The 55,254-nt window shown below is 71.6% G+C and carries 54 protein-coding genes, 2 tRNA genes and 1 riboswitch (1 of these 57 only partly in view); of the genes, 32 read left to right on the top strand and 24 right to left on the bottom strand.

Translation table 11 applies throughout. From position 1 onward, the window contains the following. Positions 1-21 precede the first annotated feature (21 nt). The 4 genes from AB0M16_RS04190 to AB0M16_RS04175 all read left to right on the top strand — a co-directional run bounded on the left by AB0M16_RS04190 (position 22) and on the right by AB0M16_RS04175 (position 3,311). On the top strand, positions 22-1,131 hold the full coding sequence (locus AB0M16_RS04190; protein ID WP_365338504.1) for an SDR family oxidoreductase: 1,110 nt from the start codon (positions 22-24) through the stop codon (positions 1,129-1,131). Between the two features lie 79 nt (positions 1,132-1,210). Then, a complete protein-coding gene (locus tag AB0M16_RS04185; RefSeq protein ID WP_365338502.1) occupies positions 1,211-1,684 on the top strand; it encodes a molybdenum cofactor biosynthesis protein MoaE in 474 nt (157 codons plus the stop codon). Between the two features lie 244 nt (positions 1,685-1,928). Then, positions 1,929-2,165, top strand: coding sequence for a hypothetical protein (locus AB0M16_RS04180; protein WP_365338500.1), 237 nt, complete (start codon positions 1,929-1,931; stop codon positions 2,163-2,165). A gap of 57 nt (positions 2,166-2,222) precedes the next feature. Further along, positions 2,223-3,311 (top strand): PDZ domain-containing protein, encoded by a 1,089-nt coding sequence (locus AB0M16_RS04175; RefSeq protein ID WP_365338498.1) that lies wholly within the window; start codon positions 2,223-2,225, stop codon positions 3,309-3,311. Positions 3,312-3,325: 14 nt separating this feature from the next. Here the strand turns inward: AB0M16_RS04175 and AB0M16_RS04170 are convergent, their stop codons facing one another. Next, complete coding sequence (locus tag AB0M16_RS04170) at positions 3,326-3,877, bottom strand: PPA1309 family protein (RefSeq protein WP_365338496.1); 552 nt, start codon at positions 3,875-3,877, stop codon at positions 3,326-3,328. Between the two features lie 155 nt (positions 3,878-4,032). Here AB0M16_RS04170 and AB0M16_RS04165 point away from each other — a divergent pair, with 155 nt between their 5' ends. From AB0M16_RS04165 to AB0M16_RS04150, 4 genes are all read left to right on the top strand, one after another. Beyond that, on the top strand, positions 4,033-7,002 hold the full coding sequence (locus AB0M16_RS04165; protein WP_365338494.1) for a UPF0182 family protein: 2,970 nt from the start codon (positions 4,033-4,035) through the stop codon (positions 7,000-7,002). Between the two features lie 51 nt (positions 7,003-7,053). Further along, a tRNA-Met gene (locus tag AB0M16_RS04160) sits at positions 7,054-7,127 on the top strand. A gap of 183 nt (positions 7,128-7,310) precedes the next feature. Then, the gene (locus tag AB0M16_RS04155) at positions 7,311-9,272 is read left to right on the top strand and encodes a sel1 repeat family protein (protein WP_365338492.1); all 1,962 of its coding nucleotides are present in this window, start codon (positions 7,311-7,313) and stop codon (positions 9,270-9,272) included. 73 nt (positions 9,273-9,345) lie between these two features. Next, positions 9,346-9,419, top strand: a tRNA-Met gene (locus AB0M16_RS04150). Positions 9,420-9,616: 197 nt separating this feature from the next. Here AB0M16_RS04150 and AB0M16_RS04145 read toward each other — a convergent pair. Then, positions 9,617-10,036 carry a Fur family transcriptional regulator gene (locus AB0M16_RS04145; protein WP_365338490.1) on the bottom strand — a complete coding sequence of 140 codons (420 nt, stop codon included), beginning with the start codon at positions 10,034-10,036 and terminating at the stop codon, positions 9,617-9,619. Between the two features lie 161 nt (positions 10,037-10,197). On the opposite strand from AB0M16_RS04145, the gene AB0M16_RS04140 reads away from it, so the two are divergent. After that, the gene (locus AB0M16_RS04140; RefSeq protein WP_365338488.1) at positions 10,198-11,649 is read left to right on the top strand and encodes a catalase; all 1,452 of its coding nucleotides are present in this window, start codon (positions 10,198-10,200) and stop codon (positions 11,647-11,649) included. 84 nt (positions 11,650-11,733) lie between these two features. Here AB0M16_RS04140 and AB0M16_RS04135 read toward each other — a convergent pair whose 3' ends face one another. Then, entirely contained in the window at positions 11,734-12,120 is a 387-nt protein-coding gene (locus AB0M16_RS04135) for a CBS domain-containing protein (protein WP_365338486.1), read from the bottom strand. Positions 12,121-12,387: 267 nt separating this feature from the next. After that, the gene (hisN, locus tag AB0M16_RS04130; protein WP_365338484.1) at positions 12,388-13,182 is read right to left on the bottom strand and encodes a histidinol-phosphatase; all 795 of its coding nucleotides are present in this window, start codon (positions 13,180-13,182) and stop codon (positions 12,388-12,390) included. Between the two features lie 106 nt (positions 13,183-13,288). On the opposite strand from hisN, the gene AB0M16_RS04125 reads away from it, so the two are divergent. Beyond that, positions 13,289-13,969: a TetR/AcrR family transcriptional regulator gene (locus AB0M16_RS04125; RefSeq protein WP_365338482.1), complete on the top strand. Its 681-nt coding sequence runs from the start codon at positions 13,289-13,291 to the stop codon at positions 13,967-13,969. Here the strand turns inward: AB0M16_RS04125 and AB0M16_RS04120 are convergent. From AB0M16_RS04120 to AB0M16_RS04105, 4 genes are all read right to left on the bottom strand, one after another. After that, positions 13,861-14,184 carry a multidrug efflux SMR transporter gene (locus AB0M16_RS04120; RefSeq protein ID WP_365338480.1) on the bottom strand — a complete coding sequence of 108 codons (324 nt, stop codon included), beginning with the start codon at positions 14,182-14,184 and terminating at the stop codon, positions 13,861-13,863. The two genes, AB0M16_RS04125 and AB0M16_RS04120, sit on opposite strands and share 109 nt — an antisense overlap. Before the next feature lie 107 nt (positions 14,185-14,291). Further along, a complete protein-coding gene (rsgA, locus tag AB0M16_RS04115; protein ID WP_365338478.1) occupies positions 14,292-15,302 on the bottom strand; it encodes a ribosome small subunit-dependent GTPase A in 1,011 nt (336 codons plus the stop codon). Between the two features lie 3 nt (positions 15,303-15,305). Then, positions 15,306-16,634, bottom strand: a complete 1,329-nt coding sequence (aroA, locus tag AB0M16_RS04110) for a 3-phosphoshikimate 1-carboxyvinyltransferase (RefSeq protein WP_365338476.1) — start codon at positions 16,632-16,634, stop codon at positions 15,306-15,308. 42 nt (positions 16,635-16,676) lie between these two features. Next, a complete protein-coding gene (locus tag AB0M16_RS04105) occupies positions 16,677-17,363 on the bottom strand; it encodes a M50 family metallopeptidase (protein WP_365338474.1) in 687 nt (228 codons plus the stop codon). Positions 17,364-17,413: 50 nt separating this feature from the next. Between AB0M16_RS04105 and AB0M16_RS04100 the strand changes: the two genes are divergently transcribed. From AB0M16_RS04100 to def, 8 genes are all read left to right on the top strand, one after another. Next, a complete protein-coding gene (locus AB0M16_RS04100; RefSeq protein ID WP_365338472.1) occupies positions 17,414-18,229 on the top strand; it encodes an SOS response-associated peptidase in 816 nt (271 codons plus the stop codon). A gap of 102 nt (positions 18,230-18,331) precedes the next feature. Beyond that, positions 18,332-18,964 (top strand): alpha/beta family hydrolase, encoded by a 633-nt coding sequence (locus AB0M16_RS04095; RefSeq protein WP_365338470.1) that lies wholly within the window; start codon positions 18,332-18,334, stop codon positions 18,962-18,964. 252 nt (positions 18,965-19,216) lie between these two features. After that, positions 19,217-19,873, top strand: a complete 657-nt coding sequence (locus tag AB0M16_RS04090) for a sigma-70 family RNA polymerase sigma factor (RefSeq protein ID WP_345485741.1) — start codon at positions 19,217-19,219, stop codon at positions 19,871-19,873. After that, the gene (gene rsrA, locus AB0M16_RS04085) at positions 19,870-20,181 is read left to right on the top strand and encodes a mycothiol system anti-sigma-R factor (protein ID WP_365338468.1); all 312 of its coding nucleotides are present in this window, start codon (positions 19,870-19,872) and stop codon (positions 20,179-20,181) included. Before AB0M16_RS04090 ends, rsrA begins: the two co-directional genes overlap by 4 nt. Before the next feature lie 168 nt (positions 20,182-20,349). Further along, positions 20,350-21,825 carry an HD-GYP domain-containing protein gene (locus AB0M16_RS04080; protein ID WP_365338746.1) on the top strand — a complete coding sequence of 492 codons (1,476 nt, stop codon included), beginning with the start codon at positions 20,350-20,352 and terminating at the stop codon, positions 21,823-21,825. Beyond that, positions 21,822-23,090: an HD domain-containing protein gene (locus AB0M16_RS04075; RefSeq protein WP_365338466.1), complete on the top strand. Its 1,269-nt coding sequence runs from the start codon at positions 21,822-21,824 to the stop codon at positions 23,088-23,090. The genes AB0M16_RS04080 and AB0M16_RS04075 overlap by 4 nt, the downstream gene beginning before the upstream one ends. Before the next feature lie 79 nt (positions 23,091-23,169). Beyond that, entirely contained in the window at positions 23,170-24,150 is a 981-nt protein-coding gene (locus tag AB0M16_RS04070) for a tetratricopeptide repeat domain-containing protein (protein ID WP_046907347.1), read from the top strand. Between the two features lie 67 nt (positions 24,151-24,217). Beyond that, entirely contained in the window at positions 24,218-24,847 is a 630-nt protein-coding gene (def, locus tag AB0M16_RS04065) for a peptide deformylase (protein WP_365338463.1), read from the top strand. Between the two features lie 79 nt (positions 24,848-24,926). Here the strand turns inward: def and AB0M16_RS04060 are convergent, their stop codons facing one another. The 6 genes from AB0M16_RS04060 to AB0M16_RS04035 all read right to left on the bottom strand — a co-directional run bounded on the left by AB0M16_RS04060 (position 24,927) and on the right by AB0M16_RS04035 (position 31,986). After that, entirely contained in the window at positions 24,927-25,943 is a 1,017-nt protein-coding gene (locus AB0M16_RS04060) for a ribonucleotide-diphosphate reductase subunit beta (protein ID WP_365338461.1), read from the bottom strand. Next, positions 25,943-28,294, bottom strand: coding sequence for a ribonucleoside-diphosphate reductase subunit alpha (locus tag AB0M16_RS04055; RefSeq protein ID WP_365338459.1), 2,352 nt, complete (start codon positions 28,292-28,294; stop codon positions 25,943-25,945). Before AB0M16_RS04055 ends, AB0M16_RS04060 begins: the two co-directional genes overlap by 1 nt. 149 nt (positions 28,295-28,443) lie before the next feature. After that, positions 28,444-28,521: riboswitch (cobalamin riboswitch) on the bottom strand. A gap of 81 nt (positions 28,522-28,602) precedes the next feature. Beyond that, the gene (locus AB0M16_RS04050) at positions 28,603-29,112 is read right to left on the bottom strand and encodes a GNAT family N-acetyltransferase (RefSeq protein WP_365338457.1); all 510 of its coding nucleotides are present in this window, start codon (positions 29,110-29,112) and stop codon (positions 28,603-28,605) included. Between the two features lie 126 nt (positions 29,113-29,238). Beyond that, positions 29,239-30,861 carry a monocarboxylate uptake permease MctP gene (mctP, locus tag AB0M16_RS04045; protein ID WP_365338455.1) on the bottom strand — a complete coding sequence of 541 codons (1,623 nt, stop codon included), beginning with the start codon at positions 30,859-30,861 and terminating at the stop codon, positions 29,239-29,241. Further along, on the bottom strand, positions 30,858-31,112 hold the full coding sequence (locus tag AB0M16_RS04040) for a DUF3311 domain-containing protein (RefSeq protein ID WP_365338453.1): 255 nt from the start codon (positions 31,110-31,112) through the stop codon (positions 30,858-30,860). The genes mctP and AB0M16_RS04040 overlap by 4 nt, the downstream gene beginning before the upstream one ends. Positions 31,113-31,221: 109 nt before the next feature. After that, on the bottom strand, positions 31,222-31,986 hold the full coding sequence (locus tag AB0M16_RS04035) for a GntR family transcriptional regulator (protein WP_365338744.1): 765 nt from the start codon (positions 31,984-31,986) through the stop codon (positions 31,222-31,224). A 291-nt stretch (positions 31,987-32,277) separates the two neighbouring features. Here AB0M16_RS04035 and AB0M16_RS04030 point away from each other — a divergent pair, with 291 nt between their 5' ends. From AB0M16_RS04030 to AB0M16_RS04015, 4 genes are all read left to right on the top strand, one after another. Further along, positions 32,278-33,561: an extracellular solute-binding protein gene (locus AB0M16_RS04030; protein WP_365338451.1), complete on the top strand. Its 1,284-nt coding sequence runs from the start codon at positions 32,278-32,280 to the stop codon at positions 33,559-33,561. A gap of 75 nt (positions 33,562-33,636) precedes the next feature. Continuing rightward, entirely contained in the window at positions 33,637-34,629 is a 993-nt protein-coding gene (locus tag AB0M16_RS04025) for a sugar ABC transporter permease (protein ID WP_365338449.1), read from the top strand. Beyond that, positions 34,626-35,480: a carbohydrate ABC transporter permease gene (locus AB0M16_RS04020; protein WP_365338447.1), complete on the top strand. Its 855-nt coding sequence runs from the start codon at positions 34,626-34,628 to the stop codon at positions 35,478-35,480. Before AB0M16_RS04025 ends, AB0M16_RS04020 begins: the two co-directional genes overlap by 4 nt. Positions 35,481-35,490: 10 nt before the next feature. Next, complete coding sequence (locus AB0M16_RS04015) at positions 35,491-37,011, top strand: glycoside hydrolase family 3 N-terminal domain-containing protein (protein WP_365338445.1); 1,521 nt, start codon at positions 35,491-35,493, stop codon at positions 37,009-37,011. Positions 37,012-37,098: 87 nt separating this feature from the next. Here AB0M16_RS04015 and nagB read toward each other — a convergent pair whose 3' ends face one another. Both nagB and AB0M16_RS04005 read right to left on the bottom strand, forming a co-directional pair. Next, positions 37,099-37,884, bottom strand: coding sequence for a glucosamine-6-phosphate deaminase (nagB, locus tag AB0M16_RS04010; protein ID WP_365338443.1), 786 nt, complete (start codon positions 37,882-37,884; stop codon positions 37,099-37,101). Between the two features lie 235 nt (positions 37,885-38,119). Beyond that, positions 38,120-38,872 (bottom strand): SDR family oxidoreductase, encoded by a 753-nt coding sequence (locus tag AB0M16_RS04005; protein WP_365338441.1) that lies wholly within the window; start codon positions 38,870-38,872, stop codon positions 38,120-38,122. Between the two features lie 85 nt (positions 38,873-38,957). On the opposite strand from AB0M16_RS04005, the gene AB0M16_RS04000 reads away from it, so the two are divergent. Together AB0M16_RS04000 and AB0M16_RS03995 are read left to right on the top strand one after the other, a co-directional pair. Beyond that, positions 38,958-39,554, top strand: a complete 597-nt coding sequence (locus tag AB0M16_RS04000; protein ID WP_365338439.1) for a TetR/AcrR family transcriptional regulator — start codon at positions 38,958-38,960, stop codon at positions 39,552-39,554. 548 nt (positions 39,555-40,102) lie between these two features. Then, positions 40,103-41,569 carry a PAS domain-containing sensor histidine kinase gene (locus AB0M16_RS03995; RefSeq protein ID WP_365338742.1) on the top strand — a complete coding sequence of 489 codons (1,467 nt, stop codon included), beginning with the start codon at positions 40,103-40,105 and terminating at the stop codon, positions 41,567-41,569. 500 nt (positions 41,570-42,069) lie between these two features. On the opposite strand, the gene AB0M16_RS03990 is transcribed toward AB0M16_RS03995, so the two are convergent. Continuing rightward, on the bottom strand, positions 42,070-42,327 hold the full coding sequence (locus AB0M16_RS03990; RefSeq protein WP_003953983.1) for a WhiB family transcriptional regulator: 258 nt from the start codon (positions 42,325-42,327) through the stop codon (positions 42,070-42,072). Between the two features lie 319 nt (positions 42,328-42,646). Continuing rightward, entirely contained in the window at positions 42,647-43,612 is a 966-nt protein-coding gene (locus AB0M16_RS03985) for a diacylglycerol kinase family protein (RefSeq protein ID WP_365338437.1), read from the bottom strand. Positions 43,613-43,708: 96 nt separating this feature from the next. On the opposite strand from AB0M16_RS03985, the gene AB0M16_RS03980 reads away from it, so the two are divergent. Together AB0M16_RS03980 and AB0M16_RS03975 are read left to right on the top strand one after the other, a co-directional pair. Further along, on the top strand, positions 43,709-44,158 hold the full coding sequence (locus AB0M16_RS03980) for a hypothetical protein (RefSeq protein WP_365338435.1): 450 nt from the start codon (positions 43,709-43,711) through the stop codon (positions 44,156-44,158). Between the two features lie 307 nt (positions 44,159-44,465). Then, positions 44,466-45,047, top strand: coding sequence for a dihydrofolate reductase family protein (locus AB0M16_RS03975; RefSeq protein WP_365338433.1), 582 nt, complete (start codon positions 44,466-44,468; stop codon positions 45,045-45,047). Positions 45,048-45,156: 109 nt separating this feature from the next. Here the strand turns inward: AB0M16_RS03975 and AB0M16_RS03970 are convergent, their stop codons facing one another. The 3 genes from AB0M16_RS03970 to AB0M16_RS03960 all read right to left on the bottom strand — a co-directional run bounded on the left by AB0M16_RS03970 (position 45,157) and on the right by AB0M16_RS03960 (position 47,033). Continuing rightward, the gene (locus AB0M16_RS03970) at positions 45,157-46,233 is read right to left on the bottom strand and encodes an RNA polymerase sigma factor SigF (protein ID WP_365338431.1); all 1,077 of its coding nucleotides are present in this window, start codon (positions 46,231-46,233) and stop codon (positions 45,157-45,159) included. Then, a complete protein-coding gene (locus AB0M16_RS03965; protein WP_365338429.1) occupies positions 46,122-46,535 on the bottom strand; it encodes an anti-sigma regulatory factor in 414 nt (137 codons plus the stop codon). The genes AB0M16_RS03970 and AB0M16_RS03965 overlap by 112 nt, the downstream gene beginning before the upstream one ends. A 237-nt stretch (positions 46,536-46,772) precedes the next feature. Further along, positions 46,773-47,033, bottom strand: a complete 261-nt coding sequence (locus AB0M16_RS03960) for a UBP-type zinc finger domain-containing protein (RefSeq protein WP_365338427.1) — start codon at positions 47,031-47,033, stop codon at positions 46,773-46,775. Positions 47,034-47,088: 55 nt separating this feature from the next. Between AB0M16_RS03960 and AB0M16_RS03955 the strand changes: the two genes are divergently transcribed. Then, on the top strand, positions 47,089-48,684 hold the full coding sequence (locus tag AB0M16_RS03955; RefSeq protein WP_365338425.1) for a Na+/H+ antiporter: 1,596 nt from the start codon (positions 47,089-47,091) through the stop codon (positions 48,682-48,684). Here AB0M16_RS03955 and AB0M16_RS03950 read toward each other — a convergent pair. Together AB0M16_RS03950 and AB0M16_RS03945 are read right to left on the bottom strand one after the other, a co-directional pair. Next, a complete protein-coding gene (locus AB0M16_RS03950) occupies positions 48,663-49,589 on the bottom strand; it encodes a pyridoxal-phosphate dependent enzyme (RefSeq protein WP_365338423.1) in 927 nt (308 codons plus the stop codon). The genes AB0M16_RS03955 and AB0M16_RS03950 overlap by 22 nt on opposite strands. A 252-nt stretch (positions 49,590-49,841) precedes the next feature. Then, positions 49,842-50,432, bottom strand: coding sequence for an N-acetylmuramoyl-L-alanine amidase (locus AB0M16_RS03945; RefSeq protein WP_365338421.1), 591 nt, complete (start codon positions 50,430-50,432; stop codon positions 49,842-49,844). 254 nt (positions 50,433-50,686) lie between these two features. Between AB0M16_RS03945 and AB0M16_RS03940 the strand changes: the two genes are divergently transcribed. The 5 genes from AB0M16_RS03940 to AB0M16_RS03920 all read left to right on the top strand — a co-directional run bounded on the left by AB0M16_RS03940 (position 50,687) and on the right by AB0M16_RS03920 (position 54,798). After that, the gene (locus AB0M16_RS03940) at positions 50,687-52,102 is read left to right on the top strand and encodes a family 2B encapsulin nanocompartment shell protein (protein WP_365338419.1); all 1,416 of its coding nucleotides are present in this window, start codon (positions 50,687-50,689) and stop codon (positions 52,100-52,102) included. A 112-nt stretch (positions 52,103-52,214) separates the two neighbouring features. Next, a complete protein-coding gene (locus tag AB0M16_RS03935) occupies positions 52,215-53,261 on the top strand; it encodes a family 2 encapsulin nanocompartment cargo protein polyprenyl transferase (RefSeq protein ID WP_365338417.1) in 1,047 nt (348 codons plus the stop codon). Between the two features lie 95 nt (positions 53,262-53,356). Next, positions 53,357-53,941 carry a dihydrofolate reductase gene (locus tag AB0M16_RS03930; protein ID WP_365338415.1) on the top strand — a complete coding sequence of 195 codons (585 nt, stop codon included), beginning with the start codon at positions 53,357-53,359 and terminating at the stop codon, positions 53,939-53,941. Between the two features lie 26 nt (positions 53,942-53,967). Further along, the gene (locus AB0M16_RS03925; protein WP_365338413.1) at positions 53,968-54,336 is read left to right on the top strand and encodes a hypothetical protein; all 369 of its coding nucleotides are present in this window, start codon (positions 53,968-53,970) and stop codon (positions 54,334-54,336) included. Between the two features lie 42 nt (positions 54,337-54,378). Beyond that, positions 54,379-54,798: a DUF6304 family protein gene (locus AB0M16_RS03920; protein ID WP_365338411.1), complete on the top strand. Its 420-nt coding sequence runs from the start codon at positions 54,379-54,381 to the stop codon at positions 54,796-54,798. A gap of 101 nt (positions 54,799-54,899) precedes the next feature. Here the strand turns inward: AB0M16_RS03920 and AB0M16_RS03915 are convergent, their stop codons facing one another. Then, on the bottom strand, positions 54,900-55,254 hold the 3' portion of the coding sequence (locus AB0M16_RS03915) for a group II truncated hemoglobin (RefSeq protein WP_365338409.1). 104 nt of this gene lie beyond the right edge of the window; only the last 355 of its 459 coding nucleotides appear in the window; the start codon falls outside the window, past its right edge; it ends in the stop codon at positions 54,900-54,902.

Genomic DNA, 55,254 nt, shown 5'->3' with positions numbered 1-55,254 from the left:
GACAACCGCTGGAGACGCCCGGTGAGTTCCCCAGATCCTCAGGTTCGCGGAGCGCGAAACCACTCAACCAGGTCCGCCGCGCGCGGCCCCGTCGTCGCGGTCACCGGTGCCGCGTCCGGCATCGGAGACCTGCTGACCCGGCGCCTCGCCGCGTCGGAGGAGATCAAGCAGGTCATCGCCATCGACGAGCGCCGAGGCGAGGTGTCCGAGGCGCAGTGGCACATCCTCGACGTGCGCGACCCGGCCATCGCCGAGAAGCTGCGCGGCGCGGACGTCGTCGTGCACCTCGCGGTCGACCTCGACCTGGAGACCGACCCGGCCGCCCGCACCGCGTACAACGTGCGCGGCACGCAGACCGTCCTCACGGCCGCCGCCGCGGCCGGGGTGCACCGGGTGGTGCTGTGCACCTCCGCGATGGTCTACGGCGCGCTGCCGGACAACGACATTCCGCTGTCGGAGGACGCGGAGCTGCGCGCCACCGCGGAGGCCACCGGCGTCGGCGACCTCCTGGAGATCGAGCGGCTCGCCCGGCGCGCCCCCCGCGCCCACCCCGGGCTCAACGTGACCGTGGTCCGTCCCGCGGTCCTCGTGGGCGGCACGGACACGGCGCTGACCCGCTACTTCGAGTCGCCGCGCCTCCTCGTGGTCGCCGGATCGCGTCCCACCTGGCAGTTCTGCCACGTGGACGACCTGGTCAGCGCGCTGGAGTACGCGGCCCTGGAGAAGGTCGACGGGGAGCTCGCGGTCGGCTGCGAGGGCTGGCTCGAACAGGAGGAGGTCGAGGAGCTGTCGGGCATCCGGCGCATGGAGCTGCCCTCGGCCGTCGCGCTGGGCGCGGCGGCGCGGCTGCACCGGATCGGCCTCACCCCGTCCCCGGCGGGCGACCTCGCCTACACGATGCACCCCTGGGTGGTCAGCGTCGGGCGGCTGCACGACGCGGGATGGCGGCCTCAGTGGACCAACGAGGAGGTGCTCGCCGCGCTCCTGGAGGAGGTCCAGGGCCGGCACACCGTCGCGGGCCGTCGGCTCGGCCGCAAGGACGCGACGGCGGCGGGCGCGGCCGGCGCCACGGTGGCGCTGCTCGGCACGGCGGCCCTGGTCCGGCAGATGCGGAAGCGGCGCGGCCTGTAGGACCCTCCTACGGAGGTTCCGGTCCGCCGGTGGAAAGGGCTATTCCGCGCTGTCGGTGCCGTACGGCACGATGGAGGGCATGGCAGACACGCACGCGCACGCCAGTGACCACCCCGGAGAGCGGGTCGCGGACGACCCGATCAAGCTCCTCGCGATCCGTGACACCCCGCTCTCGGTCGACGAGGTCTTCCGCGCGGTCGGCGACGACGCCGCGGGCGGCACGACCCTGTTCGTGGGCACCGTGCGCAACCACGACGGCGGCGCCGACGTCGACGCGCTCGGCTACTCCTGCCACCCCTCCGCCGAGGCCGAGCTCCGCCGTGTCGCGGAGAAGGTCGTCGCGAACTACCCGGTCCGCGCCCTGGCGGCCGTCCACCGGGTGGGCGACCTCCATGTGGGTGACATCGCGGTGGTCGTCGCCGTCTCCTGCCCGCACCGCGGCGAGGCCTTCGAAGCCAGCCGCAAGCTGATCGACGACCTGAAGCACGAGGTCCCGATCTGGAAGCACCAGAAGTTCTCGGACGGCACCGAGGAGTGGGTCGGAGCCTGCTGAGCGCCCGCCCCCCGGGTCCGGGGGTCCCCCCCGGCCGAAGGCTGGGGGAGGGGAGGAGCCTGCTGAGCGCCCGCGCCGAGGCCGGAGGTCTGCCGAGTTCTCCGTTGTCGGCAAGGCGCCACGCCGACGACCCGTAGTCGAACGCCCCGATTTGCGTAACCGCCCCCCAGGCGTGAGCGTTGATCCCGCGGATGAATAATCTGCTGATCAACTCACTGGGGACCACTGGGGATGGGAGGTCGGGATGGCAGCGCTCGCGTGGTTGCTGATTCCGGTTTTCGCAGTCGTCGGCGCGGCGATATGGGGAAGCTGGGCTTCGCGCAACAAGACCATCGGGGACGTCGCCGAGCTGGCGGGCTACGCGCGCTTCCGGGACGCCATGGAGCGGTCCCACATCCCCACGACCACCACCACGACCAGCGCCGCCTCCGCTTCGGCCCTCCCGGAGCGCGAGACGTCCCCGGCGGCGACCACCGGCTGATCCTCGTACGGACCGCCCCGGGGGTGCACTCACAGGCCGGTCCCGTACTGTCGTTCCATGCCACGCCGCACCGCGACGATGCTCGCCTCCACCCTGGTCCTGATCACGCTGCTCTGTGTCGGCGTCCTCATTCCGGTGCCGTACGCGGAGATGAGCCCCGGCCCCACGGTGAACACCCTCGGTGAGGCGCGCGGAGAGCCGGTCCTGCAGATCTCCGGTCACCAGACCTACCCGACCACCGGCAACCTCAACATGACGACGGTCCGGGTCACCGGCGCGGACTACAGGATGAACGCGGTCGAGGCCGTCTACGGCTGGCTCGCCCACGACAGCGTCGTGGTCCCGCACGACACCCTCTACCCGGACGGCAAGACCGAGGAGGAGTCGAGCCAGGAGAACGCCGAGGAGTTCAGCCAGTCCCAGGAGAGCGCCAAGGTCGCCGCCCTCAAGGAGCTGGGTATCCCGGTCACCACCCGCGTCGTCGTCGCCACCGTCGTCAAGGGCACCCCCGCCGAGGGGAAGCTGCACGCGGGCGACGTGATCCGCGCCGTGGACGGCACCGCCGTCAAGGAGCCGGGCGACGTGTCGAAGCTGGTCACCCAGCGCAAGCCCGGCCAGGACGTCGTCTTCACCATCGTCCCGGCCAAGGAGGCCGCCGCCGCGGAGAAGGCCCACAGGGACGCCACGGCCACGCAGAAGGTGGTCATCACGACGACCAAGTCGAAGGAGGGCGACCGGGCCATCGTCGGCATCCAGGCAGGCACCGACCACGTCTTCCCGTTCACCATCGACATCAAGCTGGCCGATGTCGGCGGCCCCAGCGCCGGCCTGATGTTCGCGCTCGGCATCGTCGACAAGCTGACCCCGGAGTCGCTCACGGACGGCAAGTTCATCGCGGGCACCGGCACCATCGACGACAAGGGCAAGGTCGGCCCGATCGGCGGCATCGAGATGAAGCTGGTCGGCGCCCGCAATGCCGGCGCCCGGTACTTCCTCACCCCGGCCGAGAACTGCGCCGCGGCCGCCGCGGACACGCCCGACGGCCTCACCCTGATCAAGGTCGACACCATCGACGACGCGACGAAGTCGCTGGAGAAGCTGCGCAAGGGCGACCTGGCGACCCTGCCCAGCTGCTCCAGCGGCTGAACCCGGCAGGCGGCCTACGAGGCGAAGGTCGCCGCCAGCGCGTCCGCGAGCCCCGGCACCAGGTCGGGGCCCGTGAGCACCTCGTTCGGCGAGTCCTTCTCGCGCAGTCGGATCGCCGCCTCGCGCGCCCCGTCCCGCAGTACGGCGACGGTCATCCGGACCTCCTGGCGGTCCGGGTGAGCGGCCACCCACTTGGCGAGCCCGGCCTCGTTCAGGCCCTTGGGCACGGCGGCCTCCGCCGACGGCGGCAGCATCAGGCGCTCCACCGTGAGCGCGCAGCCGGCCACCGCGTCGGGCCAGGCGATGGTGCCGAGGAACTCGTCGAGGGGCTTGCCGGCCGGCAGCTCCTCCTGCTCGATCGGCGTGTACGTGGTGCTGTCGGCGCCGGCACCCAGCTGGGCGGCGAGCTTGGGCTCCTGTGCGCGCAGCTTGGCGGTGTCGACCAGGGCGAACAGCCGGGCCGGCCGGTCCCAGCCGAGGCCCGACGCGTACTCGTCGATCTCGAGCACGGCACGGGTGAGGGGGCTCGCGGCCATCGGAGGGCCGGAGGGGGAAACGTTGGACATGACCAATATCCTGCCTCGTCTTCTCCCCCGGACGGGAACTAGGTAAAGCCTCAGTAAGTTGCATGAGTGGGCTCTACGATCGCGGAGCCTGCTTATACGCAGTGAACGCACCGTTCTCACGCATCAACCTCGAGGGGCGCACGTTGGCTTTCCAGATGCCGGACCGCGGAGGCGGCACAGGTCCGTCCGGGCCAAGGATCCGAGTCGGCCGCCCGTCCCGGCGCGCCCGTACGCTGCTGATGACGCTGGGCGTCCTCGCCGTCCTCGCCATGGCGTTCGTGATGTTCGCCGGGTTCTGGACGGACTGGCTGTGGTTCCGCTCGGTCCACTACTCGTCCGTGTTCACCACCACACTGTGGACCAAGATCGGCCTCTTCCTGGTCTTCGGTCTGCTCATGGCGCTCGCCGTCGGCCTGAACATCTGGCTGGCGTACCGGCTGCGGCCGCCGCTGAGCGCGATGTCGCTGGAGCAGCAGAGCCTCGACCGGTACCGGATGGGCGTCGCGCCCTTCAAGAAGTGGGTGCTGCTCGCCGTCACCGCCCTGGTGGGCCTGATCGCCGGTGCCTCCGCCTCCGGGCAGTGGCGCACCTGGCTGATGTGGGTGAACGGGGTCCCGTTCGGCGAGAAGGACCCGCAGTTCCAGCTGGACGTGGCGTTCTACGCGTTCGACCTGCCCTGGTACCGCTTCCTGCTGGCCTTCGGCTTCGCCGCCACGATCCTGTCGCTGATCGCCGCCGCCCTCACGCACTACCTGTACGGCGGGCTGCGGATCACCAGCCCTGGCGCCCGCGCGACCGCCGCCGCCACGGGGCACCTGTCGGTGCTGCTCGGCGTCTTCGTCTCGCTCAAGGCGGTGGCGTACTGGCTCGACCGGTACGGCCTCGCCGTGAAGTCCAGCGACTTCAAGGCGACCGGCAACTGGACCGGCCTGCGGTACGTGGACGCCAACGCCTATCTGCCGGCGAAGACGATCCTGTTCTGCATCGCCGTGATCTGCGCGGTGCTGTTCTTCGCGACGCTCTGGCGGCGCACCTGGCAGCTGCCGGTGATCGGCTTCGGCCTCATGGTGCTCTCGGCGATCCTGATCGGCGGCCTGTACCCGGCCATCGTGCAGAAGTTCCAGGTCCAGCCGAACGAGCAGGCCAAGGAAGCGCCGTACATCAAGAAGAACATCGACGCGACCCGCAAGGCCTACGACATCGACTCCACGCAGCCGGAGGAGTACTCGGGCAAGTCCACGGTGAAGGCCAAGGACCAGCTCCGCGCCGACGCCGACACCGCCGCGAGCTACCGGCTCGTCGACCCGAACATCGTGTCGCCGACCTTCCAGCAGCTGGAGCAGAAGCGGAAGTACTACCAGTTCCCGCTGACCCTCGACGTCGACCGCTACCAGGGCAAGGACACCGTGGTCGGTCTGCGCGAGCTCAACATCCGGGGCATCCCGAAGCGGAACTGGATCAACGACCACTTCACCTACACCCACGGCTACGGCGCGATCATGGCCACGGGCACGCAGACGGACGCCAACGGCTCCCCGATCTTCACCGAGCAGGGGCTGCCGACGACGGGCCAGCTCGGCCCGTACGAGCAGCGCGTCTACTACGGCGAGAAGACCGACCAGTACTCGATCGTAGGCGGGCCCCAGAAGGAGCTCGACTACGAGGAGAACGGCGAGAAGACCACCAGCTACGCGGGCAAGAGCGGGGTCAACCTCTCCAACGCCTTCAACCGGGCGGCGTACGCGGTCGCTTTCAGCGAGCCGCAGATCCTCTACTCGGGAGCCATCGGCGAGGGTTCGCGGATCCTCTACAACCGCACCCCCAAGGAGCGGGTCGAGGCCGTCGCGCCCTGGCTGACCATCGACGGCGACGCCTACCCGGCGGTCGTGAACGGGCGCATCCAGTGGATCGTCGACGCGTACACCACCACCAACGGCTACCCGTACGCCTCCCGCACGACGCTGGGCGAGACGACGGCCGACGCGCTGACGGTCGGCAACCAGCAGCGTGCGGTGGTCGCCCAGCAGAACCAGGTCAACTACATCCGCAACTCGGTGAAGGCCACCGTCGACGCCTACGACGGCACGGTGAACCTCTACCAGTGGGACACGAAGGACCCGGTCCTCAAGACCTGGATGAAGGCCTTCCCGGACACGGTCAAGCCGCGCTCCGAGATCAACCCCGAGCTGATGCAGCACCTGCGCTACCCGCAGGACATGTTCAAGGTCCAGCGTGAGCTGCTCACCCGCTACCACGTGCAGGACCCGGCGCAGTTCTACAGCGGCTCGGACGCCTGGCAGGTGCCGGACGACCCGACCAACAAGGACGGCAACGCGGTCCCGCCGTACTACCTGAGTATCAAGATGCCCGGGGACCCGTCGCAGCGCTTCTCGCTGACGACGACGTTCACGCCGAACGGCCGGCCCAACCTGGGCGGGTTCATGGCGGTGGACGCGGACGCCACCAGCAAGGACTACGGGAAGATAAGGCTGCTGAGAGTCGGGGAGGACGTGCCGGGACCCCAGCAGGTCCAGAACAAGCTCAACAGCCTCCCGTCGGTGGCCACGTTCGTCCGTGACATGAAGGGCGCCGACTCCGACATCCTCTACGGCAACCTGCTGACGGTGCCGCTGGACGGCGGCTTCCTGTACGTGGAGCCGGTCTACGCCCAGGGCCGCAACCTGCCGTACCCGCTGCTCAAGAAGGTCGCGGTGTCCTACGTGGACGCGGACCAGCCGGACGGGGACACGACCAAGGACACCACGGTGTTCGAGGACAACCTGACGGCTGCGTTGAACGCGGTGTTCGGCGTCGACGGCGCCACCCCGCCGACGACCCCGCCGCCGGGCACCAAGCCCCCGACGACGACCCCGACGACGAACGACGCCGCGCTGAAGCAGGCCATCGCCGACGCGCAGAAGGCGTACGACGACGGCGAGGCGGCCCTGCAGAAGGGCGACTGGACCGCGTACGGCAAGGCCCAGGAGGCCCTGCAGGACGCGCTCCAGCGGGCGGCCGACGCCGGGGCGAAGCTCCAGAGCGGCACGGGAGCCGGCGGGGGCAAGCCCGCCCCGAAGGCGACCCCGAGCACCTCGGCGAGTCCGCCCGCCGCGCCGGGCAGCTGACAACCGGTTGGGAGCCCCACTCCGCGTCGTGATAACGTGACAACACAACGACGCGGGGTGGAGCAGCTCGGTAGCTCGCTGGGCTCATAACCCAGAGGTCGCAGGTTCAAATCCTGTCCCCGCTACTGCGGACAAGGCCCGGATCCAATGGATCCGGGCCTTCGTCATGCCCCGAAGAGCGGTATGGAGGGAGTGAGTTGGGGGGAGACGTGTTTGACTTGTCTCTCTGTGGGCATGTCGACAAAACGCTGAAGTGACCTCACTGGCTGCGGTATACGAGGTGTACGCGGGTTGCAGGTGGTGCGACGATGGTATTTATGGGGGACAGGGCAACTCTGTTGGAGACAGGGCGGTTTGTGCAGCGGCATTCCGGAAACGCCGCAGACGAGATCATCGAGGCCGCGGGGGTCGTCGATGAGGCCGTCGACACCACCGCCGAACACGAGACCGAGGCCGAGACCGAGGCCCGCCACCGGCGTGCCGCCGAGAGCGGCGACGCCGCGGCCATGAGCGTCCTCGGCGCGCTGCTGCTGCGCCGCGGCGACCTCGACGGCGCCGAGCCGCACCTGCGCGGGGCCACGGCCCAGGGCGACCGCGCCGCCGCCAACAACCTGGGCGTCCTGCTGCACCAGCGCGGCTACCCGGACGAGGCCGCCGGCTGGTGGCGGGTCGCCGCCGTCGCCGGCTCCGCACCCGCCGCGCACGCCCTCGGCCGCCACCACCGTGAGCGCGGCGACGAGCCCGGCGCCGAGTACTGGCTGCGCCAGTCAGCCGAGCAGGGCCACGCCCTCGGCGCGTACGCCCTTGCCGAGCTCCTGGAGCACCGCAGCGACGTCGGCGCCGAGCGCTGGCTGCGCGCCGCCGCCGAGCAGGGCCACCGCGAGGCGGCCTACCGGCTCGCCCTCGCCCTGGAGCGGCGCGCGACGGAGCCGGCCCGCGGCCCGCACGCGTACGACACGGCCACCGGCCTGCGCACCTCGCCCGGCACGCCGGGCGACGCCGCCGGCAAGGCTTCCGCCGCGCCCCGGTCCGCCGCGGCCGAGCCCGCCGCGCCCAAGGGCGGACTCGCCGAGGCCGAGCAGTGGTTCCGGCAGGCCGCCGCACGCGGCCACCGTCGGGCCGCCCTGCACCTGGGCGCGCTCCTGGAGAAGCGCGGCGAGCTGAAGGAGGCCGGCCGCTGGTACCTGACCTCCGCCAAGGACGGCGAGGCCAAGGCCGCCTGCGCGCTCGGCTTCCTGCTGCGCGACGCGGGCGACGAGGAGAGCGCCGCCGTGTGGTGGCTGCGCGCCGCCCAGGACGGCGACGGCAACGCCGCCAACGCCCTCGGCGCCCTGCACGCCGCCCGCGGCGAGCAGCAGACCGCCGAGCGCTGGTACCGCGCCGCCATGGACGCGGGCGACGTGAACGGTGCCTACAACCTCGGGCTGCTGTGCGCCGCCCAGGAGCGCACCGCGCAGGCCGAGCAGTGGTACCGCCGGGCCGCCTACGCGGGCCACCGCGAGGCCGCCAACGCGCTCGCCGTCCTGCTGCTCCAGGCAGGGGACGCGAACGGCGCCGAGCCGTGGTTCTCCAAGGCCGCCGAGGCCGGCAGCGTCGACGCCGCCTTCAACCTCGGCATCCTGCACGCCGGCCGGGACGACGACCGCACCGCGCTGAGCTGGTACGAGCGGGCCGCCGCCGCCGGGCACACCGAGGCCGCCCTGCAGGTCGGCATCGCCTGCCTGCGCGACGGCGACGAGCAGGCCGCCGAGCGGCATCTGCGGTGCGCCGCGGGCGGCGGCAGCGCCGAGGCGGCCTTCCGGCTCGCCTCCGTGCTCGACGCGCGTCGCCCGGCGCCCGGCCCGCCGGTCCTCGGCGCCCCGCGCGAGGAGAAGAGCGAGTGCGAGGAGTGGTACGAGCGCGCGGCCGAGCAGGGCCACCGCCGGGCCCAGGTGCGGGTCGGGATGCTCGCCGCGGGGCGTGGTGACGTGGCGGAGGCGGCCCGCTGGTACCGGGAGGCGGCCGAGGCCGGCTCCCGCAACGGCGCCTTCAACCTGGGGCTGCTGCTCGCCCGCGAGGGCGGCGAGCGCGAGGCCGCCCTCTGGTGGACCCGGGCCGCCCACGCCGGCCACGGCCGGGCCGCGCTCAGGCTCGCCCTGCTCGCCGCGCGCCGCGGGGAGCTCACCGAGGGGCGCCGCTGGTGCGCCCGGGCGGTGGAGCTCGGTCCGGCGGAGGTGGCGGAGCGGGCGGCGCGACTGAGCGAGGCGCTGCACCAGGAGCTCACGGCGTAACGCGGGTCACATACTTCACCCGCCTAACCGATTTGCTCTGCTCCGAACGGTCCCGTAAGGTTGGGTTCACCGACGCGGGGTGGAGCAGCTCGGTAGCTCGCTGGGCTCATAACCCAGAGGTCGCAGGTTCAAATCCTGTCCCCGCTACTCAGTAGCACGAAGGCCCGGATCCGGAAACGGATCCGGGCCTTCGTCGTTCCCCTGCTGCCTGCTGCCTGCTGCCTGCTGCCTGCTGCCTGCTGCCTGCTGCCTGCTGCTCCCGTGCGGGTGCGGCCGGAGGGTGCGCACGAGGAACACGAGAAAGCCCCCGCCGGTCCGGCGGGGGCTTCGCGTCGATATCGGGGTCACGCCGTGGTGGCGCAGCTCGGGCAGATGCCCCGGTAGGTGACCTCGACGTCCGAGATCGTGAAGCCGAAGCGCTCCGAGTCGGGGAGGTCGGCCAGCGGGTTGCCGGCCGGGTGGACGTCGCGGATCGCGCCGCAGCGGGCGCAGACCAGGTGCTGGTGCGGCCGGTGCGCGTTCGGGTCGTAGCGCTTGGCGCGGCCGTCCGTGGCGACCTCGAGGACCTCGCCGAGGGTCACCATCTCGCCCAGCGTGTTGTAGACGGTCGCCCGCGAGATCTCGGGCAGGCGCTCCACCGCGCGGGCGTGGACCTCGTCGGCGGTCAGGTGTACGTGATCGCCGTCGAGCACCTCGGCCACGACACGACGCTGCGCGGTCATTCGCCAGCCGCGGCCGCGCAGTCGTTCCAACAGGTCACTCATGGGGGTCAGGGTAACAGTCGCCGTCGGGAGTCCCGAACCGGTGTGAGATTGGATGCGAGCTTGACTTAGACAATGTCCATTGTAGGATCCGGTACGGAAAAGGTCGGGGGCAGGCAACAGGACGGGCTCGCGCCAGCGGGGCCGAGCAGCAGGAGGCGCACATGACGCAGGGACCGCTCACCACGGAGGCCGGCGCGCCGGTCGCGGACAACCAGAACAGCGAGACGGCGGGCGTCGGCGGCCCGGTCCTCGTCCAGGACCAGCTGCTCCTGGAGAAGCTGGCCCACTTCAACCGTGAGCGCATCCCGGAGCGCGTGGTGCACGCCCGCGGCGCCGGCGCCTACGGCACCTTCACGGTGACCGCCGACGTCACGCCCTACACCCGTGCCGCGTTCCTCTCCGAGGTCGGCAAGCAGACCGAGACGTTCCTGCGCTTCTCCACCGTCGCGGGCAACCTCGGTGCCGCCGACGCCGTGCGCGACCCGCGGGGCTGGGCGCTGAAGTTCTACACCGAGGAGGGCAACTACGACCTCGTCGGCAACAACACGCCCGTCTTCTTCATCAAGGACGCCATCAAGTTCCCCGACTTCATCCACACCCAGAAGCGGGACCCGTACACGGGCTCGCAGGAGGCGGACAACGTCTGGGACTTCTGGGGCCTGAGCCCCGAGTCCACCCACCAGGTGACCTGGCTCTTCGGCGACCGCGGCATCCCCGCCTCGTACCGCCACATGAACGGCTACGGCTCGCACACCTACCAGTGGAACAACGAGGCCGGCGAGGTCTTCTGGGTCAAGTACCACTTCAAGACCGACCAGGGGATCAAGAACCTCACCCAGGCCGAGGCCAACCGGCTGGCCGGCGAGGACCCGGACAGCCACCAGCGCGACCTGCGCGAGTCGATCGAGCGCGGCGACTTCCCGACCTGGACCGTTCAGGTCCAGATCATGCCGGCGGCCGACGCGGCCGCCTACCGCCTCAACCCCTTCGACCTCACCAAGGTGTGGCCGCACGCGGACTACCCGCCGATCGAGATCGGCAAGCTGGAGCTCAACCGCAACCCGCAGAACGTCTTCGCCGAGGTCGAGCAGTCGATCTTCAGCCCGGCGCACTTCGTGCCCGGCATCGGCCCGTCCCCGGACAAGATGCTCCAGGGCCGTCTCTTCGCCTACGGCGACGCGCACCGCTACCGCGTCGGCATCAACGCCGACCACCTGCCGGTGAACCGCCCGCACGCCACCGAGGCGCGGACGAACTCCCGCGACGGATTCCTCTACGACGGGCGCCACGGGGGCGCGAAGAACTACGAGCCGAACAGCTTCGGCGGCCCGCAGCAGACCGGCCGCCCGCTGTGGCAGCCGCTCCCGGTCACCGGGGTCACCGGCGACCACGCGGCGCCCGCGCACGCCGAGGACGACGACTTCACGCAGGCGGGGGACCTCTACCGCCTGATGTCCGAGGACGAGAAGGGCCGTCTGGTCGAGAACCTGGCCGGCTTCATCGCCAAGGTCTCCCGTGACGACATCGCCGAGCGCGCCATCGGCAACTTCCGCAACGCGGACGAGGACTTCGGCAAGCGGCTCGACGCCGCGGTCCAGGCCCTGCGTGGCTGAGATCCGCCTGCCGTAGGGAGAAGAGGGCCGGACTTCCCGTATCCGTACGGGAGTCCGGCCCTCTCGCACGCCCTCCGTCCGGGGTCAGGCGGCCAGGCGGGCCGGTGTCCAGCAGCGGATGATGTCGCGGACGGACACGATGCCCACCGGTCCGTGGTCGTCGAGGACCACCAGGTGGCGGAATCCGCCGCGGGTCATCGCGTCCGCGGCCTCCTCCAACGTCCAGGTCGGCGCGGCGAAGACGACGTCGCGGGTGGTGTGGGCGTCGGCGGTCTCGTGGTCGGGGTTCCGGTCGCTGCCGATGGCGTTGAGGATGTCGCGCTCGGTCAGGATGCCGAGTCCGCTGGTGTCGGTGTCGAGGACGATCGCCGCGCCGACGCGGCGCGCCGACATCAGGCGGGCCGCCTGGCGGAGGGTATGGGCCGGGCCGATGGTGAGGACCATCGTGCTCATGGCGTCACGGACGAGCATGAAGGGGACCACCTCCTGTTAGAGAACTCTTTCACAAGTTCACAAGTAGGGGGAGTCTCAGAGTGACACCAGGACGCACCCCCAACAAGGGGGCGCGCGTGGTGCGCGGTGGTGCACACGCGTGCGGCGAGCGGGTGTTCCTCGTCTGCCCGCCGCCGACCCGGACGGCCCGGCGCAAGCCGGACCGAGGAAAGGCGACGGGGAGGCCGGCGGTGGGGGCAGCCGGGCCGACGCCCGGTTGCCCCTCCGCGGGGGAGTGGGGGCCGCTCAGCCGCCCAGGTAGCTGAGCAGCTCGCCGTGCAGCAGGCCGTTCGACGCCGCCGCGTTCCCGCTGTGCGGGCCGTGCCGGCCGTCGAGGCCCGTGAAGGTGCCGCCGGCCTCCTGGACCACGATCGCCGTGGCCGCCATGTCCCACAGGGACAGCTCCGGCTCGGCGCAGACGTCCACCGAGCCCTCGGCGACCATCATGTACGGCCAGAAGTCACCGTACGCCCGGGTCCGCCAGACCGCGCGGCCGAGGTCGAGGAAGCCGTCGAGCCGGCCGCGCTCCTCCCAGCCGGTGATGCTGGAGTACGCGAACGAGGCGTCCTCCAGGCGTCCGACCTTCGACACCCCGATGCGGGTCGCCGAGGCCAGGCTGCGGCCGGTGTAGGCGCCGAGGCCCTTCGCCGCCCACCACCGGCGGCCGATCGCTGGGGCCGACACCACGCCGACGACCGGCTGGAAACCGGTCTCGCCGGCCTCCATCAGCGCGATCAGGGTCGCCCACACGGGCACCCCGCGGACGTAGTTCTTGGTGCCGTCGATCGGGTCGATCACCCAACGGCGGGGTCCGGTGCCCTCGACTCCGTACTCCTCGCCGAGGATCGCGTCCCGGGGCCTGGCGCGCTGCAGCTGGCTCCGGATCAGCTCCTCGGCGGCCCGGTCGGCCTCGCTGACCGGGGTCATGTCGGGCTTCGTCTCGACCTTCAGGTCGAGTGCCTGGAACCGGTCCATCGTGGCCGCGTCCGCGGCATCCGCGAGGACATGGGCGAGACGCAGATCGTCGTGGTATTCGGCCATGGTCGAAACTCTATCCCTCGGACAGGGATCGTCCGGCGGCGGGCCTTGACAGTGCGTGGTCGCGCGTCAACGCTGTGCGCAGAACCAACCTGGCCGGGAGGCGACGATGCCGACTGCCCGTAAGCCGCCGAGGGCGCCGACCGCCCGAGAGGCGCTGCTCGACACGGCCCTCGCGGCCCTCGGCTCGCTGCCCTGGTCCGCCGTGCGGATGGTGGACGTCGCCGCCGCCGCGCGGGTCTCCCGGCAGACCCTCTACAACGAGTTCGGCAGCAAGGAGGGCCTGGCCCGCGCCCTGGTGCGGCGCGAGGCCGACCGCTATCTGCGGGGCGTCGAGACCGTTCTGGCCGAGCCGGGGCCGCCCGGCCGTCGCCTGGTCGCCGTCGCCGAGTGGACCGTCGCCACGGCCGCCGCCCGGCCCGTGCTCCGCGCCCTGCTCACCGGCGCCTGGGGCGAGCGGCTGCCCGCCCCGCGACCCGCGCGCGCCGGGGCCCGCGACGCCGCCGTGCCCGAGCAGCGGCGCGCCGACGCAGGGGTGCCGTCACCGGCGGAGCTGCTGGTGCAGGCCAGGGACCGGGCGGCGGCGCTGCTCGCGGAGGAACCCGAGGGCGCCGTCCGCTCCTGCGAACTGGCGCTGCGGCTCGCCCTCTCGTACGTCGTGGCCTCGGCGCAGGCGATGGCTCAGTGCGCGGAGCCGGACAGCTGGAGGCCGATGACGCCCACGATCACCAGCGTGATCGAGACGATCTTGAGGGTCGACACCACGTCGTCGAGGAACACCATGCCGTAGATCGCCGTCCCCGCCGCCCCGATCCCGGTCCACACCGCGTAGGCCGGACCGACGTCCAGCTTGCGCAGGGCGAGGGTGAGCAGGCCGAAGCTGCCGAGCGCGAAGCAGGCGAACGCCACCGTCGGCCACAGGCGCGTGAAACCGTGCGAGAGCTTGAGGCACACCGCGAAGCCCGTTTCGAGGAGCCCGGCGACCACCACCAGCAGCCACGCCATCGTCAGTGCCTCCCACGCCGTCCGTGACTGCTCAGTCTCACTTGGTGCGATTATGCACTTACCAAGAGTCCGCGCCCGCAAACGCGAGCGACACGGGTGAGGTGCCGTCAGTCGCCCTCGCGCCGCTCCCGCGTGGCGAGCAGCCGCCGCAGCGAGTACAGCCGCGCCTGATCCGCGTGCCCCTCCTCGACCCAGGCGTCGAGCGCGCAGTCCGTCTCGTCGTGCGAGCAGGCCCGCGGGCAGTTCTCCGTACCCGGCTCCAGATCGGGGAAGGCGTGGATGACCCGGGACGGGTCGACGTGGTGCAGTCCGAACGAGCGCACGCCCGGCGTGTCGATGACCCAGCCGTCGGCCTTGGCCAGCGGCAGGGCGAGCGCCGAGGTCGTGGTGTGCCGGCCGCGGCCGGTCACCGCGTTCACATGGCCGGTGATCCTTCGCCGCTCTTCCGGCACCAGCGCGTTCACCAGGGTCGTCTTGCCCACACCGGAATGCCCCACGAAGGCGGTCACCCGGTCGCCCAGGTGCTCCCGCACCCGGTCCGCAGCCCCGCCGTCGTACAGCTCCTCGCGGTTGACGACGACGTACGGGATGTCCAGGTCTCCGTAGAGCTCAAGGATCTTCTCCGGCGGCGCCAGGTCCGACTTCGTCAGCACCAGGAAGGGGTCGAGCCCACCGTCGTAGGCCGCCACCAGGCAGCGGTCGATCAGGCGCGGGCGCGGCTCGGGGTCGGCGAGCGCGGTGACGATCGCCAGCTGGTCGGCGTTGGCGACGACCACCCGCTCGTAGGGATCGTCGTCGTCGGCCGTACGGCGCAGCACCGAGCTGCGCTCACTGATCCGCACGATCCGCGCGAGGGTGTCCTTCTCGCCGGACAGGTCGCCCACCAGGGAGACCCGGTCGCCGACCACGGCGGCCTTGCGGCCCAGCTCGCGGGCCTTCATGGCGACGATGACCCGCTCGTCGACCAGGCAGGTCAGCCGGCCACGGTCGACGGTGAGGACCATGCCCTCGACGGCGTCCTCGTGCTTGGGGCGGATGTTCGTCCGGGGACGGTTGCCCTTGCGGTTGGGCCGCTGGCGGATGTCGTCCTCGTCGGTGCGCTTGCCGTAGTGCCGCATGGCTCAGGCTCCGAGCATTTCGGTCCACATCCTCGGGAAGTCGGGCAAGGTCTTCTCGGTCGTCTTCACGTTCTCGATCTCCACGCCCTTCACGGCGAGGCCGAGCAGCGCGCCCGCGGTCGCCATCCGGTGGTCGTGGTACGTGTGGAAGACCCCGCCGCGCAGCGGGCGCGGGCGGATGTGCAGCCCGTCCTCGGTCTCCGTGACGTCGCCGCCGAGCCCGTTGATCTCCCGGGTGAGAGCGGCGAGCCGGTCGGTCTCGTGGAGCCGCAGGTGGGCCACGCCGCGCAGGGTGGAGGGGGAGTCGGCGAGGGCCGCGACGGCCGCGATGCCCGGGGTCAGCTCGCCGACCTCGCCCAGGTCGATGTCGATGCCGTGGATCCGGCCCGAGCCGGTGAAGGTCAGACCGCGCTCGGTCAGCTCGCAGGAGCCACCCATCGCGGTGAAGATCTCCCGCAGCGCGTCACCCGGCTGGGTGGTCCGCTCCGGCCAGTCCGGCACGGTGACCCGGCCGCCGGTGACCAGGGCCGCGGCCAGGAAGGGCTGGGCGTTCGACAGGTCCGGCTCCACCACCAGGTCGCGGCCGAGCAGCGCGGAGGGCGCCACCCGCCACACGTCGGGCCGACCGCCGTGCTCCGGCTCGTCGACCTGGGCGCCCACCGCCCGCAGCATGTCGACCGTCATCCGGATGTGCGGGAGCGAGGGCAGCCGGTCGCCGACGTGCCGCACCTCGACGCCCTGGTTGAAGCGCGGGCCGGAGAGCAGCAGGGCGCTCACGAACTGGGAGGACGAGGAGGCGTCGATCTCCACGACACCGCCCTGGAGGCCGCCGGCGCCGTGCACGGTCATCGGCAGCGCGCCGCGCCCGTCGTCGTCGATCCGGGCGCCGAGCGCGCGCAGCGCGTCGATCACGCCGTGCAGCGGGCGCTCGTGCGAGCGCGGGTCGCCGTCGAAGCGGACCGGGCCGTCGGCCAGGGCCGCGACCGGCGGCAGGAAGCGCATGACCGTGCCGGCGTTGCCGACGTCCACGGTCGCGGGGCCGCGGAGCCCCGCCGGGAGGACCCGCCAGGCCTCGCCCGTGCCGTCCGGGCCCACGCCCTCCTCGATCTTCACGCCGAGGGTGCGCAGCGCCTCCGCCATCAGCAGGGTGTCGCGCGAGCGCAGCGGCCGGCGGACCCAGCCGGGTTCGGCGGCGAGGGCGGCGAGCACGAGCGCCCGGTTGGTGACCGACTTCGATCCGGGCACGGTGACGGTGGCGTCGACGGCGCCGCCCGCGTACGGGGCGGGCCAGAGGCCGGTGAGCGGATCGATCGGCGCGGAGCTTTCGGTCATGCCCTCACTTTACGGGGGTACGGGGGGCCCGCTACACGCCCGCTACAGGCCGAGCAGCCAGCGTCCGCCGCCGATCAGGGAGCAGATCGAGACCGCGTGGAAGAAGAACAGCCACAGCGGGGGCGGCACGTGGGTGAGCCGGCCGAGCTGGTCCGCGTCGGAGTCCCCGGCCTCCCCGTGCCGCCGCTTGGCCTGCAGCTCGAAGGCCGGCCGCACCCCGCCGAGCAGCAGGAACCAGACGGCCGCGTACGCGAAGACGGACTGGACGTCCGGAGAGGTCAGCCAGGACACCAGGAGGAACAGCGCGCCGGTGAGCAGGACGGTGAAGATCCCGTACGCGTTGCGGACCATCACCAGCATCGCCACGAGCAGGGCCGTGGCCAGCCAGAGCAGCAGCGTGATCCGGTGCGCGGAGAGCAGCGCCGCGCCGCCGAGGCCGAGCAGCGGGGCGGCGGTGTAGCCGGCGGCGGCCGTGAGGATCATGCCGAGACCGGTGGGACGGCCGCGCGAGACGGTGAGCCCGCTGGTGTCCGAGTGCAGCCGGATGGACTGGAGCCGCCGGCCGGTGACGAGCGCGACCAGCCCGTGGCCGCCCTCGTGCGCGATGGTGATCGCGTTCCGGGACAGGCGCCACAGGGAGCGGGGCGCGACGGCGACCAGGGCGGCGACCGCCGTGGCGATCACGATCCACTCCGCGGGGGCCGGCTGGGTGCCGAGGACTTCGGTCATTGTTCGGACGGCTCCTCGGTCGGGGGACGGGACCTGGCAGTGTGGCACTCATGTGCGGACGGTATGCAGCGAGTCGGCGGCCCGAGGACCTCGTGGACGTCTTCGAGGTCGAGAAGTGGGAGCCGGAGGAGACCCTGGCCCCCGACTGGAACGTGGCCCCCACCAAGGAGGTGCACGTGATCCTGGAGCGTCCTCTGAAAGACGCGGAATCGCGCCGGCCGGTTCGCCAGATGCGCACCCTGAAGTGGGGTCTGGTGCCGTCCTGGGCGAAGAGCCCGGAGGGCGCCGCCCGGATGATCAACGCCAGGTCCGAGACCCTGCACGAGAAGCCCTCCTTCAGGAAGGCCTTCGCGGCCCGCCGCTGCATCGTGCCCGCCGACGGCTATTACGAGTGGGTGACCGGCGCCGACGAGCGGGAACTGGAGGTCGAGGGGAAGAAGAAGCGGCCCCGCAAGCAGCCGTACTTCGTGACCCCCGCCGACGGCTCGGTCTTCGCCATGGCCGGCCTGTACGAGTTCTGGCGGGACCGGACCCTGCCCGACGACCACCCGCAGGCCTGGTGGGTGACCTGCTCGGTGGTCACCACGGAGGCGGAGTCCGGGCCGCTGGGCGTCGCCCCCGCCGAGGGCCCCCGGGCGCTCGCCGACATCCACCCCCGCATGCCGCTGATGCTGACCCCGGACCGCTGGGACGCCTGGCTCGACCCGGCCCGCACCGGACCCGACGAGCTGCGCCCGCTGCTCGCCCCGCCGCCGCAGGGCCTGATGCGGGCCTACCCGGTGTCGACGGCGGTCAGCAACGTCCGGAACAACGGGCCCGAGCTGCTGAGGGAGCTGGACGGCCCGGAGGAGGGGACGCTCTTCTGAGGGCCGTTCCCTGGCCCGTCCTCCGGGCGCCGTTTCCTGGCCCGTGCTCCGGGCGCCGTTTCCTGGCCCCTCCTCCGGGGTCCGGCGGTGCAGGATGGGAGCGTGACGAAGAGCGAGACCGTTCCGACCGACGCCGGGGACGCCCGGATCACCTGGGTCGCGGCGAAGAAGCCGTGGACCGTGCTCGCCGTGAGCCACGGCGCCGGCGGGGGTGTCGAGGCCCGCGACCTCCAGGCCCTCGCGGCCGCGCTGCCCTCCGAGGGGGTGACCGTGGCCCTGGTCGAGCAGCCCTGGCGGGTGGCCGGCAAGAAGGTGGCCCCCGCGCCGAAGACCCTGGACACCGGCTGGCGCGGACTGTGGCCCGCGCTCGCCGCCCCCGGCCTCCCGGTGATCGCCGGCGGGCGCAGCGCGGGCGCGCGGGTCGCCTGCCGCACCGCCGCCGAGCTCGGCGCGAGCGCCGTGCTGGCCCTGAGCTTCCCGCTGCACCCTCCGGGCAGGCCGGAGAAGTCCCGAGGTGACGAACTGCTGGCCGCCGGCGTCCCCACTCTCGTCGTGCAGGGCGGCAACGACCCCTTCGGGAGGCCCGCCGAGTTCCCCTCGGGTCCGTACACCCTCGCCGAGGTGCCGTACGGCGACCACGGCTTCGCCGTGCCCAAGCGCGCGCCCCTCACCCAGGAAGAGGCGCTGGACGTGATCGTCCGCGAGGTGTCGGGGTGGGTCGCGTCACTTCGGTGACCGCGCGGTCGCTCCGGGAATGCGGAGCAGGGGGCGGCTGTTGTGACGGACATCGGTGTGAAGAGCAAGGAAGAGGGAGTCCGTCGTATGGGTTCGACCATGTGCCGCGAGCGCCCGCAGGCCGCGGAGCTGGACTGGACGGTGCTGCCGCAGGCTCGGGTCGCCCCTGTTCGGGCGGCGGGCGAAGCGGTTCCTCGTCTATCCTCCGAAGCGAGCGGGTCCGCGTTCGGATTCGCCGAAGCGCTGGAGGAGGTGGGTCCGGTCACTGGGACCGACACAGGGACCGACGACGGCCCCGAGGAGACGACCGAGGAGCGCAACGCGCGCTTCGAGCGGGACGCCCTCGGCTACCTCGACCAGATGTACTCGGCCGCGCTGCGCATGACGCGCAATCCCGCGGACGCCGAGGACCTGGTGCAGGAGACCTACGCGAAGGCGTACGGATCCTTCCACCAGTTCCGCGAGGGCACGAACCTGAAGGCGTGGCTGTACCGCATCCTCACGAACACCTTCATCAACTCGTACCGCAAGAAGCAGCGCGAGCCCCAGCGCTCCGCTGCCGAGGAGATCGAGGACTGGCAGCTCGCCCGAGCCGAGTCGCACATGTCGACCGGGCTGCGGTCCGCCGAGTCGCAGGCTCTCGACCACCTTCCGGACTCCGACGTGAAGGAAGCGCTGCAGGCGATCCCCGAGGAGTTCCGCATCGCCGTCTATCTCGCCGACGTAGAGGGCTTTGCGTACAAGGAGATCGCGGACATCATGGGGACACCCATCGGTACGGTGATGTCCCGGCTGCACCGGGGCCGCCGCCAGCTGCGCGGCATGCTCGAGGACTACGCCCGTGAGCGCGGGCTGGTTCCCGCGGGCGCCGGAGAGTCGACGCACGATCTGAAAGGCTCGGGCTCATGAGCTGCGGAGAGCCGCACGAGACGGACTGCTCAGAGGTCCTGGACCATCTCTACGAGTTCCTCGACCGAGAGATGCCCGACGGTGAATGCACCAAGTTCGAGGTGCACTTCGAGGAGTGCTCCCCCTGCCTGGAGAAGTACGGCCTGGAGCAGGCGGTCAAGAAGCTGGTCAAGCGCTGCTGCGGCAGTGACGACGTGCCGATCGACCTCCGTGCCAAGGTGATGGGCCGGATCGAGCTGATCCGCGAGGGGCACCTGCTCCCCGAGCAGGACGCCACGACCGCCCCGGTGACCTCGCAGGAGCAGTAGCCGCACGCGTGCCGAAGGCCGGGTGAGCACCTCGCCCGGCCTTCGGCGTACCCGACCGCGAGCCGGTCCCGGTGTGTCCGTCGGCTGATCGGCTTGTATCACCCGATGGTGCGAATCGGTCCCGGCCGCCCTTCGCCGGAGCGCCGAATCGCTAGCGTGACAGGCGTGATGGGCGCGAAGGTCATTCCGCGGTGGAAGCCCGCCCGGCCGCCCCGGGCCGTTCCCCGGGCGGCGCGGGTGTACGTCGGCTGTGCCCTGCTCGCCGCCGCCGCGGTCGGTCTGCCCGCGTTACGCCCCGGCGCCGCCACCCCCTGGCCGGCCGCGCTGCTGCTCGCCGCGCTCTACGCGGTGTGCGAACTGCCCGCCCGCTGCCGGCTCATCGGCCGGGCGTTCCGCGGCGGCCCGGGGTCGGCCTCCGTGTCCCCGGGCGCCGGCTCCTTCTTCCCCGTCCTGCTCGCCGCCGCGCTGCTGCTGCCGCCGTCGGCCGCCGCGCTCGCCGCCGTGCCCGGCGCCGTCCTCGCCCGCGTCGACCGACCGCCCTTCGTCCTGCGCCGGACCTGGCGGGCCGCCCAGCTCGCCCTCGCCGTCTGGGCCGCCGCCCAGGTCGGGCAGTTCCTCCGCTGCCCGGGCGCCCTCGGACTCGGGCCCGAGATCCCCGACTTCCCGTACGTCCTGCTGCCGGCCGGGGCCACCGCGCTCACCTTCTGCCTGGTCCTGACCGCCCTCGACGGCGGCATCCGCGCCACCGCCGAACAGTTCCCGGCACGCACCGCATGGCGCGGCCTGCTCGGCCGGGCCCTCGCCCCGCACGCCGTGCACGGCCTGGCCGGACTGATGATGGCCGTGCTCTGGCGCAGCAGCTACGGGCCGGTCGCCGCCCTGTTCGTCCTGCTGCCCATGTACATCTCCTGCTGGAGCTTCGCCCAGTACCACCGCGAACGCGCCGCCCACCAGGCCACCATCCGGGCCCTCGTCCAGGCCGTCGACATCAAGGACCGCTACACCCGGGGCCACAGCGAACGCGTCGGCCACGCCTCCGTCCTGATCGCCGGCGAGCTCGGCATGGACGAGCCGCGCCTGGAGGTCGTCCGGTTCGCCGGCATCCTCCACGACGTCGGCAAGCTGGGCGTGCCGACCCGGGTGCTGCGCAAGGACGGCCCGCTCACCCCGCAGGAGCGCCGGATCATCGAGCTCCACCCCGAGTACGGACACGAGATGGTCCGCGGCATCGGCTTCCTCGGCGAGGCCCGCACGGCGATCCTGCACCACCACGAACGTATGGACGGCAGCGGCTATCCGTACGGCCTCAAGGGCCACCAGATCCCCGAGTACGCGCGCGTGGTCGCCGTCGCGGACGCCTTCGACGCCATGACCTCCACGCGCTCGTACAGCAGGGCCCGCCCGGTCGGGACGGCCCTCGCCGAACTGGCGCGGTGCGCCGGTACCCAGTTCGACCCGCGCATGGTCGACGCCCTCGCCCGCGCCCTGCAGCGGCACGGATGGCAGACCGAGGTCACCGCCGACGAGCCCGCGGTCCCGACGCCACGCGACGAGGGCCCGCACACCCCCGCCCCCGCAGAAGTCCCGGAACCCGGCACCCCCCACGGGGCTCAGCCCACGGCACCCCTCCAGGAGCCCGCGTGAGGCCCGGCCGCGCCGGCCGCGCCACCGTCGCCGCCGTCCACGGGGCCGCGCTGCTGCTCACCTTCGCCGGCCTCGGCGCCACCCTCTGGCAGGGCGTGGACGAACCAGGCAGCGCCCTCGCCTTCGGCGTCCTCATCGCCCTCGGCGAGCTCGCCCGCCGGGGCGCCCAGCCCGGGGAGAGGGAGCCGGCCCCGCTGGCCGCCGCGGGGGCCCTCGCGTACGCCCTGCTGGGGCAGAACGCCGGACAGGCCACCACCCACGGTGTCCTCCAGACCGTCGCCGTCGTCGTCGCGGCCGGCCTCGCCGGGATCGTGCCCCACGTGGCCCGCGGCCGTGGCCCCGACCCCGACCACCTGGCCCGGCGGACCCTCACGGTCGGCTTCGCCGCCCTGTGCTTCCAGCCCCTCTACAACGCGGGCACCCTCACCGCCCACCTCGGCCAGGGCCCCTCCTTCGCCCTCTTCCTGCTCCTGCTGCTCCTGCTCACCGCCCTGTGCGACGCCGTCCTCGCCGCCCTGCTGCACCGCGCCCGCACCGGCCACCCCTACGGCCCGCTGCTCCGCGACGAACTGCGCGCCCTGCTCGGCATCGGCTCCGCCGTCTGCGCCACCGGCACCGTCATGGCGCTCGGCGTCGCCGTCGCCGGCCTGTGGGCGCTGCCCGTCTTCGCCGTACCGCTGCTGCTCGCCCAGGTCTCCTTCCGGCGCTACGCGGCCGTGCGCACCACCAGCCGGCAGACCATCGCCTCGCTCGCCCGGGCCACCGAGATCGCCGGCTGCACCCCGCCCGGCCACGCCCATCGGGTCGCCGCGCTCAGCCGGGCCGTGGGCCGGGAGCTCGGCCTGTCCGGCTCCGATCTGACCGTCCTCGAATACGCGGCGCTCATGCACGACATCGGACAGCTCTCCCTGGTCGATCCCGTGGACGGCGGCGCCACGGCCCCCCTGCCGGCCGAGGAACAGCGCAGGATCGCCCTGCTCGGCGGCGCCGTGGTGCGCCAGACCGGCGTCCCGGAGGCCGTCGCCGTGGTCGTCGAGCGGCAGGCCGACCCGTACCGCGAGCAGCCGCTGCCCGCCAGGATCGTCCGTGCCGTCAACGCCTACGACGACCTCGCGGCCGGCAGCGCGGGCGGCGGCCTCGGCGCCTTGGAACGGCTGCGGCTCGGCACCGCCCGCGACTACCACCCCGACGTGGTCGAATCCCTCGCCAGGGTTCTCGCGCGCGGAGGTGTCAAGAGGGGCGTCGTCCCCGTTCCGCCGGGGTAACCCATGGGTAATGAGCGCGCGTCCGACCGGGCATGGTTGGATGCGAACAAGAGGGTGAAGCGACCGGCAGGCGGGAATCGTGAGGATCTTCGGGAAGGTACGGCATCGGCCCTCCGCCTCGTGGCGGCAGGCCACCGACCGCGCGTTCACGCTGATCGGCGACGGCCGGTACGAGGACGCGGGCGCGCTGCTCACGCGCGCGGCGGACCTGGAGCCCTGGCTCTCCGAGTCCTGGTTCAACCTGGCCCTGCTGCACAAGTTCCGGCACGACTGGGAACAGGCCCGGGCCGCCGGGCTGCGCGCCGTCGCGCTGCTCGACAAGGAGACCGGCGCCCCCGACTGGTGGAACGTGGGCATCGCGGCCACCGCCCTGCAGGACTGGCCGCTGGCCCGCCGCGCCTGGCAGGCCTACGGGCTCAAGGTCCCCGGGGCCGCCGCCGGCACCGGTGAGCCGGCCGGCATGGAGCTGGGCAGCGCCGCCGTGCGGCTCTCCCCGGAGGGCGAGGCCGAGGTCGTGTGGGGCCGCCGCCTGGACCCGGCCCGCATCGAGGTGCTGTCCATCCCGCTGCCGTCCTCCGGCCGCCGCTGGGGCGAGGTCGTCCTGCACGACGGCGTGCCGAACGGCGAGCGCACGACCAGCGCCGGCCCCTCGTACCCGGTCTTCGACGAGATCGAGCTGTGGGCCCCCTCGCCGGTGCCCACCTGGGTGGTCCTCCTGGAGGCCGCCACCGAGGCCGACCGGGACGCCCTGGAGCAGCTCGCCGCCGACGCGGGCTTCGCCGCCGAGGACTGGTCGTCCTCCGTACGGCTGCTCTGCCGGGCCTGCTCCGAGTCGACCATGCCCAGCGCCGAGGGCGAGGGCGAGCACCTGGACCCGCACGACCACAGCGAGCCCGGCCACCCCGGCCCGCTCGGCCACCGCTCGCCCGGCGAGCTGTGGGTCCCGGAGCGCGAGTGCGGCATCGCCGCCCCCGCGGGTCTGGTCCGCGGCCTCCTCGACGGCTGGGTGGCGGACAGCCCGGACAGCCGGGAGTGGCGTGATCTCGAAGAGGTCTGCTGATCAGGTGCGTCCGGGCCCGTAGGCTGTCCACTGACGGAATCGGGTTTTCAGAAGGGCGCGGCCGGACATGGCGCAGCAGGAGACGGACGAGCAGATCAACGACGGCTTCGTCGTGGACACGGAGGACTGCGAGGCGCGTGAGCTCGCCCACCGCGAGCGGGGCACCTCGCGGCCCATCACGGTCGTCGGCAACCCCGTGCTGCACCGGGAGTGCAAGGACGTCACCGCGTTCGGCGACGAGCTGGCGCAGCTGATCGACGACATGTTCGCCAGCCAGAAGACCGCCGAGGGCGTCGGCCTGGCCGCGAACCAGATCGGTGTGGACCAGAAGGTCTTCGTCTACGACTGCATGGACGACGAGGGCGTCCGGCACGTCGGCCATGTGGTCAACCCGGTCCTCCAGGAGCTGCCGGCCGAGCTCCGCGTCCTGGACGAGTCCAACGAGGGCTGCCTGTCGGTGCCGACCGCCTACGCCGAGCTGGCTCGCCCGGACTACGCCGAGGTGCACGGCCAGGACTCCCAGGGCAACCCGATCAAGGTGCGCGGCACCGGCTACTTCGCCCGCTGCCTGCAGCACGAGACGGACCACCTCTACGGCTTCCTCTACATCGACAAGCTGTCGAAGCGCGACCGCAAGGACGCCCTGCGCCAGATGGCCGAGGGCACCCCGCGCTACCCGGTCGTCGCGAACGACTGACCGCCCTCGCAGGTACGCCGAAGGGCCCCGCTCCCCCCGTGGAGCGGGGCCCTTCGGCGTACCTGACGGACCTTCGAGGCTAGAAGTCCTCGTCCAGGTCCACCGAGCCCTCGACCGCCACCTGGTAGGCGGACGGACGGCGCTCGAAGAAGTTGGTCAGCTCCTGGACGCCCTGGAGCTCCATGAACGCGAACGGGTTCTCCGAGCCGTACACCGGGGCGAAGCCCAGGCGGGTCAGGCGCTGGTCGGCGACGCACTGGAGGTACTCGCGCATGGACTCGGTGTTCATGCCCGGCAGGCCGTCGCCGCACAGGTCACGGCCGAACTGGAGCTCCGCCTCGACGGCCTCCTTCAGCATGTCGGTGACCTGCTGCTGGAGCGCGTCGTCGAAGAGCTCGGGCTCCTCCTTGCGGACGGTGTCCACGACCTCGAAGGCGAAGTTCATGTGCATCGTCTCGTCGCGGAACACCCAGTTGGTGCCGGTGGCCAGGCCGTGCAGCAGACCGCGCGAGCGGAACCAGTACACGTAGGCGAAGGCACCGTAGAAGAACAGGCCCTCGATGCACGCGGCGAAGCAGATCAGGTTCAGCAGGAAGCGACGGCGGTCGGCCTGGGTCTCCAGCCGCTCGATCTTCTCGACCGAGTCCATCCACGTGAAGCAGAACTGCGCCTTCTCGCGGATGGAGGGGATGTTCTCGACGGCGGCGAACGCGGCGGCGCGGTCGTCCGGGTCGGGCAGGTAGGTGTCGAGCAGCGTCAGGTAGAACTGGACGTGCACGGCCTCCTCGAAGAGCTGGCGCGACAGGTACAGGCGCGCCTCCGGGGAGTTGATGTGCTTGTACAGCGTCAGGACCAGGTTGTTCGCCACGATCGAGTCGCCGGTCGCGAAGAAGGCGACCAGGCGGCCGATCATGTGCTGCTCGCCCGGGGTGAGCTTGGCGAGGTCGGCGACGTCCGAGTGGAGGTCGACCTCCTCCACGGTCCAGGTGTTCTTGATCGCGTCGCGGTAGCGCTCGTAGAAGTCCGGGTAGCGCATCGGACGCAGGGTCAGTTCGAAGCCCGGGTCCAGCAGGTTCTTTTCGGCGGAAGGGGACATTACTGGCAGGCCTCGCAGGACTCGGGGTTCTCAAGGGAGCAGGCGACGGCGTCGGCGTCGGGCGCCGCCTGCTGGACGGGGATGGTGCTGGCCTGGGCGGCGCGGGCGATCCGGGTCGCCGGGCGCGAGCGCAGGTAGTACGTGGTCTTCAGGCCCTGCTTCCAGGCGTACGCGTACATCGACGACAGCTTGCCGATGGTCGGCGTCTCCATGAACAGGTTCAGCGACTGCGACTGGTCCAGGAACGGGGTACGGGCCGCCGCCATGTCGATCAGACCGCGCTGCGGGATCTCCCAGGCCGTGCGGTACAGCTCGCGCACCTCGGCCGGGACCCAGCCGAAGCCGGCCACCGAGCCGTTGGCGTCGCGCAGCGCCTCACGGGTCTGCGCGTCCCACACGCCGAGCTGCTTGAGCTCGTCGACCAGGTAGGAGTTGACCTGGAGGAACTCACCCGACAGCGTCTCGCGCTTGAACAGGTTGGAGACCTGCGGCTCGATGCACTCGTACACGCCGGCGATCGAGGCGATCGTCGCGGTCGGGGCGATGGCGAGCAGCAGGCTGTTGCGCATGCCGACGGCCGCGATCCGCTCGCGCAGCGCGGCCCAGCGCTCGGGCCAGTTCAGTTCGACGTCGTAGTGGTCGGGGTGCAGCACACCGCGGGCGGTGCGGGTCTGCTCCCAGGCCGGCAGCGGGCCGCTGCGCTCGGCGAGGTCGGCGGAGGCCTCGTACGCGGCGAGCATGATCCGCTCGGCGATCCGGGTGGACAGCGCCCGGGCCTCGGCGGAGTCGAAGGGCAGCTTCAGCTTGAAGAAGACGTCCTGGAGGCCCATCGCGCCCAGGCCCACCGGGCGCCAGCGGGCGTTGGACCGGCCGGCCTGCTCGGTCGGGTAGAAGTTGATGTCGACGACCCGGTCGAGGAAGGTGACGGCGGTGCGGACGGTCTCGTCGAGCCGCTCCCAGTCCAGGTCCGAACCGACCACGAAGGCGCCCAGGTTGACCGAGCCGAGGTTGCAGACGGCCGTCTCGCCGTCGTTGGTGACCTCGATGATCTCGGTGCACAGGTTCGAGGAGTGGACGACCGTGCCGGGCTCGGCCGTCTGGTTCGCGGTGCGGTTGGAGGCGTCCTTGAAGGTCATCCAGCCGTTGCCGGTCTGCGCGAGGGTGCGCATCATCCGGCCGTAGAGGTCGCGGGCCGGCATGCTCTTCTTCGCCAGGCCCTTGGCCTCGGCGGCGCGGTAGGCGGCGTCGAACTCCTCGCCGTACAGGTCGACCAGCTCGGGCACGTCGGCCGGGGAGAACAGCGACCACTCGGCGTCCGCGTTGACCCGGCGCATGAACTCGTCCGGGATCCAGTGCGCCAGGTTGAGGTTGTGGGTGCGGCGGGCGTCCTCACCGGTGTTGTCGCGGAGCTCCAGGAACTCCTCGATGTCCGCGTGCCAGGTCTCCAGGTAGACCGCGGCGGCGCCCTTGCGGCGGCCGCCCTGGTTCACGGCGGCGACGGAGGCGTCGAGGGTCTTCAGGAACGGCACGATGCCGTTGGAGTGCCCGTTGGTGCCGCGGATCAGCGAACCGCGGGCACGGATCCGGGAGTAGGACAGGCCGATGCCGCCCGCGTGCTTCGACAGGCGCGCGACCTGGTGGTAGCGGTCGTAGATGGAGTCCAGCTCGTCCTGCGGGGAGTCGAGCAGGTAGCAGGACGACATCTGCGGGTGCCGGGTGCCGGAGTTGAACAGGGTGGGGGAGGACGGCAGGTAGTCGAGCCGGCTCATCAGCCCGTACAGCGCCGCCACTTCGTCCAGGGCGCGGGCGGACTCGTCCTCGGCGAGGCCGGCGGCGACCCGGAGCATGAAGTGCTGCGGGGTCTCGATCACCTTGCGGGTGATCGGGTGGCGCAGCAGGTAGCGCGAGTAGAGGGTGCGCAGGCCGAAGTAGCCGAAGCGGTCGTCGGCGGCCGGGTCGATCGTCGCGTCGAGCCGGGCGGCGTGCAGGGCGACGAAGCCGGCGGTGCGGTCGGCGATCAGGCCCTCGCGGTGACCGACGGCGACGGAGGCGGAGAAGGAGACCGCGCCCTGGCCGGCCGCCTCTTCGGCGATGGCGAGCGTCAGGAGCCGGGCGGCGAGCCGGGAGTAGGCCGGGTCCTCGGCGATCAGGCCGGCGGCGGCCTCGGTGGCCAGCTCGCGCAGCTCCGCCTCGTCCGATCCGGGGTGCCGGCCGCGCAGGGCGGCGGCGGCGACCTTGCCGGGGTCGGTGTCCGGGAGGTCGGCGGTGAGATCGGTCAGGGTCCGCAGGAGTACGGTCCCGGGGCCGTCGTTCTCGATCGCTGCGGCCGGATCGGCGGGCGCGATGGTCACGTGGGGGCTCTCCCTCGCTCGGCTCGGGGCCAGGACGGGAGGCGGGAACGGGCGGCCGTACGCAGGGCGGCGCCGCGTCCACCGGCCCACTCCGCGAGGCCCGGACGTCTGTGGCACCCGGAACGGACGGACCGGGCGTACTGTCGGCAGGTCCTCGGACTTGCCCGTGCGTGAAATACGCAAAAGCACACCGTTGCGGGACAGTTCCGGATTTCCACCGGATTCCCCTGCGGCGACAGCGAGGATGAGCATACATGTGGGGGGCGCCTCTCGTGGCACCCCCCACATGTTGTGTGTCGTGCGTCCCGCTACAACTCCAGGGCGTAGCAGAGCAGTACGAATTCGGGCTTGTCGGGGATGGGCGCCCAGTCCCGTTCCGGGGCGCGGTGGAAGCCCAGTCGCTCGTAGATCCGGTGCGCGGCGCGCATCTCGGTCTGGGTGGACAGCACGATCCGCTCGCAGCCCGGGACGGCCCGTGCGCGTTCCACACAGGCCCGGACGAGCGCCTCGCCGACACCGCGGCCACGGGCGGCGGGGCCGACCGCCAGCATCCGGATCTCGGTCTCGCCGGCCTTGGCGCGGTCGCCCATCACCCCGGGGGCCGGGACGAAGGTCACACCGCCCAGGACGGTGCCGCCCTCGTCCACGGCAACGAGCACGTCGGCCACCTCGGCCCGCCCGGCGACGTTCCGCAGGTGGCCGAAGTACCAGTCGTCCTCACCGCGCAGCAGGTGCCCGTCGTCGAGGTAGGCCCGGGCCGTGAGCTCGCCGAGGGTCCCGTACTCCTCCGGCCGCACTTCTCTGATCATGAAATCCATGCCCCGCAGTGTCCCGCGCGGGGCGCCTCCCGCGCGCCCCGGGTCCGCCGGACTTCGCAGGCCCGCAACACACGGCCGCCGGGACCCCTGGCGGGGGACCCGGCGGCCGTCGGAGGTGCGGTGGACTCAGTGCCCGGCGCCGACCTTCGGCAGGTCGGTGGTGACACCCGCGTCGCCGGCGTCGGCGGTGTAGTCCTCGGGGGAGGTCTCGTCGACGCCGTCCGGCGTGCCGACGGCCCGCAGGACGAAGGTCAGGACGACCGTGACGAGGACGTTGAGGACGAAGGCGGTGAGACCGATGTAGCCGATCTCGCCGATGCCCGGGATCTCGGCTGACGAGCCGCCGAAGTGCTTCTGGGTGGGGCTCGCGACCCCGTAGGCGGCGGCCGTGCCGTAGACCATGCCGACCGCCCAGCCGGCGAGCAGCGCCCAGCGGTGCATCCAGCGGGTGAACAGACCGCCGACCAGGGCCGGGAAGGTCTGCAGGATCCAGATGCCGCCGAGCAGCTGGAAGTTGATGGCGACCGTCTTGTCCATGGTGAGGACGAAGACCAGGGCGCCGACCTTCACCAGGAGCGAGACCAGCTTGGAGACCTTGGTCTCCTGCGCGGGGGTCGCGTCCGGCTTGATGAAGTCCTTGTAGATGTTGCGCGTGAAGAGGTTCGCCGCGGCGATCGACATGATCGCGGCGGGCACCAGCGCGCCGATGCCGATCGCGGCGAAGGCCACACCCGCGAACCAGGCCGGGAACATGTTCTCGAAGAGCTGCGGGATGGCGAGCTGGCCGTTCTTGACCTTCACGCCGGCCGCGATGGCCATGAAGCCCAGCAGCGCCAGCAGGCCCAGCATCAGCGAGTACAGCGGCAGGATGGTGGTGTTGCGGCGGATCACCTCGCGGCTCTTGGAGGAGAGCGTCGCGGTGATCGAGTGCGGGTACATGAACAGCGCGAGCGCCGAACCGAGCGCGAGCGTGGCGTAGGTCCACTGGCCCGCGTCACCGGGCACGAGCGCGCCCTTGGGCTTGCCGGTGGCCGGGTTGACGGTCTGGTACGCCTCGGCCGCCTTGCCGAAGATCTCGTCGAAGCCGCCCAGCTTGATCGGGATGTAGATGATCGCCACCGCGATGACGATGTAGATCAGCGTGTCCTTGACGAACGCGATGAGCGCGGGCGCGCGCAGACCCGACGAGTAGGTGTACGCGGCCAGCACGCCGAAGGCGATGAGCAGCGGCAGGTCCTTGACGAACCAGTTGGTGTCCTCGCCGCCGCCGACGCCCATCACGTCCAGGACGGCCTGGATGCCGACGAGCTGGAGCGCGATGTAGGGCATGGTGGCGAGGATGCCGGTGACGGCGACTGCCAGCGACAGGCCCTTGGAGCCGAACCGGCCGCGGACGAAGTCGGAGGTGGTGACGTAGCCGTGCTTGTGGGAGACCGACCACAGGCGGGGCAGGAAGGTGAAGATCAGCGGGTAGACCAGGATGGTGTACGGCACCGCGAAGAAGCCGGCCGCGCCCGCCGCGTAGATGGCCGCCGGGACGGCGACGAAGGTGTACGCCGTGTAGAGGTCGCCGCCGAGCAGGAACCAGGTGATCCAGGTGCCGAACGACCGGCCGCCCAGGCCCCATTCGTCGAGGCTGTGCTCGTTCTCGGCCTTGCGCCAGCGCGCGGCCAGGAAGCCCATGACCGTGACGGCCAGGAAGAAGAAGACGAAGACGCCGAGCGCGACGCCGTTCACGCCGTCGTTCATCGCGCGTCACCCCCCTTGCGGGCGCGCTGGTCGCGCTGCCACAGCTGGTACGCGATCATGGTGAGCACGGTGGAGACCACCACCCACAGCATCTGGTACCAGTAGAAGAAGGGGATGCCGATCAGGATCGGGTCCACCTTCGCGTACGAGCTCACCCAGAGCATCGCGACGAACGGCGCGAAGAGGCAGAGCGCGATGACCACCCTCACCGGTGTGATGACCGGTTGTTTCCCTTGTGTCGCTTCTGACATGGCGAAACCGTCCCCTCACTGATCACCTCGTGATGACGGGGAAATCTAGGGGACGGTCCCGCTGTTAGGAACCCCTGTCCGTATAACGGATCGGAGTGTCAAGAACGCGTCAGCCGTTGGGACGCTGCAGGCGGGCCACGAACTTGTAGCGGTCGCCGCGGTAGACCGAGCGCACCCACTCGACGGGCTCGCCCTGCTCGTCGAAGGAGTGCCGGGAGAGCATGAGCATCGGCAGGCCCACGTCCGTGCCGAGCAGGCCCGCCTCGCGCGGGGTCGCCAGCGAGGTCTCGATGGTTTCCTCGGCCTCGGCCAGCCGCACGTCGTACACCTCGGCGAGCGCGGTGTAGAGGGAGGTGTACTTCACCAGGGAGCGCCGCAGCGCGGGGAAGCGCTTGGCGGACAGGTGGGTGGTCTCGATGGCCATCGGCTCGCCGCTCGCCAGGCGCAGGCGCTCGATCCGCAGCACCCGGCCGCCGGCGGAGATGTCGAGCAGTCCGGCGAGGGTGTCGTCGGCGGTGACGTACCCGATGTCGAGCAGCTGCGAGGTGGGCTCCAGGCCCTGGGCCCGCATGTCCTCGGTGTACGAGGTGAGCTGCAGGGCCTGGGAGACCTTGGGCTTGGCCACGAAGGTGCCCTTGCCCTGGATGCGCTCCAGGCGGCCCTCGACCACCAGCTCCTGCAGGGCCTGGCGCACGGTGGTGCGCGAGGTGTCGAACTCGGCGGCGAGGGTGCGCTCGGGCGGGACCGGGGTGCCGGGCGGCAGGGTCTCCGTCATGTCGAGCAAATGCCGCTTCAGTCGGTAGTACTTGGGCACGCGCGCGGTACGGGTGGCCGCGCCACCCTCTGTCTCCGTGCTGCCCGCGTCCGTGGCCATGGCCTGCCTTCCCGACTCCTGTGCTGCTGCCGTCACCGGCTCCTCCGTCTGTCGCGGCTCACATGGTGGCACGGACCGGTCACGGGTCGTCGCCCTCCCTCAGGTGTCGGTCCGATAACGGACCCGACTGCCCTTCTTATACACCCTTGACACCCCTAAAGGTCTAGGCCAAGCTCCCGGTACTGGTCTACACCATTAAAGACCAGGTCCCAGACCCACAGCAGTACTCGACGTATGACTTCGCGTCTTCGCGCCGTGGGAGGGGGAGCAGGCATCCCTGAGGAGGGTGGCGTGAAGCGCAAGCTCATCGCGGCGATCGGCGTCGCGGGCATGATGGTCAGCATTGCCGCGTGTGGTGGCTCCGACGACAAGGGCGGGGCGAAGGCCGGCGGCGACGCCAAGGAGCTCACCGTCTGGCTGACGGTCGACGCCCAGAACAACTGGCCCGAGCTGGTGAAGGCCGCCGATGACGCGGTGACCAAGAAGCACCCCGGCATCAAGATCAAGCACGAGTACTACGGCTGGCCGGACAAGAACACCAAGCTCGACGCGGTGCTCGCGACCGACAAGGCCCCGGACGTTGTCGAGATGGGCAACTCCGAGATGATCAGCTACATGGCCAAGGGCGCCTTCGCCGAGGTCGACCCGTCGAAGTTCGAGAACTCCGACAAGTGGCTCGACGCCCTCAAGGACTCCGTCACCTACAACGGCAAGACCTACGGTGTCCCCTACTACGCCGGTGGCCGCGTGGGCACCTGGCGCAAGGACATCGCCGCCGAGGCGGGCGTCAAGGCCGCCCCGAAGACCTGGGCCGAGCTGACCGCCGCGCTCGACGCCATCCAGAAGAAGAAGGGCGACAAGTTCAGCGCCTGGTACCAGCCGTCGCCCGACTGGTACGCCGCGATGTCCTTCGTCTACGAGGCGGGCGGCTCCATCGCCAAGCAGGACGGCGAGACCTGGAAGGCGAACCTCTCCTCGCCCGAGTCCATCAAGGGCCTCACCGAGTACAAGAACATCGTCGACAAGTACATGCACGGCGACAAGACGAAGGACGAGTCCGACCGTCCCGTCGTCTTCGGCCAGGGCAAGTCCGCGACGATCTTCGCCGCCGGCTGGGAGGGCGCCACCGCCGCCGACCCGAAGTCCGACAAGGTCGGCGGGCTGAAGGACAAGCTCGAGAACTTCGTGATGCCCGGCCCGTCCGGCAAGAACCTCCCCGTCTTCCTCGGCGGCTCGGACCTGGCCATCCCGGTCAAGTCCAAGGCGCAGGGCGTGGCCGGCGAGTGGATCGCCGCCTTCACCGGTGCCGAGGGCCAGAAGGGCCTCATCGCCAAGGGCAACCTGCCGAACAACAAGGCGGACCTCGCCCCGCTGAAGAACGACCCGGCCACCACGGTCCCGGCGACCGCGGCCGAGTCCAGCTGGTTCGTCCCGACCGCCCCCGGCTGGGGCCAGGTCGAGAAGGCCCAGACCCTCAAGACGATGCTCATCGAGATCGCCAACGGAAAGAAGTCGGTCGAGCAGGCGGCCAAGGACGCCGACGCCGCGATCGACAAGGTCATCAACACCAAGTGACCTATGGGCGGGGCCCCGTCACGACGACGGGGCCCCGCCGCCCGTACCACGAGAGGGATCGCTGAGGAGCACGGGATGAGTGCCGCAGACACAACCACCGCGAAGGTGCCGCCGGCGCGGCAATCGCCACCGTCCGGCTCCGGAGCCGGAACGCCCGCCCCCCGCGGCGGGAAGTCCAAAGGCGGGGCCGGGATCCCATGGCTGCTCCTCGCGCCATGCCTGCTCGTGCTCCTGCTGGTGCTCGGCTATCCGCTGGTCCGCCTGGTCACCCTCTCGTTCCAGAAGTTCGGCCAGCCGCAGCTCTGGGGCTTCCAGGAGGCCGAGTCGGCAGGCCTGGACAACTTCACGAACATCCTCGGCGACGCCGAGTTCTGGACCGTCGTCCTGCGCACCGTGCTCTTCGCGGCCGGCGCCGTGGTCGTCACGATGGTCCTCGGCATGGCGATCGCCCTGCTCCTCCAGCGCGTCTCGGGCTGGGTCAAGCTCCTGATCAACATCGTCCTCGTGGCGAGCTGGGGCATGCCCATCATCGTCGCCACCGCCATCTTCAAGTGGCTCTTCGACGCCGACTACGGCGTGCTCAACTGGCTGCTCAGCCGCCTCCCCGGCGTCGACATGATCGGCCACAACTGGTTCGCCAGCGGCCCCCAGGGCCTGGCCGTGATCATGCTCCTGGTGGTCTGGGGCGCCGTCCCCTTCGTGGTCATCACCCTGAGCGCCGGCCTCACCCAGGTGCCCAAGGAGCTCGAAGAGGCCGCCCGCCTCGACGGCGCCGGCGCCTGGGGCGTCTTCCGCTACGTCACCCTGCCCATCCTCAAGCCCATCATCGTCATGCTGACGACGCTCTCGGTGATCTGGGACATGGGTGTCTTCCCGCAGGTCTACGTGATGCGCAACGGCCACCCCGAGGCCGAGTTCCAGCTGCTCACGACGTACTCGTTCGACAAGGCGTTCGTCGTCAACGACTACGGCACCGGCTCCGCGATCGCGCTCGTCACGGTCGTGCTGCTGCTCGGCGTCGTGGCGGTCTACATGCGCCAGATGCTCAAGATCGGAGATGTCGAATGAGCACCGTCAAGGCCCCCGCGGCCCCGCGCCGCCCGCGCAAGTCCAAGCTGGGCTGGAACCTGCTCGGGCTGCTCGTCTTCGTCACGGCCGGCTTCCCGGTCTACTGGATGCTCAACACGGCCTTCAAGCCGGCCAAGGACGCGATCGACCCCGATCCGCACTTCTTCCCGTCCACGTTCACCCTCGAGAACTTCGAGCGCGCCCTGGACATCGCGGACTTCTGGGGACCGGTCACCCGCAGCCTGGTGGTCTCGGCCGTCGTGGTCGTCATCGGCATCGCGGTCGGCCTGCTCGCCGCCCTCGCCATCTCCCGCTTCGCCTTCCGCGGCCGCAAGATCGTCATCGTCGGCATCCTCGCCGTCCAGATGGTCCCGCTCGTCGCGATGATCATCCCGGTCTTCCTGCTGCTCAACGACCTCGGGCAGTACGACAAGCTCAGCGGCCTGATCATCACCTACCTGACCTTCATCCTTCCCTTCACGGTGTGGACGCTGCGCGGGTTCATCGTCAACATCCCCAAGGAGCTGGAGGAGGCCGCCCAGGTCGACGGCTGCACCCCCACCGGCGCGTTCATCCGGGTCGTCTTCCCGCTGCTCGCGCCGGGCATGGTCGCCACCTCGGTCTACGGCTTCATCCAGGCCTGGAACGAGTACCTGTACGCCCTGATGCTGATGAGCCAGCAGAACCAGACGGCCACCGTCTGGCTCTCCAACTTCATCACCAAGAACGGCACCGAGTACGCCCCGATGATGGCCGGCTCGACCATGATGGCCGTCCCCATCGTGATCCTCTTCCTCCTCGTCCAGCGCAAGATGGCCGCGGGTCTGACGGCCGGCGCCGTGAAGGGATGACGTCCGCCCCATGACCACTCTCGTAACCGGCACGGACACCCTGACCCGGGACGCGCTCACCGTCCTCCAGCCGGGCTTCGTCGGCACCACCGCCCCCGACTGGCTGCTCCGCCGGATCGGCGAGGGGCTCTCCTCGGTCGGCCTCTTCGGGCGCAACATCGTCGCCCCCGACCAGCTGGCCGCGCTCACCGCGCGACTGCGCGCCGAACGGGACGACGTCCTCGTCGCCATCGACGAGGAGGGCGGCGACGTCACGCGCCTGGAGGTCAAGGAAGGCTCCTCCTTCCCCGGCAACTACGCCCTGGGCAGCGTCGACGACGTCGAGCTCACCCGGGCCGTCGCCCGCGAGCTCGGCCGCCGGCTCGCCGAGTGCGGGGTCGACCTCAACTGGGCGCCGTCCGCCGACGTCAACTCCAACGCCGACAACCCGGTCATCGGGGTGCGCTCCTTCGGCGCCGACCCCGACCTGGTCGCCCGGCACACCGTGGCCTACGTCGACGGCCTGCAGTCGGTGGGCGTCGCCGCCTGTACGAAGCACTTCCCCGGACACGGCGACACCAACGTGGATTCGCACCACGCGCTGCCCCGGATCGATGTGGACCTCGCCACACTGCACGTCCGTGAGCTGGTACCTTTCCGCGCCGCCATCGCCGCGGGTTCCAAAGCCGTGATGAGCGCGCATATCCTGCTCTCCGCGCTCGACCCCGACCGTCCGGCCACCCTGAGCCCGCAGATCCTCACCGGTCTGCTGCGCCAGGAACTGGGCTTCGAGGGCCTGATCGTCACCGACGGCATGGAGATGCAGGCCATCTCGTCGACGTACGGCATCGAGCGCGGATCCGTCCTCGCGATCGCCGCGGGCGCCGACGCCATCTGCGTCGGCGGCGGGCTGGCCGACGAGGACACCGTACTGCGCCTGCGCGACGCGCTGGTGACCGCGGTACGGACCGGTGAACTGCCCGAGGAGCGGCTGGCCGACGCCGCGGCGCGCGTGCGCGCCCTGGCGGCCTGGACCCAGGCGCACCGGGTCAGGGGGGCTGGATCGGGGCCGGGCGCGGCGTCACAGGAGGGGACCGCGCCCGGCGCCGACGTGGGCCTCGTCGCCGCCCGCAGGGCCCTGCGGATCACGCCGGGCCGGAGCCCGTACATGTCGGTCACCGGCGCGCCCTACGTGGCCTCCTTCACCCCGGTCGCCAACTTCGCCGTCGGCGACGAGACCCCGTGGGGCATCGCCGCCGAGCTGGCACGGCTGCTTCCGGGCACCGAGACCGGCTCGTACGGTGCAGAGGACCCGGTGGACGCCGTCCTGGCCGCGGCGGGGGAGCGGCGCGTGGTCGCCGTCGTCCGCGACGCCCACCGGCACCCCTGGATGTCCGGGGCCCTGGACGCCCTGCTCGTGGCCCGCCCGGACACCGTGGTGGTGGAGATGGGCCTGAACGAGTCGGAGCCTCGCGGTGCCCTGCACATCGCCACCCACGGCGCCGCCCGCGTCTGCGGCCGGGCGGCCGCCGAGGTCATCGCCGGCCGCTGAGCCTCCCGGCCCCGCCGCGTGCGGGAAAGGGGCCCGGTACCTGATCAGGTACCGGGCCCCTCTGCGTACCCGCGTGCGGGTGGGGTCCTAGATGCCCTGCCAGGACGGCTTGTTCGCGTAGGTGTGGCGGAAGTAGTCGGCGAGCTTCAGCTTGGAGGCGGCGGCCTCGTCCACGACCACCGTCGCGTGCGGGTGCAGCTGCAGCGCGGAGGCCGGCACGAGCGCGGCGACGGGGCCCTCGACCGTCTGCGCCACGGCCTCGGCCTTGCCCTCGCCGGTGGCGAGCAGCACCAGGTGACGGGCCTCCAGGATGGTGCCGATGCCCTGGGTGATGACGTGGTGCGGCACCTGGTCGATGTCGTTGTCGAAGAAGCGGGCGTTGTCGACCCGGGTCTGCTCGGTGAGCGTCTTGATCCGGGTGCGGGAGGCGAGCGAGGAGCAGGGCTCGTTGAAGCCGATGTGCCCGTCGGTGCCGATGCCGAGGATCTGCAGGTCGACGCCGCCGGCCTCGGCGAGCGCCTTGTCGTAGGCCTCGCAGGCCGCCAGGACGTCCTCGGCCGAGCCGTCGGGACCCATGAAGGCGTCCTGGGAGAGCCCGAGCGGCTCGACGACCTGGCGCAGCACCGTGGAGCGGTACGACTCGGGGTGCCCCGCGGGCAGGCCCACGTACTCGTCGAGCTGGGCGATCCGGGCCCGGGAGGCGTCCACGGACCCCGCCCGGACCTGGGCGATCAGGGCGTCGTAGATGGGCAGCGGGGTCGATCCGGTGGCCACGCCGAGCAGCGCGTCGGGCTTGCGGCGCAGGAGGCCGGCGATGCCGTCCGCGATGAGCTCTCCGCCCGCCTTGGCGTCCTTGACGATGACAACTTCCACGCTGTGCCTGCCGATCTGGTGAGGGGCTGGAGGTGACCTGGTGGTATAGACCAATCTAGGTCCAAATCTAGCAGAGCGCGGGCCGCCCGCCCATGCCGTTCCGGCCTGCGGGACGGGCCCTTTCCATCGTCGGCCGCCCCTGTCACCCCAGCCACTCGAACCCCACCGGCGCCTCGTCGGCGCCGGGCCCGGCCCCCACCCGGCACCTCGCGTCGGCCCTGCCCGGCGCCCCGCCTCAGTCCAGCGAGCCTCCCGTCGCGTCGATCCACTGCCCCGTCACCCAGCGCCCGTCGTGCGAGGCCAGGAAGGCCACCACATCGGCTATGTCCTCGGGGGTGCCGATCTTCCCGAGGGCCGACATCGCCGCGGCGCCCGCCAGCGCCTCCTCGTTCCCCCGGAGCCAGCCCGCGTTGATGTCCGTGTCGACGATGCCCGGGGCCACCGCGTTCACCGTGATCCCGCGTGCGCCGAGCACCTTCGACAGATAGCGGGTGAAGACGTCCAGGGCGCTCTTCGACATCGCGTAGGCGATCAGGTCCGGCATCGCCGCCGCGTGCGTCAGGCCGGTCGACACGTTCACGATCCGGCCCCCGTCGCGCAGCCGCTCCGCGCCCAGCTGGGCCAGGAAGAAGGGCGCCTTGGTGTTGACCGCGAAGACCCGCTCGTACTCCTCCTCGCCGATCGTCGCGAACGGGGACCGAGCGGCGATCCCCGCGTTGTTCACCAGGATGTCCAGGCCGTCCGCGTGGGCGTCGAAGGCGGTCCACAGCGCCTCGGCGTCGCCGGGCACGCCCAGCTCCTGCCCGATGGCGAACGCCTCGCCGCCGGCCTCCGCGATCGCCGCGACCGTCTCCTTCGCCGCGGCCTCGTTGGTCCCGTAATGCACCGCGACCCGCGCCCCGTCCCGCGCCAGGCGCTCGGCGATCCCCCGCCCGATGCCCCGGCTGCCGCCCGTGACCAGTGCCGTCTTTCCCTTGAGCACGCCCATGACGACGCCCCCCTCGCATTCCCTAGCGGTCGTTACAGAAAGAACCGTACCCCACCTTCCGTAGTGCCCGCTATAGAATTTCGCCATGACGACCAAGCAGCGCGGCCGCCCCCGCTCCTTCGACCGCCCGACGGCGCTGGAGCAGGCGACGATGGCCTTCTGGGAGCACGGGTACGAGACGACCTCCGTCTCCGACCTCACCCGCGTCATGGGCATCAGCGCGCCGAGCCTCTACGCGGCCTTCGGGGACAAGAGGACGCTCTTCGAGGAGGTCGTCGAGGAGTACGCGAAGTCCCACGGGGCCTTCGGGGCGGAGGCCTTCGACCAGGAGCGGAGCGCGCGTGCCGCCGTCCGCCGGATGCTGGTCGAGGCGGCGCGGCACTACACCGACCCGGCCCACCCGCCCGGCTGCCTGATGATCTCCGCGGCGATCAACTGCTCGACCCCGGAGGTGGCCGACGCCCTGCGGGACCGGCGGAACGCCAACATCGCCCGCATCGAGAACCGGATCCGCCGGGGAGTCGAGGCGGGCGAGCTGCCCGCGGACACCGACGCCCACACCCTCGCCCGCCTCAGCGGCGCCGCTCTCCAGGGCATGTCCCAGCAGGCCCGGGACGGCGCGACCCGGCAGGAGCTCGAGCGGGTCGCGGAGGCGGCGATGCGGGCCTGGCCCGGGGAATGAGGCGGGCCGGAGGCCCGCGTGGGGGGTGGGGCCGACGGGTCCGACTCAGGGTGTGAGGGGCGGCCGGGGGTCCGCCCAGGGGGAGCGGGGGCTTGCGGGGGTCCGACGCAGGGAGTGAGGGGCGGCCTGGGGCCCGCCGGGGGGAGCGGGGCTGCCGGGGGGTCTGGCTCAGGGCGTGAGGGGCGGCCAGGGGCCCGGCTCTGGGAGGGGCGGCCGTATCGGCCCCGGAAACACCCGCGGGCCGCGGCGCCCGACGGGACCCTCAACCCGTCCGGCACCGCAGCCCGGAGTTGCTCGGCCGGGGGTGTGCGGTCCCTCGGCCGTGTGGGAGGTCTCGGCGCAGTCAGGGCAGAGAGCGCCGGGTACCTCGTCCATCCTCCTGTGCGGGGAGGATGGAGGCTCGATAACAAGCATTGTGGACTAGACCATTCTTGTCTGTCCATCCATGCGCACACGGTCGTACCAGGGCCATCCTCCAACACGGACGCCCGGAGATCCAGGTTCACCGCCTGTTAATTCCGCCGGGTACGCTCGCTCACGTGCCCTCCATGAACGACCTCGTACGCCAGCACACCGCTCTGAGCGAGTCCGACCTCGACTGGCTCCACATGCTGGTGTCGGAGTGGCAGCTGCTCTCCGACCTCTCCTTCGCCGACCTCGTGCTGTGGGTCCCCACCCTGGACGGCACCCGGTACGTCTCCGTCGCCCAGATGCGACCGAACACCGGCCCGACCTCGTACCAGGACGACATGGTCGGCCACCTGGTCCCGCGCGGCCGCCGTCCGCTCCTGGACGCCGCCCTCGACGAGGGCCGGATCGTGCGCGAGGGCGACCCCGAGTGGCGCGAGGAGGTCCCCGTCCGGGTCGAGTCCATCCCCGTCCGCCGCGAGGGCCGCGTCCTCGGCGTGATCGCGCGCAACACCAACCTGCTCACCGTGCGGACCCCGTCCCGGCTGGAGCTCACCTACCTCCAGTCCGCCTCCGACCTGGCCCAGATGATCGCGGCAGGCTCCTTCCCCTTCCCCGGCGAGCAGGTCGACATGGACTCCTCGCCGCGGGCCGGCGACGGACTCATCCGGCTCGACGCCGACGGGGTCGTCCAGTACGCCTCGCCCAACGCGCTCTCCGCGTACCACCGGCTCGGCCTCGCCGCCGACCTGGTCGGCCAGGACCTCGGCCAGATCACCGCCGAGCTCGCCCCCTCCCGCGGCCCGGTGGACGAGGCCCTGGCCAAGATGGCCTCCGGATACGCCCCGCGCGAGTTCGAGGTCGAGGGCAACGGCGGCGTGATCCAGCTGCGGGCGATCCCGCTCAAGCCCAAGGGCACCCGGATCGGCTCCCTCGTGCTGCTCCGGGACGTCACCGAACTGCGCCGCCGTGAACGCGAGTTGATCACCAAGGACGCCACCATCCGGGAGATCCACCACCGGGTGAAGAACAACCTCCAGACGGTGGCCGCCCTGTTGCGCCTGCAGGCCCGCCGGATGGACTCCGACCGCGGGCGCGAGGCCCTCAACGAGGCCGTGCGGCGCGTCGGTTCGATCGCCATCGTCCATGAGACGCTGTCCCAGAACCTGGACGAGCGGGTCGAGTTCGACGAGATCGCCGACCGGGTGATCGCGATGGTCGCCGAGATCTCCCCGGGCAAGGTCAGCTGCCGGCGCAACGGGCGCTTCGGCATCCTCGACGCCGAGGTCGCCACGCCGCTCTCCATGGTTCTCACCGAGATCCTGCAGAACGCCCTGGAGCACGCCTTCGCGCCGGGGGAGCAGGGCACCGTCGAGGTCACCGCCGTGCGCGGCGAGCCCCGTGCGGACGCCCGGCTCCTCATCACGGTCAAGGACGACGGCCGCGGACTTCCCGAGGGCTTCGACCCGCAGCGGGCCGGCAATCTCGGCCTGCAGATCGTCCGGACGCTCGTCGAGGGCGAGCTCGGCGGCAGTTTCGACATGCAGCCGGGTGCCGAGCGCGGCACCAAGGTCGTCCTCGACATTCCCGTACAGCCGCAGAAATAGGCCCGGAAACAGAGGGAGTTCACCGCTTCACGGCGCCGGGCTCGCTCCCACGAGATCTCTGGGGTGAGTTCGCCACGCGGAGTTCGCCACGCGGAGTTCGCTACGCGGAGTTCGCTACGCGGAGTTCGCTATGCGGGGTTGGCCACACCGAGTTCACCACGCGGAGTTCGCGACGGTGAGATCACGGGCGGGAGAGCGCAGTGGCGAACTCACAACGACGGTTTCCCGGCGGTGAGTTCCTCGTGCCGAGTTCGTGACGGTGTGTTCGTCGCGGTGAGTTCACCGCCAGGAGTTCGGGAGGGTGAACTCACCGTCGCGCCTGTATGACGGTGAGTTCACCACCGCGATTTCGCGCCCGTGGGTTCTCAGCAGCGAGCCCCGGACCGAAGTGACCGGTCCGGGGCTCGAATGCTGTGGGTTACTGCTGCGCGCTGCGGCTCGGGGGGCGGTGAATGCGTACGCGGTGTACGCGCCGCTGGGCCTCAGGCTGTGCAGGTGGCTCAGGCGCTCGCGTTGCGCGCCCGGTTGCGAGCGGCGCGGCGCTTCATCGCGCGGCGCTCGTCCTCGCTGAGGCCACCCCAGACGCCGGAGTCCTGGCCGGACTCGAGCGCCCACTGCAGGCACTGCTCCATGACGGGGCAGCGGCGGCAGACGGCCTTGGCTTCCTCGATCTGCAGCAGCGCAGGACCGGTGTTGCCGATGGGGAAGAACAGCTCGGGGTCTTCCTCACGACAAACGGCGTTGTGACGCCAGTCCATGGCTGCTACCTCTCTCAGGTGTTGCGTGCAAGTTGCTTGTGAATGTGAACGCTTTCACGAATCCCCCCGCAGGGGAAGGGCCGACTGCCAGGTGAACTGGCGTGGTCCTTGTCACTGGGGTGGGGTTCTGGCTCTCAGTGGAGGCCGTTCTTGCGGGCCGTCCCGATCGCCAAGAAGAGACTCCCAAACCCCAGCAACGGATACAACCCCTTCTGGAAAGTTTTTTTTGATTCCTCGGTGTCGGCTCCGTCACAGCCGTACTTCTAGGGGGTGGAGGGCAGCCTAAACGTTCGAGTGGAAGGACTTTCGGTCCTTCTGGTCACACAATCACACGCAGTGCACGGCGTACGCCTGTGAACGTCACGCTCGTACGCAGTCCCAGGTGGTCTCCGTCCATCTGCAGGGGGAGAGGCGCCTTCGAATGCAAGGTGAAGTCGGTCAGATCGTGCAGCGTCAGCGCGTGCTTCCCGTGCGGTCCCCGCTCCGGGGTCGAAGTGAGCAGCTGGGTCGCGTACCGGGCCACCGCCGGGGTGGACAGCCGGCTCAGTCCGAGCACGTCGAGCGCCGTCTCGAAGGAGGCGTCCGGTGACGCGTACACCGGACGATTCCCCAGGTAGGTCCAGGGAGAGGTGTTGCAGATTATGGAGAGGACGAGGTTCTCCACGGGAACCTCGCCGGGGCGCTCCAGGGTGATCGTCCCGTGCCGCCGGTTCTGCTCGCCCAGGAACTGGCGCACCACCTGACGCAGATAGAGCGCGTGCGTCGAACGCTTGCCCCGTTCGCGCTGCTGTTCGACCCGGCCGATCACGCTCGCGTCGAACCCGAACCCGGCACAGAACGTGAACCAGCGCTCGGGTACGCCCTCGTCCTCCGTGCCCGGCGTCCCCGAGGCGAGCCCCAGGCTCACCGTCCGCGTCCGCTGCTCACGCAGCGCGTCCAGCAGGGCCCCGGTCGCCTCCACGGCATCGTTCGGCAGTCCGAGCGCCCGCGCGAACACATTGGTCGAGCCGCCCGGCACCACCGCGAGCCCCGGCAGGTCCGGATCGGGCCCCGCGTGAAGCAGCCCGTTGACCACCTCGTTGACCGTTCCGTCGCCGCCGAGCGCCACCACCAGGTCGATGTCGTCCGAGTCGGCTGCCCTGCGCCCCAGGTCACGGGCGTGCCCCCGGTACTCGGTGGTCACCGCCTCCAGCTTCATCTCGCTGGCCAGCGCGTGGATCAGCACGTCGCGTGTGCGCGCACTGGTGGTGGTTGCTGCCGGATTGACCACGAGAAGCGCGCGCATGGTCGCCAGCGTACCTACCCGGCGGTACCGAGCGCAGTCCCGGTCCGTTCCGGACCGCGCCCTCCGGTCCCGGTGCGCCCCGGCTACCCTGCCTGCATGAGCAGTGCGAGCAGTGCGGACATGAGCAAGACGGAGCGTACGGAGCGGGCCCCGCGTCCCGGGAGGCTCACCGCCGCGGCCGTCGTGGCCGGTGTCGAGGGCCTCGCCCTGGCGGTCGGCGGCCTCTACCTGCTGGTGAGCACCCTCACCGACCGGCCCGACGACCTCACCTCGGCCCTCATGGGCGGGGCGACCCTGGTCGCCCTCGGGCTCATCCCGCTCGTCGCCGCCCGCGGCCTGTGGCTGCGCCGCTCTTGGAGCCGCGGCCCCGCGGTCATCATGCAGATCCTGGCGCTTCCCGTCGCCTGGCAGCTGCTCCACGACGAGGTCCTGATCCCGGCCGGCATCGCCCTCGCCGTCCTCGCCGTGACCGGCCTGGTCATGCTGGTCAGCCCGGCCACGACCGAGGCGCTCGGCATCAAGCGCCCAGGCCAGGACTCTCCGTAATCCCACGGCCAGGAGAGTTCCAGACCCTCCGGTCGGGACTCTCCGTAACCCCACGGCTGAGGCACCCACCGCTCGGTCGGGACTCTCCCTAACCCCACGGCTGAGGCACCCAGCCCTCCGGTCGGGACTCTCCGTAAACCCCCGGCCAGGAGACCCCGCCCCCGACCGGGACTCTCCCCAGGCCCCGGCCAGCCGGGCGGGCATCCCGGACACGCGCCGGCCGGCCGCTGCCAGGTCGCCGGATTCCTTACCCGACCGACAGCTCACGGCACGCTACTTTGGGGCACCCCAGGCAGAGGAGAGCCCCGTGGGCAAGGTGGTCATGTACGCCTCGGTGTCGGTGGACGGCTTCGTCGCGGACGAGAACGACCAGCCCGGACCGCTGTTCGACTGGCTGTCCAGCGGTGACGTCCCGTTGGACGAGAGCGGCGAGCTGAAGGTGTCACAGACGTCCTACGACTACATCCGGCCGTACTGGGACCAGATCGGAGTCACGATCGTCGGCCGCCACGTCTTCGACCTGACGGACGGCTGGGACGGGAAGCCTCCGGGCGGGATCGACCACGTGGTCGTCGTGTCGCACCGGCCGGCGCCCGAGGGCTGGGACCCCGAGGCGCCGTTTCACTTCGTCGACGGCGTCGAGGCAGCCGTGGCCGAGGCGCAGGAGCTCGCGGGTGACCGCACGGTCGAGGTCGCCGCGGGTGACGTCGGTGGCCAGGTGCTCGCCGCGGGCCTGATCGACGAGGTGCGCATGGACGTCGTACCCGTCGTGTTCGGGTCAGGCAAGCGCTACTTCGGGTCGGTCCGCACGCAGCAGCTGTTGGAGGACCCTGACGTGGTGATCCAGGGCGACCGGGTGCTTCACCTGTGCTGTCGGGTGCGCCGGTGACCGATCCGAGCGGTACGCGGAGCCGCAGCCCACGGGCAACCGCACCGCGTCCGCAGCCCCCGGCCGGGACACTCCGTAGCCCCGGCCGGGGTGCTTCGCGGATCCACCGTCACTCCTCGACGAGCAGCCTCTCCCGCAGCTGCGCCAGCGTGCGCGCCAGCAGCCGGGAGACGTGCATCTGCGAGATGCCGACCTCCTGCGCGATCTGCGACTGGGTCATGTTCCCGAAGAAGCGCAGCAGCAGGATGCGCTTCTCGCGCGGCGGCAGGTCCTCCAGGAGCGGCTTGAGCGACTCCCGGTACTCGACCCCCTCCAGGGCCTCGTCCTCCGCGCCCAGGGTGTCGGCGACCGCCGGCGACTCGTCGTCGGTGTCCGGCACGTCCAGGGAGAGCGTCGAGTAGGCGTTCGCCGACTCCAGGCCCTCCAGTACCTCCTCCTCGGAGATCCCGAGCCGCTCGGCCAGCTCGTGGACCGTCGGCGAGCGCCCGTGCTGCTGCGACAGCTCCGCCGTCGCCGTCGTCAGGGACAGCCGCAGCTCCTGCAGGCGCCGGGGCACCCGGACCGCCCAGCCCTTGTCGCGGAAGTGGCGCTTGATCTCGCCGACCACCGTCGGGGTCGCGTACGTGGAGAACTCCACCCCACGGTCCGGGTCGAAGCGGTCCACCGACTTGATCAGGCCGATCGTCGCCACCTGGGTCAGGTCGTCGAGCGGCTCGCCGCGGTTGCGGAAGCGCCGGGCCAGGTGCTCCACGAGCGGCAGGTGCATCCGCACCAGCCGGTCGCGCAGCGCCGCCCTCTCCGGCGAACCCTCCGGAAGGTCGCGCAGCTCGATGAAGAGCGCCCGCGCCCCGCTCCGGTCGTGCGGGTCGGGGCTCTTGGGCTCCTCGTGCTCCTCGTGGGCCGCCGGCCCCTCCGGCAGCTCGGGAACCGCTTCGTGCTGCTCGTGCTCGCTCATCTGGTCCGCCTGCTCCGCGTGATCCGTAGCGACCTCGACTCCGGCCTCGACTCCGGCCTCCGTCTCCGGGTGCGGCCGGGCCTGCTGCCCAGGGATGCCGGCCGTCGCGTCCCCGCTCCTCACGCCGGGCCTGGCCCCGCGCCGCGCTGTTTGTACAGGCTGATGGAGACCGTCTTGTCCTCGGCCACGGACGACTCCACCTTGCCGGCCAGGGCCGACAGCACCGTCCACGCGAAGGTGTCGCGCTCGGGTGCCCTGCCGTCCGTCGTCGGGGCCGACACGGTGACGTCGAGCGAGTCGTCGATCAGTCGGAACACGCAGCTCAGCACCGACCCCGGTACCGCCTGCTGGAGCAGGATCGCGCACGCCTCGTCGACGGCGATCCGCAGGTCCTCGATCTCGTCGAGGGTGAAGTCCAAGCGCGCCGCGAGACCGGCCGTGGCCGTACGCAGCACGGACAGGTAGGCACCCGCAGCGGGCAGCCGGACTTCCACGAAGTCCTGGGTCCCGGGCTCGCCTGCGATCTGGGACACCCTCACCTCCAAGGTGGCACAAGCTCTTTCGGGGTCCGGGGAGGAGCCCCCCGGACCAGGCGGTACGCAGTCGGTTGCGCAGTCCGCCGAGACGCTATCGCGATCCGTCCCGCCGTGTCGCCGGGGGCCCGTGTGGACCGCCCCGAGGACCGCTCCCCGTGAGGACCCGGCCCGTAGGACACACCCCGGCTGCCCGGCGGCCGCGGAGAACCCGCGGAGGGGTGACGTACCCAGCCGTCAGACGATCGAACCGTCCAGGAAGCACCATCGCCAGCGCTCGTTCGGCTCGAAGGTCCGCATCACCGGGTGGCCGGTGGCGGTGAAGTGCGCCGTCGCGTGCCGCCCCAGGGACGAGTCGCAGCAGCCCACGTGACCGCAGCTGAGACAGAGCCGCAGCTGGACGGGGTGGGTGCCGTCGGCCAGGCACTCGGGGCAGGTGTCGTTCAGCGGCGCCGGTTCGGGGCGCGGCATTTCGGCAACGTGCGGGCACTCGCTCATGATGGCCAGGTTACGTTGTGGCACGAGTGACGCAGGAGTACGAACGGGGACGGGCATGGACGCATTGCAGCTGGTGGCGCTGATCGCGGCGAGCGCCGCGGTCGCGGGCTTCGCCCGCCGGACCCCGGTGCCGGCGCCGCTGCTGCTCGTCGCGGTCGGCCTCGCCGCCTCCTACGCGCCGGGGGTGCCCGACTACACCCTCGACCCGCACATCGTGCTGCCGCTGATCCTGCCCCCGCTCCTCTACACGGCCGCCGTCGAGTCCTCGTACCTCGACCTGCGGGCGAACATCCGGCCCGTCGCCCTGCTCTCCGTCGGCTACGTGCTCTTCGCGACCGTCGCCGTGGGCTGGCTCGCCTACGTGCTGGTGCCCGACCTGCCGCTGACCGCGGCGCTCGTCCTCGGCGCGATCGTCGCCCCGCCGGACGCGGTCGCCGCCACCGCCATCGCCCGCAGGCTCGGCCTGCCGCACCGGATCACCACCATCCTCCAGGGCGAGTCCCTGGTGAACGACGCCACCGCCATCACCGCCTACAAGGTCGCCCTCGCCGCCGCCGTGGGGGAGGGCATCAGCTGGGCGGGCGGCCTGGGCGAGTTCGCACTGGCCGCGATCGGCGGCATCGGGGTCGGGCTGATCCTCATGGTGCCCATCCACTGGCTGCGCACCCATCTGCGGGAGGCCCTGCTCCAGAACACCCTCTCCCTGCTCATCCCGTTCATCGCCTACGCGGCGGCCGAGGAGGTCGGCGCCTCCGGCGTGCTCGCCGTCGTCGTCGTCGGCCTCTTCCTCGGGCACAAGAACTGGAAGGTCGACTTCGCCACCCGCCTCCAGGAGGAGGCGGTGTGGAAGATGGTCGCCTTCATCCTGGAGTCCGCGGTCTTCGCGCTGATCGGCCTCCAGCTGCCGTACGTCGTCCAGGGCCTCGGCCGGTACGGCATCGGGGAGGCCGCCTGGTACGCGGCCGGGGTCTTCCTCGCCGTGGTCGTCGTGCGCTTCGTCTGGGTCTACCCCGCGACCTTCCTGCCCCGTTGGATGTCCGCCCGCATCCGGCAGCGCGAGCCGGAGGTGGACTGGCGGGCGCCGCTGGTCGTCGGATGGGCCGGCATGCGGGGCGTCGTCTCGCTCGCCATCGCCTTCTCCGTCCCGGTCGTCACCGACGGCGTCGAGTTCCCGGCCCGCAACCTGGTCCTCTTCCTCACCTTCACCACCGTGATCGGCACCCTCGTCGTCCAGGGCCTCACCCTGCCGCCGCTCATCCGGATGCTGAAGCTGCCCGGACGCGACCGCTACGAGGAGACGCTGGCCGAGGCGCAGGCCCAGAGCGAGGCCTCCCGGGCAGCCGAGGAACGCCTCGACGAGCTCCTCGCCGACCCGCGCAACGCCCTGCCCCCGCCGCTCGCCGACCGGCTCCGGACGGTCATGGAACGACGCCGCAACGCCGTCTGGGAGCGGCTCGGCGCCGTCAACGAGCTCACCGGCGAGACCGCCGACGACACCTACCGACGGCTCGCCCGCGTGATGATCGACGCCGAGCGCGAGGTCTTCGTACAGCTGCGCGACGCCCGCCGCATCGACGACGAGATGATGCGCACCCTGCTGCGCCGCCTGGACCTGGAGGAGGCCGCGGCCTACCGCGAGGAGGCGCCCTGAGGCTCCGGCGCGCCGGTGACCACCGCCGCGATCCGGGTGCCGGCCGGGAAGGCGCCCTCCTCGGCGAGCGTCACCAGTCCGTAGAGCATTTTGGCGACATACAGTCGCTCGATGGCGAGTCCATGCCGCGCCCCGTGGCGGGCCTCGAAGTCCTGTGCGAAGGCGTCGAGCTCAGGTGTCGTACGGGCGTAGCCGCCGCCGTGGAAGCGCTCGTCCAGCCGCCAGTCGCCGCGCGGGCCGCCGAACGCGGCCTCCTGGAGCGCGGCGATCTCCGCACCCAGGAAGCCGCCCTTGAGGACGGGAACGCCGAGCACGCGGCCGTCGAATCCGGCCGCGAGGCCCGCGAGGGTGCCGCCCGTGCCGCAGGCGACGGCGGCCACGTCGGCCGCGCCCCGGAGCTCACGGCCCAGATCCACGCACCCCTCGACGGCGAGCGCGTTGCTGCCGCCCTCCGGGACGACGCAGGTGTCCTCGGGTGCCCCGGCGAGCGCCAGCAGCCGGGCCAGTGCCGCGGGCTCGTGCTTCGCGCGGTACGTGGCGCGGTCGGCGAAGACCAGGCGCATGCCGTCTGCCGCGCAGCGCGCGAGCGACGGGTTGAGCGGGCGGCCGGCCAGCTCGTCGCCGCGCACCACGCCGATGGTGGCGAAGCCGAGGAGCCGGCCGGCGGCGGCGGTCGCCCGCAGGTGGTTGGAGTACGCGCCGCCGAAGGTGAGCACCGGGCGGCCGGCGGCGGCCCGCAGGTTGAGCGCGAGCTTGCGCCACTTGTTGCCCGGCAGGTCGGGGTGGATCAGGTCGTCGCGCTTGAGCAGGAGCGTCAGGTCGCGCCGGGTGAAGCGCTCGTCCTCGACCGGCTCCAGCGGGGAGGGGAGCCGGGGCCGCAGACGGGCGGGATCGAACGCGTTCACCCGGCCATTGTCGCCGGTGACGGCACAGGGCGGTGACGGCACAGGGCGGTGGCGGCACAGGGCGGTGACGGACACGACGGTGACCGACAGGACGGTGACGGCACAGGGGGTTGGCGCACGGGACGGTGACGCACGGGACGGCGAGCGGGGACGGCGAGATGGGCGGGGACGGTGGGGAGCGAGGGCGGCGGGGAACGGGAGGGCGGGGGAGGGGTGGCCGGGCGGGGGAGGGGCGGCCGGGCGGGCCGGCGGTCAGCGCAGCCGGTCGGCGATCCGCTCGCGCATCGACGCCATGGAGAAGCCGCGCGGGTCGACCTTGCCCGGCTGCCACTCCAGATGGCCGATGACCGAGCGCTGGGTCCAGCGGTGCACCCGGCAGACCGCCGCCGCGGCCTTGGCGATGGCCTCCAGCTGGATCTTGGGCCAGGGGTCCTTGCCGTCGCCGAGGTTCTCGCACTCGAAGCCGTAGAAGTGCCGGTTGCCGTCCGTGGTGGCCTCGTCGTCCGGCGGCAGGCGCTTCTCGGCGATGACCGCCCGCAGCACCTCGTCGTCGCCGAGGCCCGCGTGGTTGGCCCTGCCGTAGCCGACCAGGTGGACGGTGCCGTCCTTGGCGATCACGCCGTGGCACAGCGGCCCGGGCAGGGCCTGGTAGCCGTCTCGGCAGATCCGGACGGTGTTGGCGGTGCCGCGGGTGACGGTGTGGTGGATCATCACGCCGTGCACGGGGCCCCAGGGACCCTTGTGGTTGCGGTTGTGGGTGCGCCAGTCGCCGACCTCGACGACCGTCAGACCCTCGTCGCGCAGGGCGTCGAGGAAGCGGCTCGCGGACATGGGTGGGGCCATGACCGACTCCTTTCAGGCACGGGATCGCGGTGGTTCCTTGCTCTGCTTCGGAAGTACCGGAGGGACGCGCTCCCCTGCCATCCGTTCGGGCGGTGTGCGAGCCGATCCGGACAGGGGGTGGGCTGTTCGAGTGGAAATCGTGCGCCATGCCCTTGCGGAACGGCGTCAACTCCCACTCGTTTGTGTAATGGCGCGGCCACACTCCGTGCTGAAAGGCTTCCTCTCGCAGGTTTGTCGTATCGAGAGGGAGTTCCATGTCCGTTGGTTCGGTTGGCGGCGAGGTCCGCGCGGGTCAGGCCGCACCGCAGCAGAGTCTCGGCACCGCCGCCGCGCGGAACCTGGCGACCACGACCAAGTCGGCCCCGCAGATGCAGGAGATCACCTCCCGCTGGCTGCTGCGCGCGCTGCCGTGGGTGCAGGTACAGGGCGGTACGTACCGGGTGAACCGGCGGCTCAGCTACTCCGTGGGTGACGGCCGCGTCACCTTCGTGCAGACCGGCGAGCGCGTCACCGTCATCCCCGCCGAGCTGGGCGAGCTCTCCGCCCTGCGCGGATACGCCGACGAGGACGCGCTCACCGAACTGGCCGCCCGCTGCCGCCAGCGCGCGTACGCGCCGGGCGAGGTCATCGCCACCCGGGGCGAGCCCGCCGACCGGGTCCACCTCCTCGCCCACGGCAAGGTGGAGCAGATCGGCGAGGGTCCCTACGGGGACGAGGCCGTCCTCGGCGTCCTCGCCGACGGCGCCCACTTCGGCGACGCCTCCCTCCTCGGCGCGGACGCCACCTGGGAGTGGACCGCCCGCGCCGCCACCGCCTGCACGGTCCTGGAACTCACCCGCGCCGACGTGCTCAACCTCGCCGAGCGGGCCGGTTCGCTCGCCGGCCACCTCGCCGAGGTCGCCGCGCTGCCGCGCCAGCGCACCAACACGTACGGCGAGGCCGCCATCGAGCTCTCCGCGGGCCACGTCGGCGAGGCCCTCGTCCCGCACACGTACGTGGACTACGACGCCTCGCCGCGCGAGTACGAGCTGAGCGTCGCCCAGACCGTGCTCAAGGTCCACACGCGCGTGGCCGACCTCTACAACCAGCCGATGAACCAGACCGAGCAGCAGGTGCGGCTCACCGTCGAGGCACTGCGCGAGCGCCAGGAGCACGAGCTCGTCAACAACAAGGAGTTCGGCCTCCTCGCCAACTGCGACTACGAGCAGCGCCTCCAGCCCCACGACGGCGTGCCCGGCCCCGACGACATGGACGAGCTGCTGTCCCGGCGGCGCGGCTCGAAGATGTTCCTGGCCCACCCGCGGGCCATCGCCGCCTTCGGCCGCGAGCTCAACAAGCGCGGTCTGGTCGCCGAGACGATCGACCTCGACGGCACCAGGATCATGACCTGGCGCGGAGTCCCGATCTACCCGTGCAGCAAGATCCCGGTCTCCGACGCCCGCACCACCTCGATCCTCTGCATGCGCACGGGCGAGAAGGACCAGGGTGTGATCGGCCTGCACCAGACCGGTCTGCCGGACGAGATCGAGCCCGGCATGTCCTGCCGCTTCATGGGCATCGACGAGCAGGCGCTCATCTCCTACCTGGTCACGGCCTACTACTCCGCGGCGGTCCTCGTCCCGGACGCGCTCGGCGTCCTGGAGAACGTGGAGGTCAGCCGCTGGCGCTGAGCCGGTGCCGCGGGATGGGGGCCGGGCCGACGGGCCCCCGCCCCGCCGTATCCGTCCGAGGAACGTGAACCCCGGGCCCGCGCAGGGCCCCGTGCGGAAGGTGACTGCGAACATGACGACCAGCGCGCAGACCGCGACCGGAGAACAGGGCGCCCTACTGCTCCTGGACCGGGCGCGCGGCGCCGTGGACCCCCAACTGCGCACGACCGTGGCGTCGCTGCCGGGGCAGATACGGCGTATCGCCGCGTACCACTTCGGCTGGGAGGAAGCGGACGGCAGTCCGGCCGGCGGGCGGGGCGGCAAGGCGATCCGGCCTGCCCTGGTGCTCGCCGCGACCCGCGCGTTCGGCGCCGACCCGGCCCCCGCGGTGCGGGCGGCGGCGGCGGTGGAGCTGGCCCACAACTTCACCCTGCTCCACGACGACATCATCGACGAGGATCCGACCCGCCGTCACCGGCCGACGGCCTGGGCCGTGTTCGGGATCCCGGACGCGCTGCTCGCGGGCGACGCCATGAACGCGCTCGCGCTGCGGCTGCTCGCCGAGGACCCCCACCCGGCCGCGGGCGAGGCGGCGGCCCGGCTCGCCGCCTGCGTCATCGAGCTCTGCGCGGGACAGCAGGCGGACTGCGCCTTCGAGGAGCGCGGGCCGCACGAGGTCTCCCTGGACGAGGTGACGGCCATGGCCACCGCCAAGACCGGGGCCCTGCTCGGCTGCGCCTGCGCGCTCGGCGCGCTGTACGCGGGGGCGGGCGAGGAGGCGGTCGCGGCGATGGACGCGTTCGGCCGCGAGGCCGGGCTCGCGTTCCAGCTGATCGACGACCTGATCGGCATCTGGGGCGACCCGGGGCGCACGGGCAAGCCGGCCGGTGCCGATCTCGTGGCGCGCAAGAAGTCGCTGCCCGTGGTCGCGGCGCTCGCCTCCGGCACCCCGGCGGGGGAGGAGCTGGCCGAGCTGTACGCCCGTCCGGTCCTCGGCGCCGAGGCGGTGCGTGTCGCGGCGGACGCGGTGGAGCGGGCGGGCGGCCGGGACTGGGCGCAGAGTCAGGCGGCGGAGCGGATGGCCCGCGCGGTCGAACAACTCTCGCGGGCGGTGCCGGACTTGGCGGCAGCCGGGGACCTGCTGGCGCTCGCGGAGTTCGTGACGCGGCGCACTCGCTGAATCTTTCGAGAAGGGGCTTGCGTAACCACTACGTGTGGAGCACTATAGGTGCAGTGGTCAGCGAGGCCACGCCCCCTGAGGAAAGAGATTCCGGCTTGCGCAAGCTCACGTACTACGTCGCCTGCACCCTCGACGGCTTCATCGGCGACCCCCATGGCGACGCCTCGTCCATGTTCCAGTTCGTGGACGAGGAGTACGCCGCTTTCATGAACACCGAGTACCCGGACACGATCCCCGCCCCCTTCCGGGAGTCCGTCGGTCTCGCGGACGTGCCCAACAAGCGCTTCGACACGGTGATCCAGGGCCTCGGCTCGTACCGCCTCGCCCTGGACGCCGGCATCACCAGCCCGTACGCCCATCTGCGCGAGATCGTCGCGACCCGCTCGCTCACCGAGTCGCCCGACCCGAACGTCGAGCTGGTCGCAGGCGACCTGGTCGCCAGGGTCCGCGAGCTCAAGGCCGAGGACAGCTCGCTGGGCATCTGGCTCTGCGGCGGCGCCCAGGTCGCGGGACAGCTGGTCGACGAGATCGACGAGCTCGTCATCAAGGCCTACCCGCAGGTCTACGGCTCCGGAATGCCGATGTTCGGTGCCGGCTTCGGCATCCACGACTTCGCGCTGGAGGACGTGCGGTCCTTCAGCAACGGGGTCGTCGTGCGGACCTACACCAGGAAGCGGTGACGGGGGGCGCGCCCTAGGCTGGAGACATGGTCGACGCGGCGCCGCACACCACACGGGACCCCCGGGCCGAGCACCCCTGCCCGGCCTGCGGGGAGCCCCGTCACGTGCACGCCCACCGGCACAAGGTCCTGGGGGCCTGGGTGCCGGAATGGGAGGTCCTGCCGTGCCGCAACCCGCGGTGCGAGCTGTACGAGCCCGAGCGTGCCGAGGACGCCTCCGCGGCGACCGAGGATGCCCCCGGGACCGCCGGGAGCGCTGACGGGACCGCCGGAGGCGGCTCCGGGGACGGGCCCGGGGACGGGCGCGGCACCGCCGGGAACGAAGGTGCGGAAGCCACGACCGCGCACGTGACCGGCAAGAACGACGAGACCGGGAGAAGTCCGGCCCCGGGGTGACCGGCCGCGCGCCGGAGCCGGTCATACCGCTACAGTCCGCGCATGTCATCGGAGTCGACAGAAGTCTGGACCGGTTGGTACCGGGACCGCCGTGGTGCGGAAGCGATCGTCATCACGGTCGACGGGGGCCATGTGGCCACCCGCATCAGGGGAATCGAGTACACGGGCGCGAGCTTCGCCGCCCTGAGCGCCGCGGACGAGGGCGGGCAGGTCCTCACCGGGTGCGTCCTGGAGTGGGACCTTCCCCTCCCCGTCCTCGCGGACGGCACCACCCAGCAGGCCACGCTCAGCTGCCTGCTGACCCTCGGAGAGCGCGCCGACCTCAGCCTCACCCTCCATTGCGGCGGCGCGGCCTACGAGTCGGGCGTCGCGGGCGGCGACTTCGAGGAGGCCCTCGACCGGGTCCGCCGCCAGCTGCCGCCGGGCACGGAGTTCGGCAGGAGGCTGCCGCAGGCGGCGTGACGTGCCGGCAGGGCTCCTCACCGTGCGGGTGGGGTTCCTCGGCGTCCGGCCAGGGCTCCTCGACTCCGGGCGGGGCTCCTCGGCGTCTCCCCGGAGCGACCTCAGGCGAGGCCGTCCCAGCCCCAACGGGGCGTGGGGCCGGGCTCGCCCAGATCCGTACCCGGCGCCGAGGCCGAGACGTCCTTGGCGATCCGGGTCCCCCAGTCGAAGTACTCCACGACCCGGCGGCGCAGCAGTGCGTCGTCCGGGAGTTCCTTCTCCACGGCCGCGGTCATCAGCTCCATCCAGCGCAGTCGCTGTTCCTCGGTGATGCCGAGTCCGAGGTGTGCGGTGAGCAGGGCGTGATGGCCGCCGTGGCGTGCCGTGAAGTCGGCCGGTCCGGAGAAGACCTCGGCCAGCCACACGGCGACGTGTTCGACATGGGTGGGTGTGAAGTCGGCGAAGACGGGGGCGAGG

The sequence above is a fragment of the Streptomyces sp. NPDC051921 genome (genome assembly GCF_040680975.1).
GTDB lineage: Bacteria > Actinomycetota > Actinomycetes > Streptomycetales > Streptomycetaceae > Streptomyces.
This window is presented reverse-complemented; position numbering and strand designations above follow the sequence as displayed.

Coding starts and splice junctions, on each gene's coding strand:
- AB0M16_RS04185 (WP_365338502.1), top strand. CDS start 1,211: ATGGCAGACACGCACGCGCACGCCAGTGACCACCCCGGAGAGCGGGTC.
- AB0M16_RS04180 (WP_365338500.1), top strand. CDS start 1,929: ATGGCAGCGCTCGCGTGGTTGCTGATTCCGGTTTTCGCAGTCGTCGGC.
- AB0M16_RS04175 (WP_365338498.1), top strand. CDS start 2,223: ATGCCACGCCGCACCGCGACGATGCTCGCCTCCACCCTGGTCCTGATC.
- AB0M16_RS04170 (WP_365338496.1), bottom strand. CDS start 3,877: ATGTCCAACGTTTCCCCCTCCGGCCCTCCGATGGCCGCGAGCCCCCTC.
- AB0M16_RS04165 (WP_365338494.1), top strand. CDS start 4,033: ATGCCGGACCGCGGAGGCGGCACAGGTCCGTCCGGGCCAAGGATCCGA.
- AB0M16_RS04155 (WP_365338492.1), top strand. CDS start 7,311: ATGGTATTTATGGGGGACAGGGCAACTCTGTTGGAGACAGGGCGGTTT.
- AB0M16_RS04145 (WP_365338490.1), bottom strand. CDS start 10,036: ATGAGTGACCTGTTGGAACGACTGCGCGGCCGCGGCTGGCGAATGACC.
- AB0M16_RS04140 (WP_365338488.1), top strand. CDS start 10,198: ATGACGCAGGGACCGCTCACCACGGAGGCCGGCGCGCCGGTCGCGGAC.
- AB0M16_RS04135 (WP_365338486.1), bottom strand. CDS start 12,120: ATGCTCGTCCGTGACGCCATGAGCACGATGGTCCTCACCATCGGCCCG.
- hisN (WP_365338484.1), bottom strand. CDS start 13,182: ATGGCCGAATACCACGACGATCTGCGTCTCGCCCATGTCCTCGCGGAT.
- AB0M16_RS04125 (WP_365338482.1), top strand. CDS start 13,289: ATGCCGACTGCCCGTAAGCCGCCGAGGGCGCCGACCGCCCGAGAGGCG.
- AB0M16_RS04120 (WP_365338480.1), bottom strand. CDS start 14,184: ATGGCGTGGCTGCTGGTGGTGGTCGCCGGGCTCCTCGAAACGGGCTTC.
- rsgA (WP_365338478.1), bottom strand. CDS start 15,302: ATGCGGCACTACGGCAAGCGCACCGACGAGGACGACATCCGCCAGCGG.
- aroA (WP_365338476.1), bottom strand. CDS start 16,634: ATGACCGAAAGCTCCGCGCCGATCGATCCGCTCACCGGCCTCTGGCCC.
- AB0M16_RS04105 (WP_365338474.1), bottom strand. CDS start 17,363: ATGACCGAAGTCCTCGGCACCCAGCCGGCCCCCGCGGAGTGGATCGTG.
- AB0M16_RS04100 (WP_365338472.1), top strand. CDS start 17,414: ATGTGCGGACGGTATGCAGCGAGTCGGCGGCCCGAGGACCTCGTGGAC.
- rsrA (WP_365338468.1), top strand. CDS start 19,870: ATGAGCTGCGGAGAGCCGCACGAGACGGACTGCTCAGAGGTCCTGGAC.
- AB0M16_RS04080 (WP_365338746.1), top strand. CDS start 20,350: ATGGGCGCGAAGGTCATTCCGCGGTGGAAGCCCGCCCGGCCGCCCCGG.
- def (WP_365338463.1), top strand. CDS start 24,218: ATGGCGCAGCAGGAGACGGACGAGCAGATCAACGACGGCTTCGTCGTG.
- AB0M16_RS04060 (WP_365338461.1), bottom strand. CDS start 25,943: ATGTCCCCTTCCGCCGAAAAGAACCTGCTGGACCCGGGCTTCGAACTG.
- AB0M16_RS04050 (WP_365338457.1), bottom strand. CDS start 29,112: ATGGATTTCATGATCAGAGAAGTGCGGCCGGAGGAGTACGGGACCCTC.
- mctP (WP_365338455.1), bottom strand. CDS start 30,861: ATGAACGACGGCGTGAACGGCGTCGCGCTCGGCGTCTTCGTCTTCTTC.
- AB0M16_RS04040 (WP_365338453.1), bottom strand. CDS start 31,112: ATGTCAGAAGCGACACAAGGGAAACAACCGGTCATCACACCGGTGAGG.
- AB0M16_RS04035 (WP_365338744.1), bottom strand. CDS start 31,986: ATGGCCACGGACGCGGGCAGCACGGAGACAGAGGGTGGCGCGGCCACC.
- AB0M16_RS04025 (WP_365338449.1), top strand. CDS start 33,637: ATGAGTGCCGCAGACACAACCACCGCGAAGGTGCCGCCGGCGCGGCAA.
- AB0M16_RS04020 (WP_365338447.1), top strand. CDS start 34,626: ATGAGCACCGTCAAGGCCCCCGCGGCCCCGCGCCGCCCGCGCAAGTCC.
- AB0M16_RS04015 (WP_365338445.1), top strand. CDS start 35,491: ATGACCACTCTCGTAACCGGCACGGACACCCTGACCCGGGACGCGCTC.
- AB0M16_RS04005 (WP_365338441.1), bottom strand. CDS start 38,872: ATGGGCGTGCTCAAGGGAAAGACGGCACTGGTCACGGGCGGCAGCCGG.
- AB0M16_RS04000 (WP_365338439.1), top strand. CDS start 38,958: ATGACGACCAAGCAGCGCGGCCGCCCCCGCTCCTTCGACCGCCCGACG.
- AB0M16_RS03995 (WP_365338742.1), top strand. CDS start 40,103: ATGAACGACCTCGTACGCCAGCACACCGCTCTGAGCGAGTCCGACCTC.
- AB0M16_RS03990 (WP_003953983.1), bottom strand. CDS start 42,327: ATGGACTGGCGTCACAACGCCGTTTGTCGTGAGGAAGACCCCGAGCTG.
- AB0M16_RS03985 (WP_365338437.1), bottom strand. CDS start 43,612: ATGCGCGCGCTTCTCGTGGTCAATCCGGCAGCAACCACCACCAGTGCG.
- AB0M16_RS03980 (WP_365338435.1), top strand. CDS start 43,709: ATGAGCAGTGCGAGCAGTGCGGACATGAGCAAGACGGAGCGTACGGAG.
- AB0M16_RS03960 (WP_365338427.1), bottom strand. CDS start 47,033: ATGAGCGAGTGCCCGCACGTTGCCGAAATGCCGCGCCCCGAACCGGCG.
- AB0M16_RS03955 (WP_365338425.1), top strand. CDS start 47,089: ATGGACGCATTGCAGCTGGTGGCGCTGATCGCGGCGAGCGCCGCGGTC.
- AB0M16_RS03945 (WP_365338421.1), bottom strand. CDS start 50,432: ATGGCCCCACCCATGTCCGCGAGCCGCTTCCTCGACGCCCTGCGCGAC.
- AB0M16_RS03940 (WP_365338419.1), top strand. CDS start 50,687: ATGTCCGTTGGTTCGGTTGGCGGCGAGGTCCGCGCGGGTCAGGCCGCA.
- AB0M16_RS03935 (WP_365338417.1), top strand. CDS start 52,215: ATGACGACCAGCGCGCAGACCGCGACCGGAGAACAGGGCGCCCTACTG.
- AB0M16_RS03925 (WP_365338413.1), top strand. CDS start 53,968: ATGGTCGACGCGGCGCCGCACACCACACGGGACCCCCGGGCCGAGCAC.
- AB0M16_RS03920 (WP_365338411.1), top strand. CDS start 54,379: ATGTCATCGGAGTCGACAGAAGTCTGGACCGGTTGGTACCGGGACCGC.